This is a genomic window from Pseudalkalibacillus sp. JSM 102089, from assembly GCF_041366475.1.
Classification (GTDB): Bacteria; Bacillota; Bacilli; order Bacillales; family Guptibacillaceae; genus Guptibacillus; species Guptibacillus hwajinpoensis_B.
Genome location: NZ_JBEWYW010000006.1, coordinates 1 through 56,395, shown reverse-complemented (window position 1 = coordinate 56,395; position 56,395 = coordinate 1). Strand labels below are relative to the sequence as shown.

Genomic DNA, 56,395 nt, shown 5'->3' with positions numbered 1-56,395 from the left:
CAATTGTAATCACAACGATCGCAATGAGTGGTGATGGAACAGCTTTCGTGAAACGTGGGACGATATAAATAATCGCGAGAGCACCTGCTACCATCAAGTACATTGGCCATGATTCACCAACGAAATGCGGCAGTTGAGACGTGAAAATAAGAATCGCAAGTGAGTTCACAAATCCAATCATAACGGAGCGGGGCACAAACTTCATAAAGCGAGCAAGCTTAAACACGCCAAGGAAGAATTGAATAACACCTGTTAAGATGGTTGCTGCAAGTAAATATTGTAGTCCATGATCCGCTACAAGTGTCACCATTAGAAGCGCCATGGCTCCTGTTGCTGCAGAAATCATTCCTGGTCTACCGCCAACAAATGAAATCACTACGGCGATACAAAAGCTCGCGTATAGTCCAACCATCGGATCTACGCCTGCGATAATGGAAAAGGCAATCGCTTCTGGTATTAAGGCAAGTGCGACAACGATTCCGGCGAGGGTATCGTTTTTCACATTGCCAAACCAGTCTTGTTTAATAGAAGATAAGTTCAATGTTGCACCTCTTTCTAAATCTAGTATTGTGATGACTCCTAACTCTCATAGAAGTCGGGTCCGTTTACAACAAGATGAAGTTTAGCACAGAATCTATGAAAATGGAAATAAGAATGTAAGCGAAATTCATGCGGTAAAAACTTTGATTTACTCTTATTTACTCTTAAATTCGCATGCGTTTAATTTTGATAATTTATTAGTAGCACACTAAAACCAGATGATTCATTCATCTTTTAATCTAATTTAACCTAATTTGATATAACCTGTTATAATGAGTTATCGTATTAAGAGAGTTTGGGTCCATAAGCGGAAGAACTTTGTTAGAATAGGGTGATAGATTGATAAGGAGCGATAACATGAGTCAGGATAATGAGCATCATGATATTATGACGATCTCTCAAGTGGCGAAATATTTTCAAATTAGTGAGATGACCACATATAAATTAGTTCAGGATGGCAAAATCCCGGCGTTTAAGATTGGGAGTCACTGGCGTATTCAAAAATCTGATCTTACTGAATTAATTAAAAAGCTTAAGAATGGTGAGCGGATATAACGGAGACGTTGCTCACAAAGAAAACCCGCTGATCCAATGTGGATTAACGGGTTTTCTTTGCTTGTATTATGTTTATGCTTTTCCTCGGAGGTCATTTTCAATCTCCTCAAGACTTCTTCCTTTTGTTTCTGGTACATATTTCATGACAAAGAAGAAAGCAAAGACACCGATGATGGCAAAGATTACGAATACCCATGCTGTTCCGAGCGCTGAGAGTAGAACAGGAAAGAATAAGGAAACAACTAAATTCGATGCTGATAGCAGAAGTGTTGTAAATCCTGTCGCAGCCCCTCGAGCTTTATTTGGGAAAAGTTCTGGTAGCATAACCCAAACAACCGGTCCCCATGTGGCGGAGAAAAAGATGATAAAGAGCCCAAGAAAGAAGACGGTTAGCCAGGCGATTGTCGTTGTAAGTTCTGCTGTAAAGAGAATTGTTGCAAGAATAATTAAGCTTAACGACATCCCGATATTTCCTAGTAGCAACAGTTTTTTTCGACCTAGTTTATCAATCGTAGCGATGGCTACAAGTGTCATCAACACATTCATGATTCCTATTCCAAGCGTTCCGAGAATAGAAGCTGAATCTCCAAGACCAGCTTTTGTGAAAATGGTTGGTGCGTAGTAGATCACCGCATTAATGCCAATAAGCTGTTGGAAGATGGCAATACCGCTTCCGACAAGAAGCATTGGACGTATCCATTTGGATTTAAGTACATCCCACGTGCTTTCCTCAGTTTCCTCAATTTTTTTCATTTGCTTCATTTCTTCATCTATTTCACTTTGTTCTCGCGTTAATGCCATCACTTTTCTAGCCTCATCTTCACGGTTGCGCTTAATGAGCCAGCGAGGACTTTCGGGCATAAAGAGAACACCGATCATTAATACGAGCGCTGGAACGGAAGCAAGACCAAGCATCCAACGCCATCCCTCAATTGGTGCAAATGCATAGTTAATGAGGTAAGCGAGCACAATTCCAATCGTGATCATTAACTGATTCAGCGAAGCTAGTGCGCCCCTTGACCTTGTTGGCGCCATTTCTGATAAGTAGACAGGTACAATCGCGGTTGAACCACCAACAGCAAGTCCAAGAATGATGCGGCCAATAATGAGAACGACTGCGTTAGGAGAAAGAGCTAAGACGAGTGATCCAATCATGTAAATGAGTGCGATTGCAAAAACGACGCGCCTTCGTCCAAACCTATCAGATACATACCCACTCATTCCGGCGCCTACAATAGCACCGCCTAATAACGAACTAACGACAACCCCTTGTAGAAAATCAGAAAGGGGAATATCTTGTTCAATAAATAATAAAGCACCGGAAATAACTCCTGTGTCATATCCGTACAGTAAGCCTCCGAGAGCCCCGAAGAAAAAAATCCATCCTTTACTAATGTTTCTGTTCATCACAGTAACCACCTTTGTATAACATTATTCCTAAAAAATAGTTTCCACTCTTTTTTTGAAAGCAAACATTCTTATTATTAAGAGTGTGCTGCTCATGTCGGGAGGTCTCTTTTCTTGACATGTGACACTGTGTCACATATAGTAGGTTTGGCGATATGACATAGTGTCATAATTTTAGTGGTAGGTGATTCATTGTGCCAAAAGCAACCTTTTTTAATTTGAAAGAAGAGAAAAAGCAAATACTAATTGATGCAGCAAAAAAAGAGTTTTCTAGAGTATCGCTCTATGATGCATCGATTTCAAATATCTTGAAAACCGCAGGTATACCAAGAGGGAGCTTTTATCAATATTTTGAGGATAAAGAAGATGCTTTCTTTTATTTATTAAATGAACATGCAAGAGAACGTCATGAACATTTAATTGACAATCTAAAGAAGTTTGAAGGAGATCTCTTCAAAGCGATTAGTGAGATTTTTAGGTCTACGTTGGAGCATTCAGAGGATACTGGTCAGAGAGATTTTATTCGAAATGTACTGCTTAATATGAACTATAAGATTGAGAATACGTTCTCGCAGTATTTAACCGAGGATGTCACAAACCATCGTTATGATGACATTTATGACCTTGTGGATCATGAGAACTTAAATGTTTCAAGCAGGAAAGAGGTGTTTCATATTATGCAGATTTTAACAGCCGTTACGTTTCATAATTTGATTCACAGTATCTCTAATAACTTATCCATTCCAGATGCGATGGCAAAATACCAGACTGAGCTTAGACTTCTTCAATCCGGTCTACTTCGAACACCTTCCTGACCGAAATAACAGACAATCATTAAGAAAGAAGGGAGAACATGAACGACACTAAACAATCATCAGAAGGAATCGGTTCTTTTAATAAAGTTCCGCTCTTAATCGTGCTATTGTCAGGTGCATTTGCAGCGATACTAAATCAAACGCTGCTTGCGACGGCATTGCCACATATCATGGTCGATCTAGACTTGGAGGCAAGTACAGCCCAGTGGTTAACCTCGATTTTCATGCTAGTTAATGGCGTGATGATTCCAATTACAGCTTTTCTAATAGGTAAATTCACAACAAGAACACTCTTCTTAACCGCGATGGGTCTATTTGCGGTTGGTACAGCTATTTGCGCCGTTGCCCCGAACTTCCCACTCTTGATGGTAGGGCGTATCATCCAGGCCTCTGGCGCCGGAATTATCATTCCGCTTATGCAAACGATCCTCTTTTTAATTTTCCCTGTTGAAAAAAGGGGTACAGCGATGGGGATGTTTGGGCTAGTGATTTCCTTTGCGCCAGCGATCGGTCCAACTTTATCCGGATGGCTTGTGGAGCAATACCCGTGGAGAAGTTTGTTTTATGTGATCCTACCGATCGTGATTATTGACTTCTTTATTGCGTATTTGATTTTGAAAAACGTGACAGAGCAAACGAATCCGAAGCTAGATATTCTATCGATCGTTCTTTCATCGTTAGGTTTCGGTGGATTATTGTATGGATTCAGTAGTGCCGGTACAAACGGTTGGGGAAGTGAACAGGTGATTATCGCCATGGTCATTGGTAGTGTGACATTGTGCTGGTTCATCTTACGTCAGTTAAAACTTAAGCAGCCTGTGCTTCAATTTAGAGTGTTTCAATATAAGCTATTCACATTAACAACTGTGCTTGGAATGGTTGTCTTTATTGCCATGATCGGTGCTGCAACTGTTCTGCCGCTTCTTATGCAGAATATGCTTGGATTCACCGCATTTGAATCAGGATTAATGCTATTGCCAGGAGCGCTAATTATGGGCTTTATGAACCCGATTACTGGTAGGATATTCGATAAATTTGGTGCAAAGTGGCTTGCGATCATTGGTTTGATTATCGTAACGGTGACGACATTTATGTTCACAAATTTAACACCAGAAACGACGTTTGCTTATTTAGCTATTGTAAATGCGATCAGAATGTTTGGGGTAGCGATGGTGATGATGCCAGTTACAACGGCAGGATTAAATCAGCTTCCTGCTCACCTCATTCCACACGGTACAGCTATGAACAATACAATGCGTCAAGTGTCCGGTGCTGTTGGAACCGCGCTTCTCGTTACCGTCATGTCTCAGGCAGCGCAGCCGTCACGCGGTGTTGAAGGTCTTGTTCATGGCGTTAACGTTTCCTTTATCGTAGCGGGTATTTCAGCTATTATTGGACTTGTTTTAGCTTTGTTTATTCGAAAACCGAAAGCGACTAAAGAAGATTCAGTTCAGAAAAACAAAGTGGCTACTGAAAATTAAATCGCCTAGATAATAAATACGATTTCTGTAGATGTTTTCTACGAGTAGACAAAACTCTTCCTATACTAATATAGGAAGAGTTTTTTTGAATACATCACTTTTCATCTACGCCAGATGAAACTTTTTCTATAAACAATCGTAAAAAGGATAGACAATCTCTTAAGAAGGAGTAGATGTAATGAAAAAGTCGAAAAGAGAGAGCAAGATGGGATTAGGTATTGGTCTTGGAATAGCGATTGGAGCGGGTGTAGGCGTCGCATTGGATAATATTCCCGTTGGAATTGGTGTTGGGATCGCCCTTGGAGTCGGATTTGGTTCCAGTAAAGGGAAAAAGAATGAGTAATAAAAAAGCTCAACTTCTTAAGAAGTTGAGCTTTCCTGTTTAGTGATTCCTATTTGTTTTCATCTGCATACACTTTCATAGCATCTCGCATAAAAAGCGCAAGACCTTCCCCGTATTGATCAATGTTCTTCGTGAAACGCTCATCGTCTACATACATCTGACCAAGTCCTTCAAATGCCTCAAGTGTGTAGTGATAGCCAACATTTCCATTGAGAAATTCATACCAATCGTGAATCGCTTTCTGCGCTTCAGCTGCTTCCGGTGAACCATTTCTAAGAGTAGCAAGTTTTTTATAAATGGAATCAAATGAGTGACCGAGCTCTTTTTTTTCGTCCTTTGATAAGCTGTTGAGCTTTTGTTTAGATCGATTAATGACTTCATCTCCATAACGTTCGCGTGCTTCTTGTTCATACGGGTTTTGACTAAAATCGAAACCATCAAACCTCTCTTGATCTGTCATTGTTTTTTCTCCTTTCACACTCTGGATCGTTTTATCAATCATGGTGATCATCTTATCCAATCGTCGTTTCTTTTCATGCAGTATTTCTTTTTGATAGCTCAGCGCTTCCATTCGATCAAAATCTGGTTCTTCTAGAATGGTTTTAATTTTCTTCAGCGAGAAATCAAGTGCTCTAAAAAAGAGAATTTGCTGAAGCTTCTCAAGATCTTCATTTGAATAAAGACGGTAACCAGTTTCCGTGGTAGCTGGTGTTAAAAGTCCGATTTCATCGTAGTAATGAAGAGTTCGAACACTAATTCCAGTTAATTCAGCTACTTCTTTTACTTGTTTCATAAGCTAAGTGTCCTCCTTTCAAATTTAACTTTAGTGGATAACGCAACGTAAGGGTCAAGAGATAAAAAGGTTTCATTTATGTACTTTTGGATTTCATTGTTTTTCCTTCTAGTTTGAGCGTTCTTTTCAATTTCATCAAATTTTCAACTAATAATGTTATTATTTAGGTGAGATGGCAAGTTTTACTCTAGGGAAAGAAAATAATTGTTATTAATGTTCACCTTCTCATCCATTTTGCGATAGGACAACCATAAGGAGGGGCTTATGCAGGAGAAGTCGATGGTTTTAAGTGATGGAAGAAAACTTGGCTATTGGAAGTATGGCGATCCTACTGGTATACCGATTATGCTTTTTCATGGAACACCAGGATCACGCATCTGGTTTTTAGAAGATGATGAACTAGCCAAAGCGATGGGGATTTACTTAATTTCAACTGATCGACCGGGATATGGGCTCTCTACTTTTCAAAAAAATAGAACGATCCTTGATTGGGCTGTGGATGTAGAGGAGCTCGCTACGCATATTGGTTTAAGGCATTTCTCTGTCCTGGGTGTTTCTGGAGGCGGTCCATTCGCTGCGGCATGCGCATATGCATTGCCTGAACGAGTTCAAAATACCGCTCTAGTCTCTTCGGCTACACCATTTAAAAAGGGTAGAGCCCCAAAGGAAATGGCGAAAGAAAACCGGATTGCGTTTTTTTTATCAAAGTATTTTCCTTGGCTCATTAAGAAAGCGAATTTAGCTCAAAAGAAAATGCTTGAAAGCCATCCAAATAAGTATCGAAATGCTATGTTAGCTGGGAATCATCGTCATCTTTCTGATTGGGATCGTGACTTTTTAAAAGAAGAAGCTCTTGTGGAAACAGGGTTATATCACGCGAAGGAAGCTTATCGACAGGGTGTAGAAGGAGTCATCTATGAAACGAATCTCCTATCAAAAGATTGGGGGTTCGAGGTTAGCGAGATTAAAGGGCCGTTGAGATTATGGCATGGCGAGAATGATACGTTATCACCTGTAAATGAAGTTCGTAAACTAGCGAAACGAGCACCTTTAATAGAGATGACGCTCATTCCGAACGGAGGTCATTTTCTCACAGAGAATGAAGATCTATGGGCGGAAATGTTACTCTATTTAAAAAATTGGAATGTGAACACAACGGTTTTATCGTGAATAACCATTTTTAGAGGAGATAGGAGCGAGTTATTTGAGGTCAGAAAAAGAAAAGATGATCAGGGGAGAATATTATCGACCAGAGGATGAGCAATTGCAGAAAGATCGTCTTCATGCACGCAAAATAACAAGGTTATTCAATCAAACAATTGAGACAGATGTAGAAGATAGAACGCGGTTATTGAAGGAGTTCTTTGGTTCTACGAAAGAAAATCTCTATATTGAACCGACTTTTAAGTGTGATTATGGTTATAACATTCATGTAGGAGAGAATTTTTTTGCGAATTTTGACTGCGTGTTTCTCGATATTTGTGAAATACGCTTTGGTGACAATTGCATGCTAGCTCCAGGAGTTCATATATATGCAGCAACACATCCGCTAGATCCGACGGAACGCAATTCTGGCCAAGAATATGGAAAGCCCGTTTTTATTGGAGACAACGTATGGATTGGTGGAGGCGCCATTATTAACCCGGGTGTCACAATCGGTAATAATGCTGTTATTGCTTCAGGTGCTGTGGTTGTGAAAGATGTGCCGGATAATGTCGTGGTTGGCGGGAATCCAGCGAGGGTAATCAAAGAAATCAAATAGGTAAGAGTATCAGTAAAACGAATTATTTTAAATGTGAGAGTGGCAAGACAGTCAACTATATTAAATGCATTGAACTCCTACTAACGACTTGTTTTATAACAGTTGTAGACATATTCACGTTTGACTAATATCGTACGAATTACTTTTATAGGAAAGAAAAAGAGAGATTTTCTTTCATTGATTGACGATCTTTATCCACCAATAATAGATTATCTCTCTATAATGCATCTATAAAATTCCCTCTATTTACTGTTATACTTGAAAATATAACCATGAATGACCGACTAAGGCAGGAAGGGGTGAAGCAAGTATGGCTGTTCGAGAGCAACTACTAGACTATCTCGATCATAATCTTGAAAGCTATCTTATCAAATGGAAACAAAAGATACGAATTTCTAAGACAGACATACACCGCGATAAAGTGGAAGCCAATGGTATTCTCATGTATCGTCTAGTTCAACAAAATATAAAAGAGCCAATTGCTCGTGAGAAAATTGTGACACTTGCGCACAAAGTAGCGGTTGAGCGAGCAGAAGCGAATGTTAACATAGGAGATTTTATTTATAACGTGAATGCTGGAAGAAGCGTTCTCATGAAGCATATAACGTATTCTGAAGTAAATGTGAATGATCTTCAGAATACTCTAGACTCCATAAATGATTTATTTGATCTGTTTTCTTATCATGCCGTAACCGAGTATACAAAGCTGAAGGAAAATGAATTGCAAGAAAAGATTTCTTTTATAGATGAAACTCATCAGGAGAAGCTTTCCATCTTGGGCCAGATGTCTTCTAGTTTCGTTCATGAGTTCAGGAATCCCCTTACAGCCATTATAGGATTTGTGAAGCTTCTTCAAAGAGAGTATCCCGATATGAAATATGTTGAAGTGATCGATCATGAGCTGCAACAGCTAAACTTTCGCATTGCTCAATTTTTGCATGTCTCCAAAAAGGAGATTGATAGCGGACAGGAAGAGTGGCTGGAGGTTAAAGGTCTGTTTGACTCGATTATCGCCTTCATCTATCCGAGTATTATTGATATTGATGTGCGAATTGTTAATGAATTTCCAGCGAACCTTTCTGTATATGGCCAGCAAGATAAACTACGACAAGTATTCTTGAATATCCTTATGAATTCGTTAGATGCTCTTAAAGCTGAAAGCTCTCCTCGCCAAATACGGATCGCGGGAGAACAAGCAGAAGGAATGTTAACCATTCGCATCACAAATAATGGACCAAAGATAGATGACAAAACCCTGGATCGCATTTTTGAACCTTTTTATACGACAAAAGAACTTGGCACGGGCATCGGATTGTATGTGTGCCAAAAGATCATTCAGAATCATCACGGGGAAATTAACTGTCATTCTAGTGAAGAAGAAACGACATTCACGATTCGCTTACCATTTGTTGAGGAAAAGGATGCGATAAAGTAACCCCTTTAAAATTGCTTTCTGATCAAGAAGCCTACTATAATGTGGGCAAGCAACATCTTGATGTAAGGAGTGAGAAGAATGATTACTAAAAACGCGGGAACGCTGAGTAAAGCCTATTTTAAATCTTATATGGAGCTTGTGATGAGTGCGAGAGAATGGTCATTGGAAGAAGCGAAAGGTTATGCATTTGAGCAGCTTTTTCAAAATAATGAACAGGCAAATGGCCCTGAAACATATGAGAAGTTTAAAAAGGCTTATGCAGAGCTGTTGGAAAAAGTGTCTGCTGAAGAAGCTGATACATTAGAATAAATAGGGATCGGTATGGAATAGAGGCTTAGTGAAGTCTCTTTTTTATTCACTTTTTTAATGATAGGGGGCATAAAGGTGTTTGGATGGGAATACGTTCCTGACTGGTTCCCCTGGTTTGCGGGCGTTGTGGTCTTGCTGTTTGTTTTATTAAGTGAATGGTGGATTAGAAGATAAAATAAGAAAGGGCAGGGGAGATTGAACTGCCCCTGTCCTTTCGATGTTGTTTCATTAGTTTCCAGCGCTTGTCGGACCTACCGGGCGCTTGCGCTTTTCTGATCTAGCTCCAGCGCCCAGGTCCTCGAGTCGCTTCGCCTTTTACTTCGAACACAAAGGCCGTGTTCAAATTAAAAGGCTCCAGCGCTTGTCGGACCTACCGGGCACTGGAGCTTTTCTTTTATTAAAGCATTTTATATTCTTCGTGTCTTACGACGATTCGTTTTGATTCGTCTTCTGAGTATTCTTCCCATTCGGCTACAATCGTATTGTTTAGTAGGCTAACGACTTTAGCTTTTCGGTTATCGATTTCGACTAGACTTCCGATTTCAGGGAGAATGATTTCCTGTTCTTCCTCCATGTAAATCCCTCTTTTCCATTTAAACTGATTTATATAATAACATAATTCATATAGGATGCCTAACGATCTGAAAAAATCAATTGTATTTTTATTAAAAAACCACTTTTGGGTTGAAAAGCCTCGATAAACACAAGAAATATCTAGCTTTATCGTCAAGTTTCGCGATATCCTCCGTTACAGCTAACATAGCTAAGAGGAAAGAAGGTTTTGTGTTTTAGCATATGAAGAGATGTCATAGCATAGAGTGATGTATAGCCTATTCTCTCCCCCCTCTTTGTGAGGGGTATTTTTGTTTTCTGGACTTTTCTCACTTTATTTGCTCAAGTATGAGGTGTAAAATGAATGAGTAAAGAATGAATACATATTCAGGAGGTTATTTGATGTTTCGATCACTTGAAGATTTTGTACGAACATGGGAACGTGAGACGGCTCAAACTGTTAAACTAATGGATTATCTAACAGATGAATCTCTTTCACAGCAAGTTGCGCCAGATCATTTTACACTAGAAAAGCTAGGCGTTCACTTATCACAAGCGATTACTTATATGATGTCGAGTGCTGGGCTCGACCTTCAACCGAAGAAGGAACGTGATTCCTTTAAGGCAGAAGAAATCTCAGCTTTGTATAAAGAAACTGCTGAAGAGTTCGTGAGTACGCTTCAGGAGCAGTGGAATGATGAGAAGTTAACAGAAACAACCACATTCTTCGGTAGTGAAACAACTTACGGAAATATTCTTCTTCTCTTACTCCAACATCAGACGCATCATCGAGGACAAATGACAGTGCTTATGCGTCAGGCTGGTCTTACTGTACCAGGAATGGTCGGACCTTCTCGTGAAGAATGGGCAGCTATGAAAGGGTAACCCTTCAAATGAAAGAGACTTTCTTTAATAAACAGAAAGTCTCTTTTTCTATGATACAAAATGCTTTAAGTGAACGGTCATGATCGTTAGGGATTAGAAGAATAAAAGAAACAGACAAATGGACAGCCTCTTGAACATATACTGCCTGTGAAAAGAGGTGGGGAAGTGGAGCATGAAGAGTATCAATCTTACCAACGACTAGACTGCGCACAAACAACAGACAAGGCGCCTTTATTTCGAGCTCATGCCTTTGATCCGATTCAAAAAGAAATAAAGAGAATCAGCTTAGAGGATTACCGGGAAAAGTGGGTCATTCTTTTTTTCTATTCTAGCGACTTTACCTTTGTCTGACCGACAGAATTAGCAGCGGTCGCTGCTATTTATCCTGAGCTTCAAGCTATGAATACAGTAGTCTTAGGGATTAGTACAGATAGCGTTTACGCACATAAGGTATTCACAGAAGTTTCCCCGGCTGCATCTAAAGTGAATTATCTGCTTGTGAGTGATCGAAATCATAATATCAGTCGAAATTATCGTGTATTAAATGAAGATGAGGGTGCTACCTATCGAGGAACGATTATTATTAACCCAAAAGGTGTGATCGTCTCAAAAATGGTTTATCCTGTTGAGGTAGGAAGAAATGCATATGAGATTCTAAGATTAATACAGGCACTTCAATATAATGAGAAGACAGGAAAAAGCGTTCAAGCCAATTGGGTACCTGGTCAGCAAGGAATCAATCGGAACGCAACTTATATAGGAAGAGTATAAAGCTACGGTTTACCGTAGTTTGTTTTTTTGCAGTTACCCTATCTAAATAATGAATTCTTGGTATCATCATAAATAGAGTTCCTTTTTAGGGTAGGGATGGTCATAACTATCGGACTTTTGACCGAGGAAGGCAGGATGATTCATTATTAATCCAACCAAACAATCAAAGATATTCGACAAGCACGCAAAGATGTATGAGAAGAGAAGAAAGAAAACAACTATAGATACAAAATTCCGAAAGAAACTTTTAGCAAAAGCGAGTGGAGATGTTTTGGAATTATCGGTGGGAACAGGAACGAATTTTCCACTATATCCTAACATTCGTTCGCTGACAGCAGTTGATTTTAGTGAAGAGATGGTTCGCTATGCAAGAGAGGCTGCAAAAGAAACGCGGTATCCTTGTACGATCATCGAGGAAGATGTAGAAGTGGTTGTGTTTAAAGAAAATTCCTTTGATACAGTCGTCTCTACATTATCTATGTGCTCGTATCCTCATCCTAACGTTGTATTGGAGCAAATGGCGAAGTGGTGTAAACCAGGTGGACAAGTATTATTGTTTGAACACGGAATAAGTTCCAATCGCATAGTTTCACACCTTCAAAAGAAGTTAGATCCAGTATTATCAGAAAAAATTGGATGTCATGTTGATCGAAATATAGTCCAACTCTTAGAGAATTCTAGTCTTCGGGTGACGGCAGTGGACAGCCATTTCTTAGGTATATTTCATCTCGTTTTTGCAACAATAGAATGATAAGTAAACCTCTGTCTGAGCTACATAATGAGAGAGGTTTTTTCTATAGATTTTATTCAATTCCTCTAATTTTGTCGAAAGTTGACTTCTTTTCGGATTAGCTTTCGAATTGAAAGTGGAGTGTGATTTAATAGAAGGGATCACTTCCAATTAATTTCCTAGATAAGACGAACGACTTCTTTCCACTAATTGATAACAACCTACTTCTCCTACTACCTCTCGAATAAAGAAAGCTACCGCATTTATAAATCAGAAGAAACATTTAACAAGTTGAAATCGTTTAATAGATAGATTCTTTTTGAATAAATTGACATATGCTGTCATGAATACAGTCGATCTAAGGAACTTTTATAACAATTAGGTTACGTTTTGATTACGATAATGTTACAATGGAAGTGTTAATTCAAACGAAAGTGTGGCTACAACTATGTGTGGTTTTGTTGGAGTGTTACGTACAGAGCCAGGAAAATCGGACCATTACGATCATTCTGATTTTGTGAGAAGGAATCAAATTATTACACACAGAGGACCAGATGACGAAGGTTATTATACAGATGAATCGATTTCTCTTGGTTTTAGAAGACTTAGTATTATTGACCTTGAAAGTGGTCACCAGCCTTATCATTACGAAGATCAGCGATATTGGATGGTCTTCAATGGTGAAGTCTATAATTATGTAGAACTTCGTGAACAGTTGAAGAGAGAAGGTTACACGTTTCACACGGAGTCGGATACAGAAGTGGTTCTTACGTTATTTATACATAAAGGGGAGAAGGCGTTTGCTGACTTAAGAGGAATGTTTTCGATTCTTATTTGGGACAAGCTTGAAAAGAAATTAGTAGGTGCTCGCGATCCTTTTGGAATTAAACCCCTTTATTATATGCAGAATGATGAGGAGCTGATTTTTGCTTCTGAGAAAAAAAGTATCACAATGATAGAAGAATTCGAAGCTGTGAATCCTTCTGCTCTTCAACATTATTTAAGCTTTCAATATGTACCAGAACCGCTAACGATGACGGAAGGAATAAAGAAGCTTGAGCCTGGTCACTATTTTGTTAAAAAGCATGATGAGCCCATGGTGATGAGACGCTATTTCCATGCGACATTTAAACCGATCACGACAGAACGAAATTGGGTGAAGGACATTCAGAATGTTCTTTATGATTCTGTTAATGTTCACATGCGAAGTGATGTTCCGGTTGGCTCGTTTTTATCTGGGGGAATAGATTCTTCTATAATTGTCTCTATGGCAAAGAAATTTAATCCGCAAATAAAAACATTTTCTGTTGGTTTTGAACGGGACGGGTATTCAGAAGTTGATGTTGCGAAAGAAACGGCTGATAAGCTGGATGTTCCCAATTATTCTTACATGATTTCTGCAAAAGAGTATGTGAAAAAGTTACCAAAAATCATGTGGCATATGGATGATCCACTTGCTGATCCGGCATGTGTCCCGCTTTATTTTGTCGCAAGAGAAGCACGGAAGCATGTAACGGTTGTCCTCTCAGGTGAAGGGGCAGATGAGCTCTTTGGAGGATATAACATATACCGCGAGCCTGATGCGCTCCGTCTTTTCAAACCTATGCCTGTGATGATGAAAAAAATGGTGAATCGCGTTGCACATGTTTTTCCTGAAGGAATGCGTGGTAAGAGCTTTCTTGAACGAGGATCAACACCGCTTTCGGAGAGGTATATTGGAAATGCGAAGATGTTCGAAGAAAGTGAAAAGAAACAGCTTTTAACGACTTATTATCAAAATGAGCATTATCAAAAGATAACAAAACCGTTCTATCAAAATGTGAAGAAAGACAATCCTGTGAATCAAATGCAATATGTTGATATTCAAACGTGGTTACGAGGAGATATTCTTTTAAAAGCGGATAAGATGACTATGGCAAATGCGTTAGAACTTCGTGTGCCGTTTCTTGATAAAGAAGTGTTCCGAGTCGCTCGTGAAATTCCAGTTCGTGAAAAAATTGCAGATGGTACAACTAAATCCATTCTTCGTAAAGCGGCACGTGGGATTGTACCAGACCATGTTCTCGATCGAAAAAAACTTGGTTTTCCTGTGCCGATTCGCCACTGGCTCAGGCAAGAGTTGTATGAATGGGCCAAGCAGCTTATTCATGTGAGTGAAACGGATTACTTAATCGATAAGTCACTTGTGATGAGGCTTTTAGAAGCGCATAAAGCGGAAAAAGGCGATTACTCAAGAAAAATTTGGACCGTGCTAATCTTTATGCTCTGGCACCAAATATTTGTTGAAGATGTGTATTCCTTTGAAGAGCTTCAGCAGGAAGATGAAATTGTAAGCAAAGTAGCAACATATCGCTAAATGGAAAAGGTGACCTCTGGAGGTCACCTTTTTTGTATGATTTTTGGTTTGTATCCTTAAGAGTGCTTTTGTTCAATTTGGATTAAACGCTTCTCAATGGGCTTGTAATCTTCCTGATGCCCTGTAAATACAGCGAGATCATAGAGACGTTGTAGGAGATAATCTCGATCAAGATCATAGATGAATTGTTTCGGAATGTGATCCATTGAATTTTTAGCAAAGTCCCAAACAACATCCAATTTGTCTTTACTAATGGATTGAGAAACCATGCTAAGTGCTGAAATGATTTCCGTAATGATCGGATAGTTATCACCGGCATAGTGTCTTAAATACCCAAATCCTCGATAAAGGTAATAACTAAAGTCTTCTGCATCCATCACAACTCTTACTTGCTTTTCGTGATCGGCCAGGTACGGGGTGAAGGTAATGTCCCGTTCCACTTCAAGAAGAAGATCCGCCATTTGATGAATAATGGTGATTGAAGTTTGGGGGTCATCGTTACCGAGTGATTTCACACCAATTTCTGATAGCTTGGTCATCCCCATCTTTAGGTCTTGAATCTCTGTTTCTTTATAACCTAATTCAATAAAGCCGCAATATTTTTCTGGGTTAACTCGTTCAGCTCCAGCACCCCAATATGAGAAGAAGCGGTTACCTTCTAGAACATAGTCTCCTACTTTGTTATGGAGTTTAATAATGACTTGATCTTTCCGAGCTTCGTCGATCATCGTTTTGAAATCAATGAGCTGAATATAGCCGGATTTAGGAGCGGTAATAAGTGTTTCGGTTTCCCGTTCTTTTTCCATTAAATCTCCCGGTTCTGCAGCACGAAATTGCTCAAGGTCGTTTCGAAGCGTTTCTCTTACGATAGAGATTGATTCTTCTTTCATGTTTGTAGCAATATTATGTACCTGCATCCAGCTCGTCGCGTGATTGATAAAGAAAATAAATGTTACAACAGTTATAAACGCGAGGAGGACAGTCATGCCTGGTATGGCTACAAAGTATTCGTCTTCTTTGCTCGTAATGAATAAGAAAATGACGAGAACGTAAACAAAGCTACCGTGGAATATTCCAATGAAGTGCTGTGTCGTTCGGTCGGCAACGAAGTTAAGAAGCATTCTAGGTGAGAATTGCCCGCTGAACGTTGTGAGAACAACGAGTAACGAGTTGAGTGTAAAGGCGCTAAGAGTTAAAATACCGCCTATGAGGGCACTAATTAACAATCGGGTTGGCTGAGCTGTTGTACGAAACATCTCAGGCGCATAATTTGAAAGTTCAAAAACTAAATCAAAATATAATGTAACAGCTACGAATACGAAGGCTCCTAAAATATATAACCCTGGCATATACCAGAGCGTAGCCTGAAGCTCGTGTTTTCGAATGCGTTTAGACATTTCGAAATATTTTCGTAGCTGCCATGGTAATATTTTTTTTATCATGGCAAGGGACTCCCTTCAATTTCAATCACTAACACTTTAGGATTACCCTTGAGGTTCGTCATTAAACCGTATGAAGAGGAATTTGTTTCATTTTTTTAATTATACCTTCACATGACGGTGCGAAATATGAAATCGTAAACCTTTTCCTTTGTTTAACATTGAATAGTACAGAGGAGGAGGGGAGATAATAATAGAATAGAGGATTAAATTGAAGGTGATGAATCATGATATCAGAAGAATCAATACTTTGGATTTTAATTAGTATTGGTGTCCTTTTGTTCGTTTACAGTCTTAGAAAGCCGCCAATAAAAGAATGGCTTCTGTTCTTTTTATTAACAGCCTATTTGTCATCAATTATTGGTGTTATTGTGGTTGAAGAGAATTTGCTTTCTTATCCAGTGAACTTGTTTAATGCACATTTCGATTCTAGTTTTACATATGAATATGTTTTATTTCCTGTATTAGGTATTTACTATTATCAAAGTACTTATCGATCTGGATGGTTGGGTTTTATCGTGAAGGCTGCGGTGTTTTCTTCTATTATTACTATTATGGAATACTTTCTAGAAAGATACACCAACCTTATACACTATATAAGCTGGACTTGGATGTATACATTCATCAGTACAATCTTTGTGTTAGTGCTCATCCGCATGATTGTCAAGTTCCTGCCACCCGTTAAAAATTAGCGAAGGGATTTAACTGCTAGGTGCATGATTAGGAGGAAAGGAATGAATACTATCTTCAGAGTAGACTGAATGGAGGTAGGTACTTTGTTAAATAAACTGATTGCCGTCTTAGCTATGACTTTCATACTCCTTGTTCCGATCGCACACGTTGGAGCTGAACCACCTTCTTATGCGAAGTGGGGGAAAACAGCGATTCAAGAGACGAGTCAAAGGTATCCCGATCAACAAATTACAGACTACAGTTATGATGGGAAGGTTTTTATATCTGATGTTCGTGAGCAATACGATTTTGAATTTACGTTAAAGCAAAATGGACAATCAAGGGAAATTAGAGTCTATGTCCTCGTTAACCCTAAGAAGGACCAGCTAATCGGTGTGAAATATGATGAGATTGAAGAATTTCAATAATCCTTATGAAAAAGTCAGCCATACCGGCTGGCTTTTTGTTGTGTTTTTAGGAAAAAAGGAATTTAGCGAGTTAAATCGAATGATATATGAATACAGAGAGGGTTATTTATTGAGAAGAGGAGAGGAAGACCATGAACATTATTAAACGTAAAACAGATGTTGAGACATTGTTGAAGGATTTTGAGCAAATTGCTGAATTTGACCAAATAGGTCAAAAACATTACTTCGTTTTTGATGATACAGAAAAAGAAGGACAGTGTACGGTCATGAAATACCAAGGTAATTCATTTTCCGTGCATTGCAAAGGAGCCTCTTATTGTGATGATCAGGAAAAGTATTTAGATGATCGTGCACTAATAGGTTTCTTATGGAAGCGACGTAAGGCTGTTAACATGATCCTTCGAGAAGCTCTTAAGGAAAAGGTATCTTAAATAACTTAACTTCAATCGTGTGGAATAATTCAGGAACTCTTTCGAATAAGCATCTGTCCTGAAGAAATGCTCTCTTTCATGTAAACTGTAAAAGTAGATAAAATGCAGTATTGAATTGAGGGACTCTTTGTGATTGGTGTATTTATTGAAATTATTGTACCCGTGTTCATTCTCATTGGCATCGGTGTTTTACTGCATCGTATTTTTCAATTTGATTTGTACACACTTGCGAAAGTAAATATTTATTTCATTGTGCCAGGCTTTATTTTCTTAAAACTCTATGAAACAGCTTTTTCGCTATCGTTGTTTTTATCGGTGCTTACTTTTTTTAGTTTGTTAATTGTGATTTTATATGTTGTTTCTTATTTAATTAGTCGTTTATTCGGCTATAGTAGAAGTGTACGCGCATCGTTTACAAACAGCATCTTATTCTACAATTCAGGAAACTATGGTGTACCGGTAAATGATCTTGTCTTTAAGCATGATCCGTTTGCTATGTCGATTCAAGTTATTATCTTAACGTTTCAAAACATTCTCACGTTCTCATGGGGAATCTTTTCTTTAAAGACGGTAGAAGGAAACAAATTAAATGCGCTTCTTGGGTATTTTAAAATGCCTGTTTTGTATGCGATGGTTCTTGGCGTTGGATTTAATCTACTCCATGTGGAACTGCCTGAATTTGTATTAATTCCTGCAGGGTACATTGGTGATTCGATGGTGGCGATCGCTTTGTTAACTTTAGGGGCTCAGGTGGCTCAGCTTCGGTTCGCGAAAAATTTATCTGTTGTTTATGTGAGCTTACTGCTACGTCTGTTGCTTGGACCTGCCATAGCACTGGGGATTATTTTTGTACTAGGTATTGAAGGGGTTACAGCTCAAGCGTTATTGATTTCATCAGCCATGCCGACAGCTGTGAACAGTGCTATTATTGCTCAGGAGTATGAAAATGAACCAGAACTCTCTGCACAGATTGTACTTGCTTCAACCGTTCTAAGTATGATCACAGTCACGGTTGTTATATCGTTAAGTCGCTGGTTGTTTTAGATGGACTAGTATTCTTTTGTCCTAATATTGAAAGAGAGAAAGTATACGGAACTGGAAATCGCAACCATTGATTTTTAGTAAACGAAGGTGTAGAGTATAGTCATAAGCAATACCCATTTCCTGCAACGCACGTTAACAACGGTTGTCTCAAACCGATGCTAGTTTTCCGGGAACTCTATATCCAGTTGCTAATAACAAGCCGGCCTTCTGTGCGGGACGTTAAAGGTAGCTGTGCGGGTACCCACCTGCTTTTACGCGGGCTTTGAGACACTTATAGTGACGACGAAGCGGGGTTGGGTTTAAATTTGCTTATTTTTTCTATTTAAATTAAATGATGCTGCACATAAAAAAGGCATGGATGCGATTTCGCTTCCATGCCTTTTTTGAGTATTGGTGTTTCGACATCGTTCGAGTTAAAACGGGCGGTGCCTGTCACCGCCCAAGTCCTTACGTGAAATACTCGAGCTTTGCATTTGGAAAGAACTTATCAATATAGCTTCCGAATGTGTCTTTCATGTCCTGCTGCTGATCCTTCTGATAAACGTACTTTCCAATACCATATTTCCCCCATTTATAAAGACGATCTTCTTCTTCCATTTCAAGCTTAGACATCGGGTAATTTTTTTGAATAACGCGCTTAGCTGGTTTAGTGAATCGATGCTGGATGAGTTCAAATGTTAAGTCTTTCGTTGCGCTCTTAGGAAGTTTGGCTTCTAACTTCTCAAATAGAGTCAGATAGCCCTGTTTCCAATCATCGTACAAATAGATAGGCGCGATGATGAAGCCCAGTGGATAGCCTGCTTCAGCGACTTTAGCGGCTGCTTCGATGCGCTCATCAAGCCTCGAAGTTCCGGGTTCTAGAAATTTAATAACGTAATCCGCATTCATACTGAAGCGGAACCTTGTTCTTCCCTGATGATCCGCATCTAGTAGATGATCCACATGTGCAAATTTCGTAACAAACCGAAGACGTCCATGATCAGATTTACCAAAGTACTCAATCGCACGCTTCAATGTATGCGTTAAGTGATCAATCCCGACGATGTCTGATGTACAGGATGCTTCAAACCGGGTAGGTTCAGGTGCTCGTTCTTGCATATACTTTTCTGCAGCATCAAAAATATCATCTGTATTTACATACGTGCGTATGTAGGGTTTGCTGCCCATTGTAGTTTGGAGATAGCAATAATGACAGTGCCCCATGCAACCAGTTGCGAAAGGAATCGCATATTCCGCAGAAGGTTTGGACGTATCAAATTTCAACGTTTTTCTCACCCCAACGACGAGTGTAGATTTAGCAACTCGATATTGCTGGAAGTGATTATCTCCCGGGAGGTTTCGCACTTGATTGTGTGATGTTGTTTCCCTAATTTCAATATCCATTTTAGAGAACTTCTCGTGTAGCTCCCGTCCGAGTGGATATTCTAATGCTCGTGGTTCCATATAGACGAGCTGCGGTACAAAAGGTTTGACCAATGGAAGCCCTCCTATTCTATGGATCCAAAGTATGTGGCATACGCCTGTTCTGCTTCCGCTTCTGTATGGTAGATCGCAATGTCGGAATCAAGTGGATAGTATGTTTCGTATAAGAATAAGGCAAGCTTACCAGGTTCATCAGGATCGTTTACAACGGCTGCTTCCTGAATGTTAGCCACGCTGTACGTATGAGGATTTCGGTACATCACATAGACAACATCACCTGCTTGATAGTCTTGTCCTGACTCGTAAGTGGAATCGTGCAAGTCCATTCTTTATCACTCCTTCAAATTCTTCTTTCTCATTGTTCCACAAGAGTGACATTTCCTTTCTGGTAAATAACGCCTATTTTAGTCATGAAGTCTAAAACGAGCGCATACGATGTTCTGTTGACTTGAAAGTAAGGGAGGTGCGTGAAGGCATGATGAAATACTTGATGAAACTATTGCCTTCACTAAGTTTTAGTGACAGAGTATTTGCTCGTATGAAGCTATATCGAAAAATGAGAGGTGGGGTATGGTACAAAGTTTCTGATCGTGTCGCTCCGAAGAAAAGCATATGGGTGAGGAAATTAGAAAATCCAGAAGCTTATTATGTATGGAAAAGAGAAGGACATTAGAGCTATTACAAAGACGCCGAATTCAACGGCGTCTTTGCTTATATACGACACAAGGTGACAGGCACCGCCTACCTATTGCAACCATCCATACAGTACGTTGCTCAATGGTTCGAGTATGAAATTCACGATCGTAATCGGGGTTGGGATATGGATGTGAAGTCTATTTAGAACTAAGAAAGTAAAACTGATACATAGAAGGATGCTATATACCCAAAGATCTTTCAATTGCTTTTTCTTTCGTAATTTGGCTGCTTCCATAACGGTAACTAGAATCGAGGCTACACCGACAGCGATAATAAACCACATCGTTTTACTCACCATCCTTTCTTTGAACAGAATCGGTGATGTTTCCGGTACGTTGAATGGTTGCGTGGATGGTGTAATCCACTTCGATGTTTTTAAATTCCTCATTCCAATGATTTTTCAACATTCGCCATTGATCTGGATGTTCGCGATGAATGAGGGCACCAAAACCTAAGATGTCACTGTTGAATTTATCTTGACTAGCAGAAACAGCTGACTCCATTTTAGATTGAATATCTTTTTCGACCATTGCTTCAAACTTTCTTATTGTCTGTGGATTGGTAATATCAATGTCGCATTCCACATCGCCTATGTTTCCATCTACACGCACGTTTGCATCAATATGAGGAGTGTTATTCTCTAAGTTTGCTTTTAATGATGTTATTGTTCTAATGACTTCAATACCTGTACTACTGTTGGAACAAGGAACATTAACAATGGTACTCGTGACATTGTCCGTAAAATAATTAAATCCTTTACTTTCATCCTCATTAAACCAGCCGACTAATTTATCGTTTTTAAAAACACCAATATGATCAATTTGAACAGTTGTAGGGGGCTCTGTTTTTTCAAGACTTCTACTATCTTTTCCTAGCTCAGGATTACCTTTAATAAAAATTCCAGTAAGGACGGCTTCATTACCATCGGTAGAAAGTTTATACATAAGTTCGTCTAATTTCACGGTATGAGTTGGCGCCCAGTTTCTTTCAGACATATAAAAGGAGGAAACGATCTTATTGGACGAAATTTTATCCATAGGCGTTAGAATATTTAGGAGTTGATCAGCGAGCGTGTCTTTTGCGATAACAAGAAGGAAGTCCGTTCTCATCTCGTGGTCTCTCGAAAGAAAATCAAGAGGCTGGACAATGCCACTTTTGGCTGCTTCTTCACCAAACACCACAATTTGTACATGAGAAAAATAAACCTTCCGAGGTGCTTGGACGGTTAATCTCCGAAAAGCTTCAAATAGCGTTTCTCCAGAAGAACGATACGTTGTTATAGCCGTCCGATTTGTTGGACTATCTGAAGCGATTTCTCCTGGATTTATGATTTGAACGGTCAGCAAGTAACCCTCATCGCTTTTGTCGATTCCGATGGCTGTAGCAATCGCTATTTCGTTAAGCTCTTTACTACTCCAACAGCTTGTTAACAGAAATAAACACGTCAACAAAGTGGCAAGACGATATACGTAAGCTATCATGTCCATGATCACCTTCTCATTATCCTATAGTTAATTTGATTCTGGTTTTGGTGGTGGTGTAGCATTTCTGGTTTTGTCGTTCTTGCTAATGAAAGAAGGGCGTGTCCGTATTTTCCAAAGCGGCGCACGTAGAATACTATCTTTTTGGTCTTTTGGGATAATGGGCGCCATAGGAGACATATATGGTACGCCAAATGAGCGCAAACTGCACAAGTGAAGGACCATTGCGATTATACCGATGATGATCCCAAATAAACCAAATGTAGCAGCAAGTAACATGAACGGAAAGCGAAGCACTCGAAGGGAAATGGCTAAGTTAAATGAAGGCATAACAAAGCTACTAATAGCTGTGATAGAGACGACGATTACCATTGCTGAAGAGACGATACCAGCTTCAACTGCAGCTTGTCCAAGAACCAGTGCACCAACAATGGATATCGCAGAACCGACTGCGCGTGGCATACGAATACCTGCTTCACGTAACACCTCAAAGGTAAGTTCCATTAATAACGCTTCAATGAGTGCCGGAAAAGGCGTTCCTTCTCGCTGTGCTGCTAAGCTAATTAGGAGGGATGTAGGAAGCATCTCTTGATGAAAGGTTGTCACAGCAATATATGCGGAAGGTGTTAACAAAGCAAGAAAAAAGGAGATATATCGCAATAGACGAACCATTACGCTTATATCAAAACGTTGATAGTAATCTTCACTCGATTGAAAGAATTGAACAAATAAAGTTGGGACAAGAAGCACAAATGGCGTTCCGTCAACTATTATAGCCACTCTGCCTTCTAGTATGCCAGCTGCAATCGTATCAGGTCGTTCAGAGTTAAAGATCGTTGGGAAAGGGGTGTAGGTGTTATCCTGAATGTATTCTTCAATATAGGCACTTTCCAAAATGCTATCAGTATCAATTTTCGTTAACCGTTCCCGCACTTCTTTCAAAATACTTTCATCAACAACGCCTTTTAAATAAACGAGGGCAACATCTGTTTTGGTTTTATGGCCGATGGGGTTCGTTTCGATCCAAAGAGAGGGATCTTTGATTTTTCGTCTGAGCAAAGCGGTGTTTGTTCGTATCGTTTCCGTAAAACCATCCTTCGGCCCTCTAATGACGGTTTGGGAAGTCGGTTCATTTACGTCGCGATCCTTCCAGTTCCTTGAACCGATCGCAAATCCTTTAGACTCATCTTGAATAAGTATGATTGTATCTCCAGAAAGAAGATGCTCATAGAGGGGTTGAAAACGATGAATCTCTTTTAATTCACAGGCAGCAAGAGAGAAATGCTTTAGGATTTCATAAAAGCTAGCATTTTGTATGACGTTCACCGCTATATCCGTTTTTCGAATATCGAGCATCAATGGATCAATGACGCTTTCCTGGACCATTACTTTGTCTGCAAGTCCATCAATAAAAATGACAGCGATAAGTTTTGTCTCATCTGTACCAGAATGAATCTCTCTAATCGTTAAATCAGAACTTTCTCCTAGCATTTTCTTTATGTTCACTATGTTTTTTTGAAGATCCAGGCTAATGTCTTTAGAAGTACTATCGGTGGAAGAGTCCTTTTCATTACGTTTTTTGGTTTCCCTTAATCGCCTTATGCGTTTCATCACAAATCCCCCACATTATTTTCTTCATTAAGTAGGTTTTCACATCGAATGGTTTTTATCCACCTCAACGTCATAAATCGATATTGGCATAAAACTGAGCGAAAATTCCCCTATTATGCATAAACGGCTCCGAAAGATGCATACTACTTTTGTATAAATATGTAAAAACGTTTTTGCTATGGTAAGTAGCGTATCTTTATCCAAAATACACATGATGATACGAAACACAGACCGTTAGGAATTAGGAGAATAACAATGAACATTGTCCTCATTATCACGCTACTGTTTTTTGTTTTTTGGAAAGGCGATTGGAGAAATTGGGAAAAATATTATCCTAGTATGCTTTATATTGCGTTAGCAGCGACCATTTATGAAACGATATCGTACGAAGAATTTCATCTTTGGGAATTTAAAAAAGACATTTTCTTTAGTAAATTTAATGTTCATTTACTACATAACCTCGTTGTTAATCCTTTAGTTGTGCTACTCTATCTGTCTAATTATCCAATTCATAAAAGAAGGTTTCTATACAATGTAAAATGGATAACAGGGTTTTGGTTCGTGGAGATTATAGCTTCCGAGGCTCAGATGATTACTTATTACAATGGATGGAACCTCGGATGGTCATTATTATTTATTATTGTGATGTTTCCGATGGTGCACCTTCATCACCGTAATAAAACGATTGCACTTCCATTATCGATAGGCATCTCGATGCTTCTATTAGTCATTTTTCATTATGTATAATCGATAAGGAAGAAGTAAAACTATAAGGTTCCAGCTATCAAAAGGAGAGTCTGAGCGATGGCAAAGGAAATCATTAATACACGTCAATTCTCATGGTTAGTTGCCTTATACATAATTGGAAGCTCCATCTTAATTATTCCTGCGGGTCTAGCTGCTGTAGCAAAACAAGATGCGTGGATTTCAGCAATCGTTTCAATTGGAGTCGGAACATTGCTCGTCGTTTTTTATGGGTATTTTATGAAGAAATTCCCTGATATGACGATTGTGGAAGCGAGTGAGAAAGTACTCGGTAAATGGATTGGTCAGATTGCATCGCTTATGTTTTTTAGCTTTCTCTTTCTTCTTGCAGCTCTTGTTCTTAGAAATATTGGAGACTTTTTAACGACCCAAATACTGATTGAAACGCCGCTATATATCATTTTTACCATCTTTATGATTATCGTTATTATGGGCGCAAGCCTGGGGATAGAAACCATTGCAAGAGCATGTGAAATCTTTTTCCCTTGGGTTTTCTGTCTTCTCATTTTGCTTACCATTCTACTTATGCCTGAAATGCAATTTGAAGCGATTAAACCGATAATGGAGAACGGTGTTAAGCCAATTATTAGGGCTTCTATTCCCTTTATTGGTTTGCCATTTCTCGAATTAGTTGCCTTTCTAATGATCTATCGACACGTAGACAAACAAAATAAATTGAGCATTTCATTCTTAAAAGGAACCGCGATGGGTAGCGTCGTTTTGTTTGTTATTATTTGTGCCACAATCCTTGTATTAGGAGCGGATTTCACTGCAAGGTATACGTATCCTACGTATATTCTTGCAAAGAAAATTAGCATCGGGAAGATCGTCGAACGAATTGAAGTCATTGTGGCGATTGTTTGGATGCTTTCTATTTATTTTAAGTTAGTTCTTTTGTTCTACACCTCAGCACGTACGTTAACGCAAATCTTTCGTGTTCAAAACTATCGACTGCTGTTATTTCCTCTTGGAATAGGGAGCTTGGTTTTAGCGCAAATTAGTTATCCTGACATTATTTATATGCAGGATTTTGTATCGAAAACATGGACCCTTTATGCATCGATCTATGGAATTGGTTTCCCTATGTTATTAATTCTGGTTGCAAAAAGTAGAAAGTTGATTTAATAAAACGAATTGGGGAAGAGCGTGCTAGCTTTAATATAGGGTTACCGCTTTTTTACCATCTCCGTCCTAAAAGAAATAAGACCTATATACTCTCTGCAGGTGGTACCTTTAGGTATCGCCTGTTCTCTTTTTTACTATGGAGAAAAAGTTTATGGTAATGGAATAAAACGGTTAGGGATTCAAGAGCAACTGATAATTAAAATGTTGGTAAAGCTTGTATCTAAGAGTAGTAGTTCGACTATTTTGAATGGAAAATCGACTTTTAAGGGGACGAAAGAGAGTTTAGTTACATATAAAGAACAATAAGCAATGCTACAATCACGTTTTTCGCACTTATTGAATCAAGGATGTCACAGCATCTTGGAAGAAGGAGGATATCATTCATGGATGCTTATCAAATGATTACGTTCATTAAGGAACTTGAAAGATTAAAGGATACGACAAGAACTGCCTACATGAGAAGCGGTCGACGAGAGAGCGTTGCCGAACATTCTTGGAGGCTAGCGATGTTTGCTTTTGCTTTAAGTGATCAGTTTCCAGAGCTTGATACAAAAAGAGTACTCATTATGTGCCTTGTTCACGATCTTGGAGAAGCATATGACGGGGATATCTCTGCTACGGTTCAAGTCGATCAAAAGCAGAAAGTACAAAAGGAAGAAGAGGCTGTTCAACGTCTCACATCATCCCTTGATGAGAAGGGAAAGCATGACATTCTTACAATCTGTCAGGAGTATAATAGAGGCTCCACAAAAGAAGCCAAGTTTGTAAAAGCACTCGATAAAATGGAAACGATTATACAACATACCCAGGGCACGAATCCCCCTGGTTTTGATTATGAATTTAACCTTACTTATGGGAAAGAGTATGTGAAGGATCACGGTATAATGAAATCCATACGTGACGAAATTGATAAAGCAACGATAAAGAAAATGAATGAGGAAGCATGATCTTATAAAGCAGGGATGGGATTAGGTGAAGATAAGTTTAATACGACATGGAAAATCCGCCTGCGATTTTTCGGAACGGATAACTAGTGAGGCTTATCGCAAATGGGTTAGTCAATATAATAGAGAAGGCATATGTGATGAAGCTCCTCAACAGGTTCAAGCTATTTTACAACAAGCACCGTTAGTATTAACGAGTGACTTACCAAGATCTCTAGAATCAGCGCAGCAGGCAAGTACGATTCAAAGCGATCCCATCTTCCGAGAACTGGAACTCCCCTTTTACAACATACGCTTCCTAAAGATCAAACCTCAAATGTGGACAGTCTTTTATCGGTTTCTTTGGTTTATTGGTTTATCAAACCAAGCAGAAACTCGAAAGGATGCGAGAAAGCGTGCCAAGTTAGCCTCCGATATTTTAGAGGAATGTGCAAAGGCGAAGGAGCCTCTCGTTTTAGTTGGGCATGGCTTTTTCAATCGCTTTTTAGGACGGGAGTTAGAGAAGCGAAGATGGAAGTTACAGGGAGATAAAAGTTCAGCGAATTGGGCTTGTCATACGTATTGGAAAGATTAGAACTAATCATTTTACTTTTTATTTTTTGCTCGGATTTTACTATGTTGAAATATTTTCAGCAATGTTGTGTGCTTCAAAAAACACTGTGTAGCTAACATAGTTTGCGAAGTTATGAGATTACTAGTTACATGAAGTGATGAATCAAATAATTATTCGCAAGAAAGAGACGCTATCTTAGCAAAATGTAATTGGTCAATTATTAAATTAAATCTGCTAGTTTATGAAGGGTTTTCAAGAAATATAGGGGTTGTCAAAAAGAAAAAAGCAGGTAAAATGGACGCAAGGTTAAAGAAAACATTCGTTTTGCATCATAGAAAAACATGCGAAACATATCATGGAAGTATAGAAAACAAACTGTTCCATACAGGAACTATTACAAGCTGGAAAGGGGAAAGAAACCATGAATCGTTCAGTGGTCTGTCCATGTGAGGGAGTTATCGAGAAAGTATTCGTCAAACATGCATCTCGAGTATATGAGTGGGAGCCAATGTTTGTCATTCGCAACGGACAGGGCAATACCGAGAAAATTACGCTTGGAGTAAGCGGGGAAATTTCTGAACTTCATGTGAAGGAGAATGATCGCGTAACTGGCGGTTACATTCTTGCCTCAATGAAAGAAGATGATTTTGTAACAGGAAGCGACTGATGCTCGCTCATAGCTGAGCAATGTGCTTGATGATCATAGAATGAGCGCAAACTGACGCAAGCTTGTTACGGTTTACCGTAGCGCTTGCGTCTTTCGTTTTTTTGATCCGATATGAGAATAATATCCAACTTATCCATATAATACTTTGTTGATCAAACTTTCTTATTTGTTTCTAACGAATATGTCTTGCAGGATGACTCTTTTTTTAGTAAAGTACACATATATTACACCCGAGATGGACAAATGTTTTTGTATGGAGGACACTATGAAGAAAATTGGACTGTTGCCACGTATTCTTATTGCCATTGCCCTTGGAATTGTTATTGGAGCTTATTTCCCTGAATGGACCGTACGATTATTTGCTACATTCAACGGGATTTTTGGAAACTTTCTAGGTTTCGCGATTCCTCTCATTATTATTGGATTTATTGCACCGGGAATTGGTGAAATTGGGAAGGGTGCAGGGAAGTTAATTGGGGTTACAACGTCAGTTGCGTACCTTTCTACGTTTCTAGCTGGTTTGCTAGCTTTCTTTGCTGCACGAAATTTATATCCTTTATTCCTTGAAACCGGTGGAGCCGCTTCAGAGATGGCGAATCCTGAAGAATCGCTATTAAAGCCTTTCTTCGAGGTTGAGATCCCTCCTATGATGGGCGTTATGACGGCACTCGTTCTAGCGTTTACACTTGGACTTGGCATGGCTGCGATGAAGGGGAATATGCTAAAAGGGGTTATGATTGAGTTTAGAACAATCGTTGAGAAAGTGATTAGCTACGTCATTATTCCATTACTACCGCTTCATATTCTTGGCATTTTCGCAAACATGACAAGTGCTGGACAAGTCCAAACAATCTTAAGTGTTTTTGCCAAAGTGTTCGTCATGATTATTCTTCTTCATATGACAATGCTTTTGATTCAATATAGCATTACTGGTGCAGCGACATCTCGTAATCCTTTTAAGCTTCTGAAAGGCATGATGCCAGCGTATTTTACAGCGCTCGGTACTCAGTCTTCAGCGTCTACAATTCCAGTTACGCTAAGACAAACGAAAAAGAATGGTGTACGAGAGAAAATTGCTGATTTCAGCGTTCCGCTCCTTGCGACTATTCACCTTTCCGGAAGCACGATTACGATTGTCTCGTGTGCGATGGCGGTTATGCTTTTGAATGGACAGGAGCCTACATTCGCTGCGATCATTCCATTCATCCTTATGCTTGGGGTTACCATGATTGCGGCGCCTGGTGTACCAGGTGGTGCTGTTATGGCGGCGATCGGATTGTTAGAAACAATGCTTGGATTCGATTCAACAATGATCTCACTAATGATCGCTTTATACCTTGCACAAGATAGCTTTGGTACAGCTTGTAACGTAACAGGTGATGGGGCTTTGTCAGGCCTTGTGGATCGATTAACATCGAAGAAAGCCACATTAAAAGACACTGCAAAAGCAGGGTAACATTTAGGACAGGCAGATGCCTGTCCTTTTTTTATGTTCTCTCGCAATCCAGTTCGTTCATAATAAGCCACCATTGCTGTAAGGTTTGTTTGAGAAAAAGGATTCTCCTATTATCCTCTCGAAATGAAAGTAGTTGGAGGAGGAGAGGAATATGAAAAATACGATTTTGGAACAAAACAAAGGAAGTTGGAATAAAGTTGCTCATCATTTTAACGGGGTAGATGCGCTACCTGCGTATGGCCCTTTTGCTCAAACGGAGAACGAGCTCCAGCTATTTGATCAGCTTGAGAAAAGTAAAGTACTTGAGATTGGGTATGGTAGTGGGCATTCATTACGGTATATGGCGAATAATGGAGCAGAAGAACTGTGGGGCGTCGATTTATCTGAAGAACAAAAACACAAGGCTGAGGAAACGTTATCAGGTTTATCCCCCAATCTTTTTTGTGCGCCAATGGAAGAAGAGATTGGTCTTCCTAAAAACTATTTTGATTATGTATTTTCTATTTATGCGATTGGATGGACAACAGATCTAAGGAAAACTTTCGCATTGATTTACGCTTACTTAAAAGAGGGAGGAAGCTTTGTTTTTAGCTGGGATCATCCCTTATATGTTCATTTGAAAAGTAAAGAAGGAGCAGTGACACTTAACGGTTCTTATCAAAATGAAGGCCTTCATACATTTGAAGATTTCAAAGGTGAAGGCGTCACAATGACGATCCATAAACGGAAAATGTCCACTTACATAAATGAATTAATCCAGGCGGGGTTTAAGATAAAAAAGGTGATTGAAAGTGATGTCTCTTCTTCTATTTCTGAAGAGGACATAACTGTTTCAGATCGATATTATTCTTTATACAAAGCAAAGAAATTTCCAACAACGATGATTATTAAAGCGGTCAAATAAGTTAGTAAGCTCTGGGTTTTGCGGTAGATATAATCGATTTTCCACCGAATAATATGGAACTTATTGTAAGTTGATCCGTACTTTAAGAGAAGCGTTTCTTTCGAAGAAGAAGCCACTATCTCTTAGAGGGTGTGATTAATCTGGTTGTAAAATTCATTTTTTGCATAGTCTTTTTAATAGTAGCTGTTTCAGTAGCTGGAGCGTTAAGTAAGATTTCTGCATTCATTGAAAAACATTTGTTAAGTAAACTCAGCACTTTCAACCGGTATGGGTTGCTTCTCGTCGTTACGCTACTGTTTGAGAGTGGAATAGTGGCCACCATATCGGTCATGAGCGGCTGGAATTTCATCGATTCATGGTTCGTAGGAAGTATTTTGCTTATAGCTATAATTTGGCTACCCGCTTATTTTAGACCGTTTCAAGAAAATGCAAGTCGCACTGTTGGAAAGTTTCATAGTGGTTTTGAATCAGGTGCGGTTGCGATCCATAGGGGAGGGTCACGTCATCCCTTTTTTGTTGGAACACTTCTTTTTACGACGGTTGGAATCTTTGTTTCTTTCGGATATTATTTTCCATATTTCATATAGCGAAACGAGCACTCTTTGAAAAAAGATAAGTAGAGATGATTACCTTAATCGGTATAGGAAACGGCTGAAAAATGGTGTTTAAGAAGTAAATAAACCGTCATAACGACTATTAGGAGCTGAGTGATTGTTGAAATATTCTCTTTGTATCGGTGCTTATCCTGGTGACGATGTGATTACTCATTTGGAGAAAGTGAAAGAACACGGCTTTCATGGACTCGAATATTATGATTGGACAGAGCTCGATCTAAAAGAAGTGGCTAAAGCACAAAGTCGTATTGGGGTTGGAATTACAGCAACATGTACAAGGTCTTTCAATCTAGTGAATCCCGAAATGAGTGAGCTTTTTCTTAGTGGACTAACTGAAACAATTGAAGCATGCAAAAGACTTGGAACAACTTCAATTATTACACAAACGGGGAACGTTATGATCGATGCGCCTGTTAAGATGCAACAAGAAGCAATGATTGAGACTCTTAAACGGAGTGCGGCGCTATGTGAAGAGTCTGGTATGGTGCTTGAAGTAGAACCTTTAAATGGACTTGTCGATCACGAGGGGCACTTCCTTCAATATTCAGATCAAGCGGTTTCGATCATAGATCAAGTTGATAGTCCTCATGTAAAGCTTCTCTTCGACGTTTATCATCAGCAAATTACAGAGGGGAATGTGATTCGAAACGCGACGAACTATCGTAATCGCATTCATCATTATCATATCGCTGATAACCCTGGGCGAAATCAGCCAGGAACAGGTGAATTAAATTATTTGAATATCTTAAAAGCTATTAAAGAGACGGGGTTTGATGGGTTTATTGGATTGGAATGCGGCTATACGATAGAAACGGATCGAGCTTTAGTAGAGTTTAGAGAGACTATTTTAGAGCACGTTGAATAGTGGTTAGAAATGAGAAAGAGCTACAAAAACCAGTGTTCCACTGGGAGTTGTAGCTCTTTTTGGTATTACCTATTTAGTTTTCGTAATCCGTGAAGATCGAGTAGACCAAATCCTACTTTCGAGAATATCGGAAGAACGATAAAGGCTAGAGTATCAATGATCCCTGCAGTTACGCCAACTCCTGATGACCCGAAAAACCATGCGGTAGGGTAAAGAACCCAAAAAGATGTTAAGTAAATCGCCACTCGCTTATAATGCTTTGCAAGTTGCTCGTTTGAACCATCCGCTATTCTCTTGAGCGGTCCCCATACAATGACTAATATGATGACAAGAGCCACAAGCCCCATTGTGTACCAAACATATTTTAGTGATTCAGATGAAAAATCTGCAATGAGACCAGTTAAAATCATAAAAACATCAGCTGCAATCAAAGAAGCGATGAGTGTACGATTGATTTTACTTTGGTAGAACATAGCAGTTAAGGCAAGTGATAGTAGTAAGAGAGGAGTGGAGACTACCCAATCTAAATAGCGTGCAAAGTAAATCGTTTTTTCCGGTCTTTCTAATATCCCTTGCCCTAAAGCAATGGATAAATAAGCGACCCCAGACCATCCTGTGATTAGAATAGCGACAACATATTCATACAATGGAACGCCTTTTGGGTTTCGACTTAGGAGATAAAAATAAATGGCGCTTGAGATCATGACGATAAAATAAAAAATGTGTAACGAAATATCAATTGAATTCATGGTTTCACCTCTATCTTCTTAACGTGATATCCATTATCGGCTTTAGAGAAGAATTTATTCATTATTAATAGAGTGATTATAGAATTTTTTCAATAAATACAAAGACTATTTGTATTGAAAGAATCAAATAGGTAGACGGATGGAAGAGAACATTTTAAGATGGAAGTACTGAGTGATAAAGGAGTTACGATATGAATTTCGTTGCACTAGATTTTGAAACGGCTAATTCGCAAAGAGGAAGCGTTTGTTCCATTGGTCTCGTAGAATACGAGAATGGGGAGCTTATTCGAGAGTACTATCGATTGGTGAAACCAAAACAAAATTATTTTGCGGGCATTAACATTAGCATTCATGGGATTACAGAAGAGGATGTAGCTGACGCACCTGAGTTCGACGTTCTATGGAAAGAGGAAATTCGTGAGTTGGTAGAGGGGAAATTCCTTATCGCGCATAACGCCCAATTTGATATGAGCGTCTTACGCGCTGTTCTCGATCAATATAACCTACCTTATCCGATGCTTGCTTATAACTGTACGGTGAATTTATCGAAAAAAACGTGGACATTACCTCGATATAAATTAAATGTTGTCTCTGATTACCTTGGAATCGACCTTGATCATCACCATGCGCTGGATGATGCACGTGCTTCAGCTCTAATTTTCTTGAAAGCGGCGGAGACTTTAAATGCAAGCGATGTAAATGATCTTGTGGAGAGAACAGGTACGGCAAACGGTGTGTTGTTCGATAATGGGTATGAACCAGCAAAGTTAAATAAAAAACGAGTGACAAAGAAAAAACCATCACCAAAAATTCGCTAACGAATTTGGTGATGGGTTTTTTTAACCTATTTTACTTCTGAAATCGTTTAGAAGAAGTGAATGAGGAAGGATAATGTATCAAGCTCTCTCGCCAAGTCAATTTGCTGTAGGTGGATATTGGCAGGAAGTTGCAAGTAGGCAGAAGAAAAATTCATTATCCCAATAATTCCTGTTTCAGATAGTTTTTCAGAAATTAACTGTGCTGAAGCGGCAGGAATGGCGAGAATGGCAACGGTTACGGTAGGGGTTAAGCGGTCATACATTTCATCGATATGATAGACTGGAACACCAGCAATCGTTTTGCCTACTATTTTTGGGTTATTATCAAACGCCATTTTGATTTTAGGAGACGACTTTCGTAAATGGTTATAGTGAAGAAGTGCTGTCCCAAGGCGACCTGCGCCAATTAGTGTAGCTTCAGGTTCAGTCTTCTCGTTCACGATCAGGTGAAGGTGGTTGACTAACTTTTTCACTTCATATCCAGCCCCTTTTCGACCTGGGGCTTTTATCTTAGAAAAATCTCTCCTTACAAGGTCTGATTTATAATTAAGTGCATTTCCAATCTCTACAGATGAAATCGATTTTTGTCCCGATTTCTTAACGCTTTTTAAGTAAGAGAGGTAGAGTGGGAGCCGCTTAATGGTTGCATTTGGAAGCTTATTCTCTTCCTTTTTCATAACATTACCTCCGTCAAACTAATACGCTTTCCCTTCTATTATAATCTTAATCTAGCAAAGTGCAATTTGGAAAATAATCCAAAAGAACTAGAGGGGATAACGTGCAATAAAAAAGTTAAGTTAATCCCCAAAAAAAAATCGGCCAATCAGGCCGATTTGATAGCAGCTTTATTCATTAAGTTCTTTTTTACATAAATACCAGTCGATGCATTCGAGATCATCCTCATTTTCACGTTGCTTCATAGCTTCCTTTGTCTTTGGAGGAGAAACGAGCACTTTATCTCCTGGTTCCCAATTTGCGGGAGTTGGTGATCCGTGATCATCGGTTGTTTTCAAAGCTTTAACCAATCGCATGATTTCATTCATATTCCGCCCAGTAGTAAGAGGGTAATAGATAACAGCTCGAACCACCTGTTTATCATCTACCACGAAAACGGCTCGGCTTGTTTCAGTTTGACTTTCTTCAGGCATAATCATGCCATATCGAGTGGCAACGTTGCGATCAAGATCTGCAATCACAGGGAATTCGATTTCAGTGTTAAAGTTTTTCTCGATGTTACGTACCCAAGCAAGATGAGAGGATACGCTATCCACACTTAATCCAATTAGCTCAACGTCAAGCTGACGTAACTCAGGATAAATTTCCTGAAAAGCGACAAACTCTGTTGTGCATACAGGTGTGAAATCTGCAGGATGGGAAAATAGGACAAACCATTTACCTTTATAATCGTCTAATGAAATCTGTCCGTGAGTTGTGTTTGCAGTAAAATCGGGGGCAGGTGAACCGATCCTTGGAAGCTGGTATGTGACTTCAGTTTGTTGTTCTGACATCTCAAAACATCCTCCTTTAATTTGAATCTATGGATGGTGTTCCCTTCTCATTTTGAAATAAACAGTCGATTTTGTGACAAATGTTAAAATTAGTCTTTTTCTTATAGAAAGGAGAAGATAGAATGAGAGAGAGGTAAATGATTCCAAATTATGAGAGGGGAGTAAGGAGATGCAAATCGAATTTCTTGGCACTGGTGGCGCTATGGCGATCCCACGCCCACTCTGTCAATGTGACATATGCAAGGAAGGAAGAGAAAAAGGACTTCCTTACAGTAGATCTGGTCCAAGCGTGTTTATTCATGGGCCCAATGTTTTGATTGATACACCTGAAGATAGTTACATGCAGTTAAATCGATCACGTATTTCAAACATTGATGGCGTCTTTTATTCCCATTGGCACCCCGACCATGTGATGGGGAGAAGGGTACTCGAATCAATGAATGCCGATTGGATTAATCATCCTGCAAAAGGAACAACGACAGACGTTTATCTTCCAGAACAAGTAGCCATCGATTTTCAGACAAGATTAGGCACAGCAGAGCATCTAGCTTTCTTTGATAGTCAGAAGTACATATCGCTTCATGAACTGAGTGATGGAGACAAGGTGAGTCTTAATGGGGTAACGATTACACCGTTTCGCCTTTCAGAGGACTATGTTTATGCCTTTTTGTTTGAGGGAGAGGGCAAACGTATTCTCATTGCGCCTGACGAGTTATTTGGTTGGGAGCCACCTGAGCTTGGAGAATTGGATGTTGCGGTGCTGCCTACAGGTGTTTGCGAATTTCATCCGATCACTGGGGAACGTCAAATAAGCGCTGATCACCCTGTACTCAAAGAAGAAGCAACGTTTCGTCAGACGCTTGAAATCATTGAGAAGCTTCAAGTGAAGGAAGTCTTTCTAACACATATCGAAGAACCCGATCAATTAAGCTTTGATGATCTAAAACAAGTGGAAAACACCCTTCTACAAAATAAGAAGATATCCTTTGCATTCGATACGTTAATCGTTGATCTCACGTAAACACCATGGATGCCCAGTTTAGAATGAAAGACAAAAGGGAAACAGTTTTCTAGAAATGAGGTGAGCGTATGGAAATGTCATTTGGCTTTATTGTAAATGTGGTTATCGCCATTTTCTTATTTATAGATGCTAAAAAACGAGATAAGAGTTCCTTCTTTTGGGCCATTATCGGTTTGATATTTGGACCAATCGTACTTGGGATTTATTTCATTCAGACAGGTAGAAAAGGAATCGGTTGGCTTATCGTTGTTCTTGCGGTGATCTGGTATATTATCGCAATCGTCTTTGCCATTCTGGCCGGTATCTTGGGCATCTTGTTTTAGTACGAACCTGAAGCATTTGCTTCAGGTTTTTACATGAATTGGGATGTTCTTTGAAAGTGATAGTTAGAAAACAAGTGAGATATGTCTTAAACAATAGAGCACTTTCGGTGGATGGGCGTCATGGTGTAGAGAAGAAAGTGTAGTACACATTCACCTATCAGTAAGTTCTCGAGGGGGAAGTAATGGATGAGGAAGCAAAAGTGATCGATTGGATCACTTCCGAAGTCGAAACAGAATCATGCACCATGCAGGATTATCCAGTGTATCATTGGGGTAAACGAGTCATCGATCGAAGCGGAGATTATCTCATTGTTTACTTCCATCCGTTGCTTGAAAAAGTGGTCTATACATTCAAAGGCGTGGAGGATTGCTTTTTTATTGCTCATTGATAGGAGTATGTTTTGTGATGTAGAAGAGGTTGATTCCTTGAACGAAAAGGGGAGCGCGAATGTTGATTCGCGCTCCCCTTTTTGTTAGTTCGGTATGAGTTGAATGCCTTCTTCAATTTCTTTTGATGAGAGCAGAGAGAGTTGGTTAAGTAATTCAATCTGAAAATCTCCAGGCCTGTTTCCAACGAGATGAGCGGCTTTTTCACTAGCCACTCCATAGAAAGCAAGAACGCCATAGGCTGCGAGCATAGGATCTGGTTCAATGGCTGCAAACGCTCCAAGCAGGGAAGAGAGAAGACATCCAGTGCCAGTTACTTTCGTTAAAATGGGATGGCCATTTCCTAGTCTTATTGACGTATTGCCGTCTGAAATGGTATCAATTTCACCAGTTACAATCACAACACAGCCAAACATCTTGGCAGCTTTTCTAGCGAGAGCTTCGCGATTTCCGTCCCCTTCAATAGAATCAACGCCCTTAATTGACCATGTTTTTCCTGCAACATTAGCAATTTCTGCGGCATTTCCTCGCAAATATTGAACGTCGACTTCTTTTAAAATGCGGCGAGCAGTTGACGTTCGATAAGGAGTAGCACCGGCTCCAACTGGGTCGAGTATAACAGGGGTGTTTAATTCATTTGCTGCTTTTCCTGCGAGTAGCATCGCTTCAACGGTTTCCTTTGTAAGTGTACCAATATTTAAGACGACAGCTCCAGCAATTCTCGCCATATCTGCCGCTTCCTCTCGTGCATACGCCATTACAGGGCTAGCTCCTGCGGCAAGTAAACCATTTGCAGTAAAGTTCGTAACAACTGTATTCGTTATATTGTGAACGAGAGGAGAAGTCTCTCTTACTTTTGTAATTAATTCTGCTGCGTGTTTCTTATCCATGGCGCACATCCTTTCTGGTGAATCAATGATAAGTGGTTTCATTTCCTCATTGTACCAATAAGAGGAAGAAGTGAAAATAAAAAAGAGGGGGAATGCTCCCTCATCTTCTATCGTTTTGAATACCGATTCCAGAAGCGCAGAATCCATGAAAATGGAAAAGGTAACCGATAGCCGGCTTTTTCAAGTTGTTTTAAGAAGGTTAATAAAGGCACCGCCAACGCGTCGTTTTTGCTTGAGCTCTTCTTCATTTCCTTTCACTGTAATCCGATACCCATCATGAAGACCTTCCACTTTCACTTCAGAGCGTCCGAGCTTTTCTGTTGTTTCCTTTATTACTTTTTCATCGTTCATTTTTACTGCTCCTTTTTTTCCATAGTCGCTTCTCGAAGGTACCTGCAAGAAGTATGACGAGTAAACTGATTCCTCCAGTAATCATAGTAGGAAGGAGTAATGATTGAATTTCAAAGGCGTGACTAATAAAGAATCCGATTAGACTGAGGCAGAAAAGGATAAATCCATAATGTTTATTCCACAGTAAGCTTTTTGCTTTAACTTCCCGTTGTTTTATCGATTCCTCCCATTGCCGATGTTGGTTGAACTCATCAGACAATCGATCAAGAGGGTTTTCAATGGAAGTGATTCTCGCATAAAGTTGTTTCAAAATTTTCTTAGGATCATAGCGCTTATCAGTTGATTCTTCCCGATTGATCCATTCTTGCACAATCGGCTTTCCTTCTTCTATTAAATCAATCTCTGGGTCCAATGTGTAAAGGATACCTACAATTGTTGATATCGCTCTTCCTAGAAAAGCAAATTCACTAGGTAGTTGAATGGGCTGTTTATTCACAAGGGTTTGAACTTCTGTCAGAACTTGATCTGCCGTATCTTCATCCATCATCGTTAAATCTTGTTCCACAAATAACGTGACAAGCGTCTGGATAGCTTTCTCAATCTGCCGCTTGTCTGAATTAGGAAGAAGAAACCGAAGCTCTTCAAGGGCATCCGTGACATCATGATACTGATTCAGCACGATTCCAGTAATCAGCTTGCGAATCGATAGAGCATCTCTTGCTTCAATATGACCAACCATCCCAAAATCGATAAAAACAACTGTGCTATCTTCTTGGATCAGAATATTTCCTGAATGTGGATCGGCATGAAACTGTCCCTCTTGAAGAAGCTGATCAAGGTAGCCCTTCAAAAGTTTACGTGCGAGCTCCTGTCGGTTTATGTTCTTTTCTTTAATGTAAGACAGATTCGTAATCCGCGCGCCTTCCATCCACTCCATGACAAGGACTTTTTTCGTTGACCATTCAGATACATAATTGGGTACGCGATAACCCGGGCTGTCTTTGTAACGTTCCTGGAAGTGTAGTCCGTTTTTTAGTTCTTTTTTAAAATCGAGTTCATCTTCGATCACGCTTCGAACTTCATCATAAAGTCTACTAAGATCGAGCTGTTTTCCATAAGAAGTGAATGTATCCATCAACCAAAACACAATTCGGAGCGCTTGGAAGTCAGCTCGTATGATTTTACGGATATTTGGTCGACGGATTTTGATGGCAACATCTTCACCTGATTTTAACGTTGCTCTGTATACCTGACCAATAGAGGCAGAAGCAACTGGTCGTTCCGAAAGGTGATCAATGACATCTTCGTAATCAGATGACCACTCTTCTTCAAGAGTCTTTCTCGCTTTCTCCCAAGAGAAAGAAGGGACGCGGTCAACAAGATCTTCAATTTCTTCAAGAAAAACTTTTGGAAGAATATCAGCTCTTGTTGAGAGGAACTGTCCAAGCTTCACAAGTAAACCTTCAAGACGAATCGCTTTTTCCTTATATTCTTTCGCTTGTTTCTTTAATAGCTTCTGCCAGCGTTCCTGGTCCCATGAATGCTTGCTTTTCCTTCTGAAATGCTCGAGTTGAATGAAGAACTTAACCGACATCCAAACGATCACGACGATCCGATACAGCGAATAATATTTCATATGCGACTCCTACTCCTGAATAAAAGGCGTTTAGTCTTTAACATAGCCTATTTTCGTTCATTAGAAACAACTATTACAGCTGAAGAGCACATTAAATATCCCTATCTCTATAAGAGACAGGGATGAATATTATTTTTCCTATTGCGTCAAACGATGTTACATATTAATGAACCTTATTAAATCGGTTCGCTAGCTCATACGAGTGAAATCTTCATTACTTTCGTCTCTTATTGAGCCACTTTTGAATAAGAAAAGCTATGACGGCTGAAATCCCTATGATGATGATCGTCACAAGAAAAGAATTCTCTGCGCTCGTATAATTTCCAAAGCTTGTATAGGAGGGGGATTCGACTAACATTGTTAAAATGATCCCCGATAGAAGTTGTAGAAAAAAGAATAATAATATAAAACTACTTGCAAAATACATATAATTCCTCACGTGAACAGTTCCTTTCCGTGCTCCAAACAGCATATTTAATGACGTTTCCCTTTACATGTGTTCGAATACCCCATTCTATTATAGGGGAGAGGAAATGTTTGTCATATGGTTTTATAAAAAATCTTATATCACGACTAATTTGAGAACGATTTGTATGCCTCCACCAATTTGATTGAATCATACTGTTTCAAGGCTTAAGAAGAAGGGAATCTACGAAAGAGACTTACTATTTCTGGTTTAGGGAGGACGTATCTGTGAAGCGAGCCATGTTGATTATTAATCCATCTTCAGGGAAAGAAAAAGCGATGAAATATGAAGATGAGGCTGTAGCCATTTTAGAACAAAACCATGTAGACGTTACGGTGAAGTATACCGAAAAAGAGGGAGATGCTGTTCGTTTTGCAAGAGCTGCTTGTGAGAATCACTTTAATACAGTTGTTGCAATGGGAGGAGATGGAACGATCAATGAGGCGGTGAATGGTTTAGCGCGTGAAACAGAACGCCCTGATTTTGGTTTCGTGCCCCTTGGAACAGTGAATGACTTTGCAAGAGCACTAGACATACCGATGCAACCTAAGAAAGCGCTAGAGGTTCTATCTGAACAGCATACGAAACCGGTTGATATTGGACGTATAAATGATCAATATTTCATGAATGTACTTGCAGTTGGCGCCATTGCAGAAGCTGTATATGACGTTACGGCTGATCAAAAATCCAAATTTGGTCCACTCGCTTATTTAATTGAAGGTGGAAAAGCATTAAAGGATAAAACACCATTCGACTTGAACATTACATACGACGGTAAGCAATGGGATGGGAAAGCTTATTTAATGCTGATCGCGTTAACAAACTCAGTTGGAGGGATACAGTCTTTCGCTCAGCATGCAGAGGTGAACGATGGCTACTTTCATGTCTTTATATTAAGAGAGTTTTCTCTTACAAAAGTGTTTAAAATCATACCAGATCTCTTCAGTGGAAAGTTGCAAAATAATGCTCAAGTGGAGTATTTTCCAGCCTCGAAATTAAAAGTGGAGTCGGGTCATGAACTTGTTGTAAATATCGATGGCGATGAAGGTATTCACCTTCCGTTCGAAGCAGAAGTGATGCATAACGAATTAAATATTTTTGTACCAAAAGAGTAGGGAAACCTGCTCTTCTTTAGTGCTTATTATTTGAAAAAGCTTTTTCTTCAATTATTCACCTATCCCAATGACTTGCTTCTTAATTTACAGCGATGTGAATATGTTAGTCATGATAAGTATGGGGATGAGGTGAAGAAATGGTACAAAAGGTCTTGTTTTTTGGAGATGTAGGAATTGATGACACGATCGCCCTTTTATTTGCTTATTTATCAGAAGGTGTGGATGTTATTGGTATTGTAGCTTGCTACGGAAACGTATCAAAAAAACAAACGACCCGTAACGTTCGCTACTTACTTGAAGAAGTTGGTCGAACGGATATCCCTGTAATGGGTGGGGCAGAAAAGCCCATGACTGGAGAGGTGCCGATTTATTATCCTAATGTACATGGCCCGGAAGGATTAGGTCCTATTACGCCACCGCCAAATGAAGCTGCCCCTTTAGAGAATTTCTTTCAAGTGATTTCATTAATTGAAAAGTATGACGACCTTGTGATCGTAAACGTTGGGAGGATGACTTCTCTTGCGACGCTTTTTCTCTTGTATCCAGATACGATGAAAGGAATTAAATCTTTTTATATAATGGGCGGTGCATTTAACGTCCCAGGAAACGTGACCCCGAGTGCAGAAGCTAATTTTTATGCAGATCCAGTTGCGGCAAATATAGTGATGAAATATGCTGAGCATGTTTTTTTATTTCCACTAAATGTGACGGAGCATGCGATTGTAACACCGGGAATGGTTAATTATATTCATGCAAAAGGGAAGGCGCCTCTTATGAAGCCACTTCTAGATTACTATTATGAGGAATTTTATAAGAAAATGGTTCCAGACATTGAAGGTAGTCCTGTTCACGATGCGCTTACGTTAATGGGGGTTGAAAAGAAGGACATTTGCTCATTCTACCGCACTCGCGTAGCAGTAGAGATTACGGGAGAAGCCCGGGGCCTAAGTATTGGTGATTTTAGGAAATCATTTGAACAAGAGGAATTTGATGGAAGACCTATTCATTCAGTCGCAATATCGATGAACTATTTTACTTTCTACCAATTATTTATGAGTAGGATGACCGGAGAAACTTTCTAGAGATCTGAAACATTTCCTTGTGTTCTTTCGTAAATGGTGTAGGATAGTCTTAAAAACGAGATTTCTCTCAACCAAAAATTATACCTCTTGTGTACCTAAGCTATTATATTATTCTTGGATTCTATTGCGATCCAGGCGATTCACCCTTATACCATGCCATCTGTTGCGAATAAGTGTAAAGATAGAGATTGCGTAACATATGCGAGAAATGAAGAGGGTGTTGTCATTTGAATGACATTGGAAGAATGGTTCAGCAAATTGAGATATCTGGAACAGAGGTTCTTCGAAAACCAGAAGAGCTGAAGCTAATCGGTAGAGGTAGAAGTGCAGTCGTATTTAGAATACGTGATGAACAAAAGGTTCTTAAGGTTTTCTATCCTGACTGTGCTCATCTTGCTGTGCAGGAAGCTTCGATTTATCAAGTACTTCAAGATAATAACCACTTCCCTTTTTATTATGAAGGAGGAGAGGGGTATGTGGTTTTAGAATACTTGGACGGCATTACATTCTACGAGTGCTTAAGACGAGGGATTATCATCACTGATAATATGTTACTGCAGGTGGATGTGGCGCTCCAGTATGCCCGTTCTAAAGGGTTGAATCCTTCCGATACACATCTCCAAAATGTGATGCTTCTCTCGAATGGAGAAGTTCGCGTCATCGATGTTGTTCGCTTCCGTCAATCAAAGGAGTGTACGCACTGGGATGACTTAAAGATGGCCTATGATCGCTACTACCGACGTCGCTTCTTTCCGAAGAAATACCCCGTTTGGTTCATCGAGATGATCATTCGGCTCTACCGTAAAGGCTTCATCAAAATGAATGAAAGGAAGTGATGATCGATCATGCAGCAATCACGATTGTTTCGATTTTTTATTTGGCTCCTCCTTATTTTTACAGTGATTTGGGTAGGGAGTAAAATCGAATTTATTTTTCGCCCACTTGTGATACTCGTAACAACTTTAGCATTTCCAATCATCGCTGCAGGGGTGTTTTATTATATTCTTAGACCTGTTATCGCCCTCTTAGAAAAGTGGAAAATTCCTAGACCGCTTGGTATTCTCCTTGTCTATCTTGCCCTTGCTGGTGGTGTGACTGGTTTAGTCCTGAGTATTGGTCCTGTTCTAGTTGATCAATTTAATAGTCTTGTCCAAGGTGCCCCGACCCTTATCAATGATCTACAAAAGGCGACCAACGAATGGCAAAGCAATCCATACATAGCGAGAATTCTTCAAAGTGAAATGGTTGATATACAGGAGTTAACGGATCGTATATCGGGTTCTATCGGAGAAATTAGCTCCTCTTTCGGGAACTATCTTTTCTCCATATTAAATGTGGTGACAAATGTACTTGTAGGAATTGTGCTTCTTCCTTTTATCCTTTTCTTTATGTTGAAAGATGGAAAGAAACTGATGCCTTCTTTACTTAGCGTTGTGCCTCGAGCTCATCGAAAAGAAGGGGCGAAAATACTAGAGGACATGGATGATGCGTTAAGTGGCTTTATTCAAGGCCAGCTGATTGTTAGCATCTTTATTGGAACCTTTGTTTACATTTGGTATGTTATTATTGATCTTGATTATGCGTTAATTCTAGCGCTCATTGCCCTTTTCCTTAATGTTGTACCGTTTATCGGTCCTATCATTGGGACGGCACCTGGGGTTATTGTAGGATTAATTCAATCACCGCTAACAGCTCTATGGGTTGTCCTTGGTGTGATCGTAATTCAACAAATAGAAAGTAACCTTGTATCACCTCTTGTGATGGGGCGAAAACTTGATATCCATCCACTAACGATTATTTTATTGTTATTGGTTGCCAGCAGTCTTGCTGGATTCCTGGGACTCATTCTAGCGATTCCAACTTATGCGGTGTTAAAAGTAATCTTTACGCATACGTATCGATTAATTAAACTGCAGCAGCGTGGAAAGCATGTAACGACTAAATCATAAAAAAAGAACAGGCATTCCAAATATGGAATGCCTGTTCTTTTTCTTATTCAATAACGCGTATTTTAACATCTTTTCGTCCCCAATTGAGGGCGCCTTGCTGACTTGGAATAAACACATCAATACGATTGTTATTAATGTCGCCACCAATGTCTGCGGCAATGGCAGTCCCATATCCTTCAACTTCCACAATGGAGCCAAGTGGAATCATATCAGGATCAACGGCGATCACTTTGGCGTCCGGGTATTTGTCTAAATTGATTCCCATCTTAGTAACACCGGAACATCCGGTGCAATCGGCTGTATATGCGGTGCTTTCTGCCGTGAATTCTTTCCCTGCAGCTGAACCTGGTGCAGCCATTTGATCTAACGCTCTACGTGTGGACGGTCCTGCAATCCCATCAGCTGAAAGGCCATTGTCTCGTTGGAATTCCTCTACAAGTGTAGCTGTACCTGAACCATATATCCCATCTGCATCGCTCTCATATCCCGCTTGATTAAGCTGGCTTTGTATATGTATGACTTGTTTCCCGATGTCTCCACGTCTTAGGACTTGAAGGGCTTGTTTTGTTTCTGGTCCTGCAATCCCATCTACTTGGAGATTGCGATTCGCCTGAAAATCCTTCACGGCTTCTTCAGTGATCTCTCCGTAATAGCCTGTTGCAGTGTGGTAGGGGAATAGCCCTTTCGTCATAAGATAGTCTTGCAGTTCCTTAACTTCTCCCCCTGAGTCGCCTTGTTGGTTGACACGATCAAATGCTGCAGAAGCAAATGAAGGCATGGCTACAAAAATGATGCTAGAAATAAGTAGCGCTGCTACGAGTTTCATTTTGTGTTTCATCTTTATTCCTCCTTGAATGATTGTCCTATACAAGAGACAGCATTCGGAGGAAAAGGAGTCTATTCGACGATTTTGATCAAATACCCGACGATATGATTAGAAAACGCCCAAATAATGGAATGGAAAGAGTGAAGAAAAGAAGGACTATGTTTGAAAAGCCTTCGTCAAATTGATCGTTGACTCTTCATCAATAGAGATGGAAAATAGAATAGTTAGTGAAATCGGTTCTTTCAGAAAGGAGATACATTTCTAGTGAAAGCTCTTGAAAGAAAATGGATTCATCTTATCAATATTATTCTTGGAGTCATTATTGTTCCATACTCTATTTTAGAACTCCTCGGTGTTTTAAAGTTAGCTGAAAATAATAACTATCTGTTCGTTCCAATCGGATTATTTGTTCTTTGGATCGTTCTTTATATCCTGCAAATTAAGAAGAAAAACACTCTTCTTGTTATGAGTGCTATTTTTCTCAATGTGTTCTATTTGTTTTTCATTATCCCTCAATTGTTATATTAGTAAATTTTCTGGATTCTTCAATCCCATGAATACTTTTTTGAACATCGGGTATTGTACTAAAGTGGTCATAAAGACTAACAAGTACTTAGAAGATAAAGGAGAGGAATTCAATTGACTAAAGTATTAATGGTCGTAACAAATCATACAGAAATCGATTCAGAGCACAAAACAGGACTATGGCTTGAAGAGTTCGCTGTCCCTTATAACATCTTCAAGGAAAAAGGGTATGACATCAAAGTCACTTCCATTCAAGGTGGCGAAGTAGAGCTTGATCCAAATAGTATCCCAGAAGAAGATCCGAAAGAATGGGAAGACGCTCAAAACCAACTGAAAAATACAACTAAGGTAACAAAAGAAGATGCAAATAACTTTGACGTTGTCTTTCTACCGGGCGGTCACGGAACGATGTTTGACTTCCCTGATAGCGAAGTTCTTCAACATATCCTTCAGGAACAAGCTGAAGCAGATAAAATTATCGGATCCGTTTGCCACGGTCCAGCAGGACTTGTGAACGTAACTTATAAAGACGGTACACCTCTTGTAAAAGGGAAGAAAGTAAGTGCCTTTACTGATTCTGAAGAGCGAGAAATGGGGCTTGTTGAACAAATGCCATTCTTGCTTGAAACCAAATTACGTGAAAAAGGTGCTAACTTTGAGTTAGGCGAGAACTGGTCAGTTTATTCCGTTCGTGACGGTAATTTAATTACAGGACAAAATCCACAATCAAGTGAAAGTGCTGCAAATAAAATTATTGAAGCTATTGAAGGCAAATAAAGAAAAGATAAAATGATTGAGCTTAATGCTTATCATTAACTGATACGAAAGAAGGGGGCGGACCAGTAAAGGTCTGCTCTTTTTCTTTATTACCCTTTCTCTTAAAGAGGAACTGAGTGATAATATGTAGAATGATAGAAGAATAGGATGATGAACTTGAAATTTATTTTATCTCACCCATTTATCAAGGTAATTAGAAAAATGGAACGTACGGAACAGAAAACGCTAGAGCAGGAGCACGATTTAGAACTATATGAAGATCGGATAGTTGTTGGACATAAACATTTTGCGATCAAAGATGTCTTTGATATGTCCTATCGATTTCAATCGACGCTTTATGGCTTCCTATATCTTCATACAAATAGTGGTGTTGAATCATTTATTATCAAAAAGGATCCCACAGTTTTTATTAATGAGTACCGCAAGCTTGTGTAAGGAATAGCATAGCGTCTTAAGAAATAGTGTAGAGAAGGGAGTCAGATTTCTTTAGAGATAAAGGTGATTGAAGAAGGAGGCGAAATAAGATGGGGATTGAGAAAACGGTTGTTCTATCAAACGGTGTTAAAATGCCTTATCTTGGTTTTGGTGCTTTTAAACTAAAAGGGGAAGATGCCTACAGCGCTGTTAAAGTTGCCATTGAAACGGGGTACCGCGGCATTGATACAGCTTCCTATTATGAGAATGAAGAAGCAGTGGGTCGCGCGATTAAGGATTCAGGAATTCCACGCGAAGAGCTGTTTATTACTTCTAAAGTTTGGAACGATGAGCAGGGCTATAATGCAACGCTTGCTGCTTTTGAAAGATCACTGGAACGATTGGGCACTGATTATCTTGATTTGTATTTAATTCACTGGCCAGTTCCTCACTTATTTCTTGAAACATGGCAAGCGCTAGAGAAGCTCTATCATGAAGGAAAGGTATGTGCTATTGGTGTTAGTAACTTTGAGACGCACCATCTAGAAGCCATTTCTCGTATTTCAACCGTTAAACCTGTTCTCAATCAAATTGAGTTACACCCTGAATTAATACAGGGTGAACTAAGAGATTACTGTCGATCAAAAGGAATTCAGGTCCAGGCATGGTCACCGTTAAAACGAGGTCAGGTGTTAAAGAATCCGGTGATTCAAGCAGTTAGCGAACGTTATGGTAAAACACCTGCACAAATTGTTCTTAGATGGTGTCTTCAGCATCAGATTTTGTTGAATGTGAAGTCCTCCCATAGCGAGCGGATTAAAGAGAATGCAGCTATTTTTGATTTTAATTTAACTGATGAAGAGATGGTTTCCATCGATTCTCTTCATTCTGACAGCCGTATAGCGCATCATCCTGATAACTTGGACTTTTACGAAAAAACGGTTCCGGGATTTAAGAAATCTGAATATACTTCTTCCTAAAAAAGACGCCTATAAAGGCGTCTTTTGCTATGTTCTAGCGGCCCCAAACGTCAAGTAATGGTCCATTAACACCAAAAATAGGATCCGTTGCAGGTAATGGAACATTCTTAATGTTATCGATGGCATCTTTTCGTTCATCGGCTTTTCCTGTTCTAAGATCGTGGGGCATACCGGCTGGATAAGCCCCTACTACGCGGAAATCGGTCGAGGATGCTTCTTTTTTATGTCCCACACCAGCAGGAATGACGACAACATCTCCTACTGTCACTTCAACCGTTTTTCCGTTTTCTCCTCCAAATGTAATAGAAGCCTCTCCTTTAATCACTCCAAGTACTTCGTGGCTGTTGCTGTGATAATGATGATAAGAAAAGACGCCATTCTCCCACGCATTAGTCCAATTGTTTTCTTTGAAAATCTTCATACAATTATCGGGATGATCTAGCGCTCCTGGATAGAGAATAAGCGGATGGAACGGGTTGTTTGGAATGTTACCATCATCTTCAAACGTTATCGTTTTTATTTGGTGCTTTTCCATATGATCACTCCTTAGTCCTTTTGTATACGTTTTCGAGAAATTTGAAACATGTATCAGCGTTTAGGATATGACAATCAGGGAATTTATGTATCGAATCACATCTTCCCCCTTAGAAATGTGATTTAAAAGATGAGTATTTTAGTTGACTAACTTGTCTATACAAGATAAACTGCATGTGTAAGATAAACTTGTATAGACAAGATAGAATATAAATGAAAGCGGTTGAAAGGGGAATGTTCTTATGTTGAAAAAACTATTTGGTAAAAAAGAAAAGCCGTCAGAAGAGGTTATATACGCTCCTTTAAACGGAGACGTTGTTGAACTTGAAAAAGTTCCAGATCCAACATTTTCACAAAAAATGATGGGAGACGGTGTTGCGATTGAGCCAAAAGACGGAAAAGTCGTTTCGCCAGTCAACGGGAAAGTAATCCAGTTCTTCCATACGAAACATGCGGTTGGAATTGAATCTGAATCAGGTCTTGAAATTTTGATCCACGTTGGTTTAGAAACGGTTAACATGGGTGGAGAAGGATTTGAAGGTCACGTAAAAGAAGGCGACAAGGTAAAAGTTGGCGATCCTCTCATCACAGTTGATCTTGATCTTGTTAAGGAGAAAGCAGCGAGTACGATTACGCCTGTGATTATTACAAATGCTGATGTTCTTGAAAATGTTGAGAAGAAATATACAGTCGGCGCTTCAAATGAGACTGAAATTATGACAACCAAAGTAAAAGGATAAAGTTTTGATCTTCCGAAGAGAGTACGCTATATATCAACTCTCTTCGGAACAATTAGATTATTTCTAAGGGGGAAGAAAACATGGCGATTAATCGAGAGTCTGTCGAACAGATCCTGGAAGCCATAGGCGGTAAGGAAAATATTTCGACCGCAACACATTGTGTAACCCGTCTGCGTCTTGTTTTACATGATGAAAGTAAAGTAGATACTAAAGCACTTGAAGAGAACGAGCTTGTCAAAGGTTCTTTTTCGGCGAATGGACAGTTTCAGGTAGTCATCGGTCAAGGAACCGTTGATAAAGTATTTAAGATCTTTGCTGAGATGGCAGATATTGAAAGCGCGTCCAAACAGGATGTGAAAGATGCCGCTGCAAGTAAACAAAATATTCTCCAGCGCGGAGTGAAAACACTTGCTGATATTTTTATACCGATTTTACCTGCAATCGTAACAGCTGGTTTGCTTCTTGGGATTAATAATATTCTCACAGCACCGGATATCTTCTTTAGTGATCCACTTGTAGAGGTGTATCCACAGTGGGCAGATTTAGCGAGTATTATTAACCTGATTGCTAACACAGCCTTCGTCTTTTTACCTGGCTTAATTGGTTGGTCAGCAGCGAAGCAATTTGGCGGAAGTCCATTGCTCGGTATTGTACTAGGTCTTATTCTTGTTCACCCTGATCTCCTCAATGCATGGGCATATGGAGAAGCCGACGATATTCCAACATGGAATTTGTTCGGACTTGAAATAGAGAAGATTGGGTATCAAGGGCAAGTCTTGCCTGTTCTTGTGTCAGCTTATATATTAGCCAAAATTGAAACGTTTCTTAATAAGCGGATTCCAGATTCCATTCAAATGCTCATTGTGGCTCCTGTTGCCTTGCTCGTAACTGGATTCCTAGCGTTTACTCTTATTGGGCCAGTGACATTCTGGATTGCGAATCTCTTAACGGATGGTTTTATTGGATTATTTGATTTTGCACCAGCTATTGGTGGATTAGTGTATGGGGCTTTATATGCGCCACTCGTTATCACGGGAATGCACCATACGTTCCTTGCTGTAGATTTGCAGTTAATCGGCAGTACGGGAAGCACATTCTTATGGCCGATGCTGGCACTTTCCAACATCGCCCAGGGTGCAGCGGCACTTGCGATGATGCTGATTACTCGTAATGAGAAAACGAAAGGACTTGCTGGTACTTCAGCAGTCTCTGCTTTCCTAGGCGTCACTGAACCTGCGCTATTCGGTGTGAATTTACGCTTTAAGTTCCCGTTCTTTGCAGCGATTATTGGTTCAGCTGTGGCTGGTCTTGTTATTACGGTTAGTGGTGTGGAAGCGACATCGATCGGTGTAGGTGGTATACCTGGCTTCCTTTCAATCTTTAAAGAATACTGGGGTGCTTTCTTTATGGGGATGGCCATCGCACTCGTCGTACCATTTGTTTTAACATTCTTGTATGGGAAAGTTAGAAAAGTAAGTGAGTAAATAAAAAGGAGCGATATCATCAGGCACTTAAGCTGCTCCGATGGTATCGCCTTTGTTTGTTTTTTCAAGTATACAATTAGGAGTTGAATGATATGCAACAACCATGGTGGAAGAAGTCAGTCGTTTATCAAATTTACCCGAAAAGCTTTAACGATACAACTGGTAACGGTACGGGGGATATTCAAGGCATTATCGAAAAACTGGATTATTTAAGTGAACTTGGAGTTGATGTCGTTTGGCTAACACCAATCTATGATTCACCTCAGAATGACAATGGATATGATATTCGAGACTACTTTAGTATTTATGAAGAGTATGGAACAATGGAGGATTTCGATCGTCTCCTTCAAGAAGCACATGCAAAAGGCATTAAGATCATTATGGATATCGTTGTAAATCATACGTCAACCGAACATCAGTGGTTCGTCGAGTCTCGTAAATCAAAGGATAATCCTTATCGAGACTATTACATCTGGAAAGATGGCGTAAATGGAGCAGAACCAACAAACTGGCAGTCAAAGTTCGGTGGTAATGCGTGGCAGTTTGATAAAGAAACAGGTCAATATTACTTACATCTTTTTGATGTCACACAGGCTGATCTTAACTGGGAGAATGAAAAAGTAAGAGATGAAGTGTATGATATGATGACATTCTGGTTTGAAAAGGGTGTCGATGGGTTTCGTCTCGATGTGATTAACCTTATTTCGAAAGATCAGAATTTCCCAAATGATGATGGTTCTGTAGCTCCAGGAGACGGACGTAAATTCTATACAGATGGTCCAAAAGTGCATGAGTATATGAATGAAATGAATCGCAAAGTATTTATGAAATATAACAGCATGACGGTTGGGGAGATGTCTTCCACAACGATTGACAACTGCATTAAATACTCTAATCCTAAGCGAAATGAATTGAGCATGACGTTCAACTTCCATCATTTAAAAGTCGATTATCCTAATGGCGAAAAGTGGTCTGTAGCCGATTTTGATTTCCTAAAGCTAAAAGAAATTCTATCAACATGGCAGGCGGAAATGTATGAAGGTGGAGGCTGGAATGCTCTCTTCTGGTGTAACCATGACCAGCCCCGAATCGTATCACGCTACGGGAATGACGGGGAGTACAGACGTGAGTCAGCCAAAATGCTAGCGACAACAATGCACCTGATGCAAGGTACTCCGTATATTTATCAGGGAGAAGAAATTGGGATGACGAATCCAAAGTTTGATGCGATCTCATCTTATCGTGATGTAGAGTCGTTGAATATTTACTCCATTCTTAAAGAGGAAAAAGGGTATAGTGAAGAAGAAGTACTCGAGATTTTGCGTCATAAATCAAGAGATAACTCAAGAACGCCTGTTCAATGGAATTCAGAAGCTAACGCTGGGTTTACAACAGGAGAACCATGGATACCCGTTGCGAAAAACTATGAAGGCATTAACGTCGAAGATACTCTTAATGAGAGACATTCAGTATTTGAACATTATCAGAAGCTAATCGCACTTAGAAAAAATATGGATTTGATCACATACGGTGACTATGAGCTTCTTTTAGCTGAACACCCACAGCTTTTCGCTTATGTAAGGAACGGTGAAAATGAAAAGCTTCTTGTGATCAATAATTTCTATGAAAGTGAAGTGACGTTTGAACTTCCGGAAGATGTGGAAGTAAATGGTTATCATGCAGAGGTTTTATTATCAAATTATGAAGACACTCCTAACACTTTCAAGAAAGTGTCATTGCGACCATATGAGTCGATTGCTTATCATCTAACTAAGGCAAGGTGAGTCTATGAAGCAAACCAAGTACCAGCAAATATATAATGATCTCTCTCTGAATATACAAAATGGTACCTATCAACCGAATACTAAATTACCTTCAGAACACGAGTTAGCGGAAGCGTACGGAACATCTCGAGAGACGATTCGTAAAGCTCTTAATTTGCTTTCTCAAAATGGTTTGATTCAGAAAATTAAAGCGCGAGGATCTGTCGTTCTCGACCTTAACCGCTATGAATTTCCGGTTTCTGGACTTGTGAGCTTTAAGGAAATCTCTCAAAAAATGAATCGCTCTTCTCGTACCATCGTTCATGATCTAGAAAAAAAACTTCCATCGAAATGGGTTAGTGAGCAGTTGGAGCTAAAAGACAATGCACAAGTATGGCATGTTGTAAGAGCTCGTGAAATAGATGGAGAGAAAATTATACTTGATCGCGATTATTTTCCAGTAGAATTTGTTCCAGAGCTCACAAAAACAATTTGTGAGAATTCGATCTATGATTATTTAGAGAATGACCTTGGCCTTGTCGTAAGCTATGCTAAAAAGGAAATTGTAGTGGAAGAGGCGGATGAAGAGGATCGTCTCTACCTGGATTTGCATGATTACAATCATGTTGTCGTGGTTCGAAACTACGTTTATCTAAATGACACCACATTAATTGAGTATACTGAATCAAGGCACCGGCTTGATAAATTTAGATTTGTTGATTTTGCTAGACGCGAAAAGCAATAAGAGAAGCGCTCCTAAGATTAGGAGCGCTTCTTTATCTTACTGTCATATTGGATTCTTTTGGTTGACGAGTAATAATAAAAAGAGAGTTAGATTGGAGAGGAGTCTTTCATTTGAGAGTTAATGAAGAAAACATCTATCTTGTGAAAGCTGAAAACGATCATATTAATGCGTTGAAATCATTCACTCTAGATGATAGTCAGCTCGCTTTCACGTCGATGCCAGTCCCAGCATATGAGAAATGTCAGATCGATCATGATCGCTTTCCTGTGGTGATTATGGAAAAGGATCAGCCAGTAGGATTTTTCGTTCTAGATCGTGGAGATGATATTTTCTCGTATTCAGATAATATCAACGCCGTTCTGTTAAGAGCGTATTCAATCAATCGATCTGAGCAAGGAAGAGGGATTGCGAAAGCCTCTTTACAGCAGCTAGAACAGTTTGTAAAAAGGCATCTCCCTAATTGTGATGAAATCGTTCTCGGGGTTAATGAAGACAATGAAGCAGCTAAGAAGGTATATTTAGGAGCGGGGTTTATTTCTACTAATAAGAAAAAGAACGGGCGCTCAGGGCCTCAGGTTATTCTAAAGTATCCAGTTATATAGCATTGTTCTTGGCAACTCAAAAGCCAGGAGAATTTACTCCTGGCTTTTGATACACGCTTTTTGTAGGGTATATTCTATTAAGAATGCTTGGAATTCTTCTTTAGTGATATAAGCTTCCATTGCTTCTTCCACGACAACATGCCATTCTTCAGGCAAATAAGAGTTTTCTTTCAAGACTCATTCCCCCTGCTATAATAATGTTAACTGATTATGTATATGTGGTTAACATTATCATAGCGATAGATCAATTGAATTGCAAGATAGATTCCTCAGCGTATTTGAAAGGAGTCATTCTTTTTATAAAGAAGTATTTGAAAGGGCAAAGGAAGAAATAGAAAGGAAGATTGTAGTCTTGTGGAATGAAACTCTCGTAACTTCCATATTAAACATCGAATACCCGATCGTACAGGCAGGAATGGCCGGAGGGGTGACAACACCTCAATTAGTTGCTTCTGTATCGAATACGGGAGGCTTAGGCAGCTTAGGGGCTGGGTACATGACACCTGATCAAATGCGAATCGCGATCAAGGACATTAAACAGTACACGTCAAGGGCTTTTGCTGTTAACTTGTTTATTCCTGAGGAGGATCACTCCTCAAATGAAGTGGTGGAGCAGACAAAGCAGGTGCTTCAGTGCTATGCTACAAAACTTGGTATAGAAGACTATAGTTATAATGAGAAGCCTTTTTCGGTTGTAAAAAAAGAATACAAAGAAAAGCTTAAGATTTTAATAGAGGAAAATGTACCTGTATGTAGCTTTACTTTTGGAATTCCTTCAAAAGAGGATGTCCAGCAACTAAAGCGTAATGGAATGATCCTTATTGGAACGGCAACGACGGTAAATGAAGCCATTATAAATGAAGAAAGCGGAATGGATGTTGTGGTGATGCAAGGGGCAGAAGCTGGTGGACATCGCGGCACTTTTGAAAGTGAAGTTGATTCGTCCCTTGTCGGTATTTCCTCTCTTATCCCACAAACGGTTGATGCCATAGAGATTCCTGTTATAGCGGCTGGTGGAATCATGGATGGTAGAGGTGTTCTCAGTATGCTGGTTCTTGGAGCTGGAGCTGTTCAGATGGGAACAGCATTTGTGACATGTCAAGAAAGTGGGGCTCACCCTCTTCACAAACAAGCGATATTAACGAGTACGGAAGAACAAACAATGATCACACCCGTATTTAGTGGAAAGTCTGCTCGTGGTATAAAAAATGATTTTATTACCGAAATGACTGCATCTAACTTACCAATGTTGCCTGGATACCCAGTGTTAAACACATTAACGAAAGAGATTCGTAAACAAGCAGCTGAGCAAAATCATCCTGAATGGATGTCATTGTGGTCGGGGCAAAATCCACGGTTGAGTACATCGAAATCAGCGGAGGAAATAATTCGATATAGCGTCTCTGAGGTAAATAACATCATCAATAGGATTTCGTAATCAAGATACGTCCAGCTTACTAACCATATCCAAAGAACGTGAAGAAGCCCATCTCATACGTATGAGAAGGGCTTCTTCAATGACTTGCATTGATAGGCCGGTCATCTGACAGCACCTTTTATTATGAAAAGATAATGACCGGCTGTATAATGAGTTTGGTCATAAATTCTGAATGAAATACCTGTTTGTTTAGAAAGATATCGGGGAACGCAGAAGAATAAACAAGGTAATTTGAATTAGATCCAGGAAGGGTGTTTATTCATGAAAGCAGTTGTGATTAACGAATTTGGAGCACCATCGAAATTTCGTGTAGAAGAGCTCTCATCAAGAGAATTAAAAGCTGGTGAAGTGAGAATTAACGTGAAAGCAACAAGCGTTAATCCAGTGGATATGAAAATACGATCTGGTCAAGCAGAAGCGTTTGCTCCAACATTTCCAGCCGTTCTACATGGAGATGTAGCGGGCATTGTGGAGGAAGCATATGAAGGAAGCGCGTTTAAAAAAGGTGACGAGGTATTTGCTTGTGCAGGCGGGGTAAAAGGCCTCGATGGAGCACTCCGTGAACAAATGATTGTTGATCATAAGCTTGTGGCTAAGAAACCAGCGCGTTTATCTATGAAAGAAGCTGCCGCATTACCGCTCGTATCTATCACGGCGTGGGAAGCACTCATTGATCGAATCAATGTAAAGCCAGGACAAAATGTTCTTATTCACGGTGCGACAGGCGGCGTTGGGCACATCGCTATTCAGATTGCTAAATCACTAGGTGCCATCGTCTATACGACAGCTTCAACGAATGAGAAAATGAAGATAGGTCAAGATCTTGGTGCTGATTACGCGATCAATTATAAAGAAACGTCTGTCGAAGAATATGTTAATGACTATACAGATGGAAAAGGTTTCGATGCTGTTTTTGATACTGTAGGTGGAGATAACATGGAAAAGTCATTTCAAGCAGTGAAAAATGGCGGAGACGTTGCCTGTATTGTTGGCAGTGGTGAACACGACATGACACAACTTTATGTAAAAAGTGCTTCGTACCATGGTGTTTTAATGCTCGTTCCGATGTTAACGAATGAAGGCAGAGAGCATCACGGAGACATTCTAAACCGCGTAGCGCATATGGTAGATCACGGCATATTAAAGCCGGTTTTGGATGAACAAAGCTTTACTTTTACTACGATCGGTGACGCTCATGCACGACTTGAATCAGGAAAGACGATTGGCAAAGTTGTTGCAGAAAATGATTTGGGACATTCTTAAATATAACATTGGATAATGAAAAGGAACCCATGGTAGTGCACCCCGGAAGTTAGAGTTAAAAAACTAACTTCCGGGGTGTTTTTGTATGTCAAAGTATAGTGAGAATTTTAAATTAGAAGTTGTGATGGAGTATCTTCAAGGGTCTCTAGGATACCCTT

The 56,395-nt window shown here is 39.6% G+C and carries 64 protein-coding genes and 1 other RNA gene (1 of these 65 cut by a window edge); 46 read left to right on the top strand and 19 right to left on the bottom strand.

Going from position 1 to position 56,395, the window contains the following annotated elements; genetic code table 11:
• Window positions 1-541, bottom strand: the 5' end (the start) of a protein-coding gene (locus ABVF21_RS14125) for a SulP family inorganic anion transporter (RefSeq protein WP_283152483.1). Its footprint begins 911 nt before the window's first position; only the first 541 of its 1,452 coding nucleotides appear in the window; its start codon is at window positions 539-541; the stop codon falls past the left edge of the window.
• A gap of 356 nt (window positions 542-897) precedes the next feature.
• Between ABVF21_RS14125 and ABVF21_RS14120 the strand changes: the two genes are divergently transcribed.
• Window positions 898-1,095 carry a helix-turn-helix domain-containing protein gene (locus ABVF21_RS14120; RefSeq protein ID WP_098442909.1) on the top strand — a complete coding sequence of 66 codons (198 nt, stop codon included), beginning with the start codon at window positions 898-900 and terminating at the stop codon, window positions 1,093-1,095.
• A 72-nt stretch (window positions 1,096-1,167) separates the two neighbouring features.
• Here the strand turns inward: ABVF21_RS14120 and ABVF21_RS14115 are convergent, their stop codons facing one another.
• Window positions 1,168-2,502 (bottom strand): sugar porter family MFS transporter, encoded by a 1,335-nt coding sequence (locus tag ABVF21_RS14115; protein WP_303529258.1) that lies wholly within the window; start codon window positions 2,500-2,502, stop codon window positions 1,168-1,170.
• A gap of 194 nt (window positions 2,503-2,696) precedes the next feature.
• On the opposite strand from ABVF21_RS14115, the gene ABVF21_RS14110 reads away from it, so the two are divergent.
• From ABVF21_RS14110 to ABVF21_RS14100, 3 genes are all read left to right on the top strand, one after another.
• A complete protein-coding gene (locus ABVF21_RS14110) occupies window positions 2,697-3,317 on the top strand; it encodes a TetR/AcrR family transcriptional regulator (RefSeq protein ID WP_303529256.1) in 621 nt (206 codons plus the stop codon).
• 38 nt (window positions 3,318-3,355) lie between these two features.
• On the top strand, window positions 3,356-4,798 hold the full coding sequence (locus ABVF21_RS14105; RefSeq protein WP_371018412.1) for a DHA2 family efflux MFS transporter permease subunit: 1,443 nt from the start codon (window positions 3,356-3,358) through the stop codon (window positions 4,796-4,798).
• A 178-nt stretch (window positions 4,799-4,976) separates the two neighbouring features.
• Window positions 4,977-5,141, top strand: coding sequence for a hypothetical protein (locus tag ABVF21_RS14100; RefSeq protein ID WP_371018411.1), 165 nt, complete (start codon window positions 4,977-4,979; stop codon window positions 5,139-5,141).
• A 49-nt stretch (window positions 5,142-5,190) separates the two neighbouring features.
• On the opposite strand, the gene ABVF21_RS14095 is transcribed toward ABVF21_RS14100, so the two are convergent.
• Complete coding sequence (locus ABVF21_RS14095; protein WP_371018410.1) at window positions 5,191-5,934, bottom strand: MerR family transcriptional regulator; 744 nt, start codon at window positions 5,932-5,934, stop codon at window positions 5,191-5,193.
• 264 nt (window positions 5,935-6,198) lie between these two features.
• On the opposite strand from ABVF21_RS14095, the gene ABVF21_RS14090 reads away from it, so the two are divergent.
• The 4 genes from ABVF21_RS14090 to ABVF21_RS14075 all read left to right on the top strand — a co-directional run bounded on the left by ABVF21_RS14090 (window position 6,199) and on the right by ABVF21_RS14075 (window position 9,440).
• Complete coding sequence (locus tag ABVF21_RS14090; RefSeq protein ID WP_371018409.1) at window positions 6,199-7,104, top strand: alpha/beta fold hydrolase; 906 nt, start codon at window positions 6,199-6,201, stop codon at window positions 7,102-7,104.
• 34 nt (window positions 7,105-7,138) lie between these two features.
• On the top strand, window positions 7,139-7,696 hold the full coding sequence (locus ABVF21_RS14085; RefSeq protein WP_371018408.1) for a maltose acetyltransferase domain-containing protein: 558 nt from the start codon (window positions 7,139-7,141) through the stop codon (window positions 7,694-7,696).
• A gap of 310 nt (window positions 7,697-8,006) precedes the next feature.
• Complete coding sequence (locus ABVF21_RS14080) at window positions 8,007-9,131, top strand: histidine kinase N-terminal domain-containing protein (RefSeq protein ID WP_371018407.1); 1,125 nt, start codon at window positions 8,007-8,009, stop codon at window positions 9,129-9,131.
• A gap of 78 nt (window positions 9,132-9,209) precedes the next feature.
• Window positions 9,210-9,440: a hypothetical protein gene (locus tag ABVF21_RS14075; RefSeq protein ID WP_371018406.1), complete on the top strand. Its 231-nt coding sequence runs from the start codon at window positions 9,210-9,212 to the stop codon at window positions 9,438-9,440.
• Between the two features lie 397 nt (window positions 9,441-9,837).
• Here the strand turns inward: ABVF21_RS14075 and ABVF21_RS14070 are convergent, their stop codons facing one another.
• Entirely contained in the window at window positions 9,838-10,014 is a 177-nt protein-coding gene (locus ABVF21_RS14070; RefSeq protein ID WP_194220982.1) for a hypothetical protein, read from the bottom strand.
• A gap of 380 nt (window positions 10,015-10,394) precedes the next feature.
• Here ABVF21_RS14070 and ABVF21_RS14065 point away from each other — a divergent pair, with 380 nt between their 5' ends.
• The 4 genes from ABVF21_RS14065 to asnB all read left to right on the top strand — a co-directional run bounded on the left by ABVF21_RS14065 (window position 10,395) and on the right by asnB (window position 14,734).
• On the top strand, window positions 10,395-10,877 hold the full coding sequence (locus ABVF21_RS14065; RefSeq protein ID WP_371018405.1) for a DinB family protein: 483 nt from the start codon (window positions 10,395-10,397) through the stop codon (window positions 10,875-10,877).
• Window positions 10,878-11,042: 165 nt separating this feature from the next.
• Window positions 11,043-11,648, top strand: coding sequence for a peroxiredoxin (locus tag ABVF21_RS14060; RefSeq protein WP_371018404.1), 606 nt, complete (start codon window positions 11,043-11,045; stop codon window positions 11,646-11,648).
• 190 nt (window positions 11,649-11,838) lie between these two features.
• Window positions 11,839-12,399, top strand: coding sequence for a class I SAM-dependent methyltransferase (locus ABVF21_RS14055; RefSeq protein ID WP_371018403.1), 561 nt, complete (start codon window positions 11,839-11,841; stop codon window positions 12,397-12,399).
• A 427-nt stretch (window positions 12,400-12,826) separates the two neighbouring features.
• Window positions 12,827-14,734 (top strand): asparagine synthase (glutamine-hydrolyzing), encoded by a 1,908-nt coding sequence (gene asnB / locus ABVF21_RS14050; protein WP_371018401.1) that lies wholly within the window; start codon window positions 12,827-12,829, stop codon window positions 14,732-14,734.
• A 56-nt stretch (window positions 14,735-14,790) separates the two neighbouring features.
• On the opposite strand, the gene ABVF21_RS14045 is transcribed toward asnB, so the two are convergent.
• Complete coding sequence (locus tag ABVF21_RS14045; protein WP_371018400.1) at window positions 14,791-16,176, bottom strand: DUF2254 domain-containing protein; 1,386 nt, start codon at window positions 16,174-16,176, stop codon at window positions 14,791-14,793.
• Window positions 16,177-16,400: 224 nt separating this feature from the next.
• Between ABVF21_RS14045 and ABVF21_RS14040 the strand changes: the two genes are divergently transcribed.
• The 5 genes from ABVF21_RS14040 (at window position 16,401) to ssrS (ending at window position 19,046) form a co-directional block, all read left to right on the top strand.
• Window positions 16,401-16,865 (top strand): CBO0543 family protein, encoded by a 465-nt coding sequence (locus ABVF21_RS14040; RefSeq protein ID WP_371018399.1) that lies wholly within the window; start codon window positions 16,401-16,403, stop codon window positions 16,863-16,865.
• Between the two features lie 84 nt (window positions 16,866-16,949).
• Window positions 16,950-17,273, top strand: coding sequence for a DUF3889 domain-containing protein (locus tag ABVF21_RS14035; protein WP_371018398.1), 324 nt, complete (start codon window positions 16,950-16,952; stop codon window positions 17,271-17,273).
• Between the two features lie 131 nt (window positions 17,274-17,404).
• Complete coding sequence (locus tag ABVF21_RS14030; RefSeq protein WP_371018397.1) at window positions 17,405-17,704, top strand: hypothetical protein; 300 nt, start codon at window positions 17,405-17,407, stop codon at window positions 17,702-17,704.
• Between the two features lie 129 nt (window positions 17,705-17,833).
• Complete coding sequence (locus ABVF21_RS14025) at window positions 17,834-18,748, top strand: AEC family transporter (RefSeq protein WP_371018396.1); 915 nt, start codon at window positions 17,834-17,836, stop codon at window positions 18,746-18,748.
• 114 nt (window positions 18,749-18,862) lie between these two features.
• Window positions 18,863-19,046: non-coding RNA, 6S RNA (gene ssrS, locus ABVF21_RS14020), on the top strand.
• A 149-nt stretch (window positions 19,047-19,195) separates the two neighbouring features.
• On the opposite strand, the gene splB is transcribed toward ssrS, so the two are convergent.
• Window positions 19,196-20,224 (bottom strand): spore photoproduct lyase, encoded by a 1,029-nt coding sequence (gene splB, locus ABVF21_RS14015; RefSeq protein WP_194220991.1) that lies wholly within the window; start codon window positions 20,222-20,224, stop codon window positions 19,196-19,198.
• An 11-nt stretch (window positions 20,225-20,235) separates the two neighbouring features.
• Window positions 20,236-20,496 (bottom strand): transcriptional regulator SplA domain-containing protein, encoded by a 261-nt coding sequence (locus ABVF21_RS14010; protein WP_194220992.1) that lies wholly within the window; start codon window positions 20,494-20,496, stop codon window positions 20,236-20,238.
• Window positions 20,497-20,645: 149 nt separating this feature from the next.
• Between ABVF21_RS14010 and ABVF21_RS14005 the strand changes: the two genes are divergently transcribed.
• Entirely contained in the window at window positions 20,646-20,843 is a 198-nt protein-coding gene (locus ABVF21_RS14005; RefSeq protein WP_303529217.1) for a hypothetical protein, read from the top strand.
• 72 nt (window positions 20,844-20,915) lie between these two features.
• Here the strand turns inward: ABVF21_RS14005 and ABVF21_RS14000 are convergent, their stop codons facing one another.
• Genes ABVF21_RS14000 through ABVF21_RS13990 form a run of 3 tightly spaced genes read right to left on the bottom strand, consistent with a single transcriptional unit; the run spans window position 20,916 to window position 23,958 of the window.
• Window positions 20,916-21,161 (bottom strand): hypothetical protein, encoded by a 246-nt coding sequence (locus ABVF21_RS14000; RefSeq protein WP_371018395.1) that lies wholly within the window; start codon window positions 21,159-21,161, stop codon window positions 20,916-20,918.
• The gene (locus ABVF21_RS13995; protein WP_371018394.1) at window positions 21,154-22,347 is read right to left on the bottom strand and encodes a Ger(x)C family spore germination protein; all 1,194 of its coding nucleotides are present in this window, start codon (window positions 22,345-22,347) and stop codon (window positions 21,154-21,156) included. Before ABVF21_RS13995 ends, ABVF21_RS14000 begins: the two co-directional genes overlap by 8 nt.
• 30 nt (window positions 22,348-22,377) lie before the next feature.
• A complete protein-coding gene (locus tag ABVF21_RS13990; RefSeq protein WP_371018393.1) occupies window positions 22,378-23,958 on the bottom strand; it encodes a spore germination protein in 1,581 nt (526 codons plus the stop codon).
• A 255-nt stretch (window positions 23,959-24,213) separates the two neighbouring features.
• On the opposite strand from ABVF21_RS13990, the gene ABVF21_RS13985 reads away from it, so the two are divergent.
• The 9 genes from ABVF21_RS13985 (at window position 24,214) to ABVF21_RS13945 (ending at window position 31,851) form a co-directional block, all read left to right on the top strand.
• Complete coding sequence (locus ABVF21_RS13985; protein WP_371018392.1) at window positions 24,214-24,705, top strand: CBO0543 family protein; 492 nt, start codon at window positions 24,214-24,216, stop codon at window positions 24,703-24,705.
• Window positions 24,706-24,762: 57 nt separating this feature from the next.
• On the top strand, window positions 24,763-25,848 hold the full coding sequence (locus tag ABVF21_RS13980) for a GerAB/ArcD/ProY family transporter (protein ID WP_371018391.1): 1,086 nt from the start codon (window positions 24,763-24,765) through the stop codon (window positions 25,846-25,848).
• Window positions 25,849-26,231: 383 nt separating this feature from the next.
• Window positions 26,232-26,795 (top strand): HD domain-containing protein, encoded by a 564-nt coding sequence (locus ABVF21_RS13975; protein ID WP_371018390.1) that lies wholly within the window; start codon window positions 26,232-26,234, stop codon window positions 26,793-26,795.
• 25 nt (window positions 26,796-26,820) lie between these two features.
• Window positions 26,821-27,366 carry a phosphoglycerate mutase family protein gene (locus ABVF21_RS13970; RefSeq protein WP_303529201.1) on the top strand — a complete coding sequence of 182 codons (546 nt, stop codon included), beginning with the start codon at window positions 26,821-26,823 and terminating at the stop codon, window positions 27,364-27,366.
• Window positions 27,367-27,766: 400 nt separating this feature from the next.
• A complete protein-coding gene (locus ABVF21_RS13965) occupies window positions 27,767-28,012 on the top strand; it encodes a biotin/lipoyl-binding protein (RefSeq protein ID WP_226612333.1) in 246 nt (81 codons plus the stop codon).
• A gap of 265 nt (window positions 28,013-28,277) precedes the next feature.
• A complete protein-coding gene (locus ABVF21_RS13960) occupies window positions 28,278-29,468 on the top strand; it encodes a dicarboxylate/amino acid:cation symporter (RefSeq protein WP_303529194.1) in 1,191 nt (396 codons plus the stop codon).
• A gap of 151 nt (window positions 29,469-29,619) precedes the next feature.
• Window positions 29,620-30,372, top strand: a complete 753-nt coding sequence (locus ABVF21_RS13955) for a class I SAM-dependent methyltransferase (RefSeq protein WP_303529192.1) — start codon at window positions 29,620-29,622, stop codon at window positions 30,370-30,372.
• Window positions 30,373-30,503: 131 nt separating this feature from the next.
• The gene (locus tag ABVF21_RS13950) at window positions 30,504-30,959 is read left to right on the top strand and encodes a hypothetical protein (RefSeq protein WP_303529190.1); all 456 of its coding nucleotides are present in this window, start codon (window positions 30,504-30,506) and stop codon (window positions 30,957-30,959) included.
• A gap of 124 nt (window positions 30,960-31,083) precedes the next feature.
• Window positions 31,084-31,851 carry a TIM barrel protein gene (locus ABVF21_RS13945; protein ID WP_371018389.1) on the top strand — a complete coding sequence of 256 codons (768 nt, stop codon included), beginning with the start codon at window positions 31,084-31,086 and terminating at the stop codon, window positions 31,849-31,851.
• A 65-nt stretch (window positions 31,852-31,916) separates the two neighbouring features.
• Here the strand turns inward: ABVF21_RS13945 and ABVF21_RS13940 are convergent, their stop codons facing one another.
• Complete coding sequence (locus tag ABVF21_RS13940) at window positions 31,917-32,600, bottom strand: bacteriorhodopsin (RefSeq protein WP_303529186.1); 684 nt, start codon at window positions 32,598-32,600, stop codon at window positions 31,917-31,919.
• Between the two features lie 191 nt (window positions 32,601-32,791).
• On the opposite strand from ABVF21_RS13940, the gene ABVF21_RS13935 reads away from it, so the two are divergent.
• Entirely contained in the window at window positions 32,792-33,418 is a 627-nt protein-coding gene (locus ABVF21_RS13935; RefSeq protein ID WP_371018388.1) for a 3'-5' exonuclease, read from the top strand.
• A gap of 47 nt (window positions 33,419-33,465) precedes the next feature.
• Here ABVF21_RS13935 and ABVF21_RS13930 read toward each other — a convergent pair whose 3' ends face one another.
• Entirely contained in the window at window positions 33,466-34,095 is a 630-nt protein-coding gene (locus ABVF21_RS13930; protein ID WP_303529181.1) for a redox-sensing transcriptional repressor Rex, read from the bottom strand.
• A 168-nt stretch (window positions 34,096-34,263) separates the two neighbouring features.
• On the bottom strand, window positions 34,264-34,926 hold the full coding sequence (locus ABVF21_RS13925; protein ID WP_303529179.1) for a peroxiredoxin: 663 nt from the start codon (window positions 34,924-34,926) through the stop codon (window positions 34,264-34,266).
• 169 nt (window positions 34,927-35,095) lie between these two features.
• Here ABVF21_RS13925 and ABVF21_RS13920 point away from each other — a divergent pair, with 169 nt between their 5' ends.
• From ABVF21_RS13920 to ABVF21_RS13910, 3 genes are all read left to right on the top strand, one after another.
• Window positions 35,096-35,947, top strand: coding sequence for an MBL fold metallo-hydrolase (locus ABVF21_RS13920; RefSeq protein ID WP_371018387.1), 852 nt, complete (start codon window positions 35,096-35,098; stop codon window positions 35,945-35,947).
• A 68-nt stretch (window positions 35,948-36,015) separates the two neighbouring features.
• Window positions 36,016-36,270 carry a hypothetical protein gene (locus ABVF21_RS13915; RefSeq protein ID WP_303529174.1) on the top strand — a complete coding sequence of 85 codons (255 nt, stop codon included), beginning with the start codon at window positions 36,016-36,018 and terminating at the stop codon, window positions 36,268-36,270.
• Between the two features lie 182 nt (window positions 36,271-36,452).
• Window positions 36,453-36,659, top strand: a complete 207-nt coding sequence (locus tag ABVF21_RS13910; RefSeq protein ID WP_194221010.1) for a hypothetical protein — start codon at window positions 36,453-36,455, stop codon at window positions 36,657-36,659.
• 84 nt (window positions 36,660-36,743) lie between these two features.
• Here ABVF21_RS13910 and thiM read toward each other — a convergent pair whose 3' ends face one another.
• The 3 genes from thiM to ABVF21_RS13895 form a co-directional block, all read right to left on the bottom strand.
• The gene (thiM, locus tag ABVF21_RS13905; RefSeq protein ID WP_371018386.1) at window positions 36,744-37,547 is read right to left on the bottom strand and encodes a hydroxyethylthiazole kinase; all 804 of its coding nucleotides are present in this window, start codon (window positions 37,545-37,547) and stop codon (window positions 36,744-36,746) included.
• A 180-nt stretch (window positions 37,548-37,727) separates the two neighbouring features.
• Window positions 37,728-37,898 (bottom strand): hypothetical protein, encoded by a 171-nt coding sequence (locus ABVF21_RS13900; protein ID WP_371018385.1) that lies wholly within the window; start codon window positions 37,896-37,898, stop codon window positions 37,728-37,730.
• Entirely contained in the window at window positions 37,888-39,534 is a 1,647-nt protein-coding gene (locus ABVF21_RS13895; RefSeq protein WP_371018384.1) for an ABC1 kinase family protein, read from the bottom strand. The genes ABVF21_RS13900 and ABVF21_RS13895 overlap by 11 nt, the downstream gene beginning before the upstream one ends.
• 693 nt (window positions 39,535-40,227) lie before the next feature.
• Here ABVF21_RS13895 and ABVF21_RS13890 point away from each other — a divergent pair.
• The 4 genes from ABVF21_RS13890 (at window position 40,228) to ABVF21_RS13875 (ending at window position 44,146) form a co-directional block, all read left to right on the top strand.
• Window positions 40,228-41,115 (top strand): diacylglycerol/lipid kinase family protein, encoded by an 888-nt coding sequence (locus ABVF21_RS13890; RefSeq protein ID WP_303529161.1) that lies wholly within the window; start codon window positions 40,228-40,230, stop codon window positions 41,113-41,115.
• A 137-nt stretch (window positions 41,116-41,252) separates the two neighbouring features.
• On the top strand, window positions 41,253-42,197 hold the full coding sequence (locus tag ABVF21_RS13885) for a nucleoside hydrolase (protein ID WP_371018383.1): 945 nt from the start codon (window positions 41,253-41,255) through the stop codon (window positions 42,195-42,197).
• Window positions 42,198-42,424: 227 nt separating this feature from the next.
• Window positions 42,425-43,033, top strand: a complete 609-nt coding sequence (locus ABVF21_RS13880; RefSeq protein ID WP_371018382.1) for a hypothetical protein — start codon at window positions 42,425-42,427, stop codon at window positions 43,031-43,033.
• Window positions 43,034-43,042: 9 nt separating this feature from the next.
• On the top strand, window positions 43,043-44,146 hold the full coding sequence (locus ABVF21_RS13875; protein WP_371018381.1) for an AI-2E family transporter: 1,104 nt from the start codon (window positions 43,043-43,045) through the stop codon (window positions 44,144-44,146).
• Window positions 44,147-44,189: 43 nt separating this feature from the next.
• Here the strand turns inward: ABVF21_RS13875 and ABVF21_RS13870 are convergent, their stop codons facing one another.
• A complete protein-coding gene (locus ABVF21_RS13870; RefSeq protein ID WP_371018380.1) occupies window positions 44,190-44,984 on the bottom strand; it encodes a peptidoglycan-binding protein in 795 nt (264 codons plus the stop codon).
• A 252-nt stretch (window positions 44,985-45,236) separates the two neighbouring features.
• Between ABVF21_RS13870 and ABVF21_RS13865 the strand changes: the two genes are divergently transcribed.
• From ABVF21_RS13865 to ABVF21_RS13850, 4 genes are all read left to right on the top strand, one after another.
• Window positions 45,237-45,500 (top strand): hypothetical protein, encoded by a 264-nt coding sequence (locus ABVF21_RS13865; protein WP_194221019.1) that lies wholly within the window; start codon window positions 45,237-45,239, stop codon window positions 45,498-45,500.
• 111 nt (window positions 45,501-45,611) lie between these two features.
• Window positions 45,612-46,274, top strand: coding sequence for a type 1 glutamine amidotransferase domain-containing protein (locus tag ABVF21_RS13860; RefSeq protein ID WP_226612358.1), 663 nt, complete (start codon window positions 45,612-45,614; stop codon window positions 46,272-46,274).
• 156 nt (window positions 46,275-46,430) lie between these two features.
• Window positions 46,431-46,709, top strand: coding sequence for a hypothetical protein (locus ABVF21_RS13855; protein ID WP_226612359.1), 279 nt, complete (start codon window positions 46,431-46,433; stop codon window positions 46,707-46,709).
• 89 nt (window positions 46,710-46,798) lie between these two features.
• Window positions 46,799-47,668 carry an aldo/keto reductase gene (locus ABVF21_RS13850; RefSeq protein ID WP_303536007.1) on the top strand — a complete coding sequence of 290 codons (870 nt, stop codon included), beginning with the start codon at window positions 46,799-46,801 and terminating at the stop codon, window positions 47,666-47,668.
• A gap of 34 nt (window positions 47,669-47,702) precedes the next feature.
• On the opposite strand, the gene ABVF21_RS13845 is transcribed toward ABVF21_RS13850, so the two are convergent.
• On the bottom strand, window positions 47,703-48,203 hold the full coding sequence (locus ABVF21_RS13845) for a cupin domain-containing protein (protein WP_303536005.1): 501 nt from the start codon (window positions 48,201-48,203) through the stop codon (window positions 47,703-47,705).
• 241 nt (window positions 48,204-48,444) lie between these two features.
• On the opposite strand from ABVF21_RS13845, the gene ABVF21_RS13840 reads away from it, so the two are divergent.
• From ABVF21_RS13840 to ABVF21_RS13820, 5 genes are all read left to right on the top strand, one after another.
• Entirely contained in the window at window positions 48,445-48,942 is a 498-nt protein-coding gene (locus ABVF21_RS13840; protein WP_226612363.1) for a PTS sugar transporter subunit IIA, read from the top strand.
• A gap of 80 nt (window positions 48,943-49,022) precedes the next feature.
• Entirely contained in the window at window positions 49,023-50,426 is a 1,404-nt protein-coding gene (treP, locus tag ABVF21_RS13835; protein ID WP_194221023.1) for a PTS system trehalose-specific EIIBC component, read from the top strand.
• 92 nt (window positions 50,427-50,518) lie between these two features.
• Window positions 50,519-52,210 carry an alpha,alpha-phosphotrehalase gene (gene treC / locus ABVF21_RS13830; RefSeq protein WP_303536001.1) on the top strand — a complete coding sequence of 564 codons (1,692 nt, stop codon included), beginning with the start codon at window positions 50,519-50,521 and terminating at the stop codon, window positions 52,208-52,210.
• Between the two features lie 4 nt (window positions 52,211-52,214).
• The gene (gene treR / locus ABVF21_RS13825) at window positions 52,215-52,934 is read left to right on the top strand and encodes a trehalose operon repressor (RefSeq protein WP_303535999.1); all 720 of its coding nucleotides are present in this window, start codon (window positions 52,215-52,217) and stop codon (window positions 52,932-52,934) included.
• Between the two features lie 110 nt (window positions 52,935-53,044).
• Complete coding sequence (locus ABVF21_RS13820) at window positions 53,045-53,536, top strand: GNAT family N-acetyltransferase (protein WP_303535997.1); 492 nt, start codon at window positions 53,045-53,047, stop codon at window positions 53,534-53,536.
• Window positions 53,537-53,569: 33 nt separating this feature from the next.
• Here the strand turns inward: ABVF21_RS13820 and ABVF21_RS13815 are convergent, their stop codons facing one another.
• The gene (locus ABVF21_RS13815; protein WP_303535994.1) at window positions 53,570-53,710 is read right to left on the bottom strand and encodes a hypothetical protein; all 141 of its coding nucleotides are present in this window, start codon (window positions 53,708-53,710) and stop codon (window positions 53,570-53,572) included.
• Window positions 53,711-53,888: 178 nt separating this feature from the next.
• Here ABVF21_RS13815 and ABVF21_RS13810 point away from each other — a divergent pair, with 178 nt between their 5' ends.
• Window positions 53,889-54,974 carry an NAD(P)H-dependent flavin oxidoreductase gene (locus ABVF21_RS13810; RefSeq protein WP_371018379.1) on the top strand — a complete coding sequence of 362 codons (1,086 nt, stop codon included), beginning with the start codon at window positions 53,889-53,891 and terminating at the stop codon, window positions 54,972-54,974.
• A 261-nt stretch (window positions 54,975-55,235) separates the two neighbouring features.
• Window positions 55,236-56,237, top strand: coding sequence for a zinc-dependent alcohol dehydrogenase family protein (locus ABVF21_RS13805; protein WP_371018378.1), 1,002 nt, complete (start codon window positions 55,236-55,238; stop codon window positions 56,235-56,237).
• Window positions 56,238-56,395 lie beyond the last annotated feature (158 nt).

What these genes read in the sequence shown, in the direction of transcription:
- ABVF21_RS14120 (WP_098442909.1), top strand. Translation starts at nt 898, where the DNA reads ATGAGTCAGGATAATGAGCATCATGATATTATGACGATCTCTCAAGTG.
- ABVF21_RS14115 (WP_303529258.1), bottom strand. Translation starts at nt 2,502, where the DNA reads ATGAACAGAAACATTAGTAAAGGATGGATTTTTTTCTTCGGGGCTCTC.
- ABVF21_RS14105 (WP_371018412.1), top strand. Translation starts at nt 3,356, where the DNA reads ATGAACGACACTAAACAATCATCAGAAGGAATCGGTTCTTTTAATAAA.
- ABVF21_RS14100 (WP_371018411.1), top strand. Translation starts at nt 4,977, where the DNA reads ATGAAAAAGTCGAAAAGAGAGAGCAAGATGGGATTAGGTATTGGTCTT.
- ABVF21_RS14095 (WP_371018410.1), bottom strand. Translation starts at nt 5,934, where the DNA reads ATGAAACAAGTAAAAGAAGTAGCTGAATTAACTGGAATTAGTGTTCGA.
- ABVF21_RS14090 (WP_371018409.1), top strand. Translation starts at nt 6,199, where the DNA reads ATGCAGGAGAAGTCGATGGTTTTAAGTGATGGAAGAAAACTTGGCTAT.
- ABVF21_RS14080 (WP_371018407.1), top strand. Translation starts at nt 8,007, where the DNA reads ATGGCTGTTCGAGAGCAACTACTAGACTATCTCGATCATAATCTTGAA.
- ABVF21_RS14075 (WP_371018406.1), top strand. Translation starts at nt 9,210, where the DNA reads ATGATTACTAAAAACGCGGGAACGCTGAGTAAAGCCTATTTTAAATCT.
- ABVF21_RS14070 (WP_194220982.1), bottom strand. Translation starts at nt 10,014, where the DNA reads ATGGAGGAAGAACAGGAAATCATTCTCCCTGAAATCGGAAGTCTAGTC.
- ABVF21_RS14065 (WP_371018405.1), top strand. Translation starts at nt 10,395, where the DNA reads ATGTTTCGATCACTTGAAGATTTTGTACGAACATGGGAACGTGAGACG.
- ABVF21_RS14055 (WP_371018403.1), top strand. Translation starts at nt 11,839, where the DNA reads ATGTATGAGAAGAGAAGAAAGAAAACAACTATAGATACAAAATTCCGA.
- asnB (WP_371018401.1), top strand. Translation starts at nt 12,827, where the DNA reads ATGTGTGGTTTTGTTGGAGTGTTACGTACAGAGCCAGGAAAATCGGAC.
- ABVF21_RS14045 (WP_371018400.1), bottom strand. Translation starts at nt 16,176, where the DNA reads ATGATAAAAAAAATATTACCATGGCAGCTACGAAAATATTTCGAAATG.
- ABVF21_RS14040 (WP_371018399.1), top strand. Translation starts at nt 16,401, where the DNA reads ATGATATCAGAAGAATCAATACTTTGGATTTTAATTAGTATTGGTGTC.
- ABVF21_RS14030 (WP_371018397.1), top strand. Translation starts at nt 17,405, where the DNA reads ATGAACATTATTAAACGTAAAACAGATGTTGAGACATTGTTGAAGGAT.
- ABVF21_RS14010 (WP_194220992.1), bottom strand. Translation starts at nt 20,496, where the DNA reads ATGGACTTGCACGATTCCACTTACGAGTCAGGACAAGACTATCAAGCA.
- ABVF21_RS14005 (WP_303529217.1), top strand. Translation starts at nt 20,646, where the DNA reads ATGATGAAATACTTGATGAAACTATTGCCTTCACTAAGTTTTAGTGAC.
- ABVF21_RS13995 (WP_371018394.1), bottom strand. Translation starts at nt 22,347, where the DNA reads ATGATAGCTTACGTATATCGTCTTGCCACTTTGTTGACGTGTTTATTT.
- ABVF21_RS13990 (WP_371018393.1), bottom strand. Translation starts at nt 23,958, where the DNA reads ATGAAACGCATAAGGCGATTAAGGGAAACCAAAAAACGTAATGAAAAG.
- ABVF21_RS13985 (WP_371018392.1), top strand. Translation starts at nt 24,214, where the DNA reads ATGAACATTGTCCTCATTATCACGCTACTGTTTTTTGTTTTTTGGAAA.
- ABVF21_RS13980 (WP_371018391.1), top strand. Translation starts at nt 24,763, where the DNA reads ATGGCAAAGGAAATCATTAATACACGTCAATTCTCATGGTTAGTTGCC.
- ABVF21_RS13975 (WP_371018390.1), top strand. Translation starts at nt 26,232, where the DNA reads ATGGATGCTTATCAAATGATTACGTTCATTAAGGAACTTGAAAGATTA.
- ABVF21_RS13965 (WP_226612333.1), top strand. Translation starts at nt 27,767, where the DNA reads ATGAATCGTTCAGTGGTCTGTCCATGTGAGGGAGTTATCGAGAAAGTA.
- ABVF21_RS13960 (WP_303529194.1), top strand. Translation starts at nt 28,278, where the DNA reads ATGAAGAAAATTGGACTGTTGCCACGTATTCTTATTGCCATTGCCCTT.
- ABVF21_RS13955 (WP_303529192.1), top strand. Translation starts at nt 29,620, where the DNA reads ATGAAAAATACGATTTTGGAACAAAACAAAGGAAGTTGGAATAAAGTT.
- ABVF21_RS13940 (WP_303529186.1), bottom strand. Translation starts at nt 32,600, where the DNA reads ATGAATTCAATTGATATTTCGTTACACATTTTTTATTTTATCGTCATG.
- ABVF21_RS13935 (WP_371018388.1), top strand. Translation starts at nt 32,792, where the DNA reads ATGAATTTCGTTGCACTAGATTTTGAAACGGCTAATTCGCAAAGAGGA.
- ABVF21_RS13930 (WP_303529181.1), bottom strand. Translation starts at nt 34,095, where the DNA reads ATGAAAAAGGAAGAGAATAAGCTTCCAAATGCAACCATTAAGCGGCTC.
- ABVF21_RS13925 (WP_303529179.1), bottom strand. Translation starts at nt 34,926, where the DNA reads ATGTCAGAACAACAAACTGAAGTCACATACCAGCTTCCAAGGATCGGT.
- ABVF21_RS13920 (WP_371018387.1), top strand. Translation starts at nt 35,096, where the DNA reads ATGCAAATCGAATTTCTTGGCACTGGTGGCGCTATGGCGATCCCACGC.
- ABVF21_RS13915 (WP_303529174.1), top strand. Translation starts at nt 36,016, where the DNA reads ATGGAAATGTCATTTGGCTTTATTGTAAATGTGGTTATCGCCATTTTC.
- ABVF21_RS13910 (WP_194221010.1), top strand. Translation starts at nt 36,453, where the DNA reads ATGGATGAGGAAGCAAAAGTGATCGATTGGATCACTTCCGAAGTCGAA.
- thiM (WP_371018386.1), bottom strand. Translation starts at nt 37,547, where the DNA reads ATGGATAAGAAACACGCAGCAGAATTAATTACAAAAGTAAGAGAGACT.
- ABVF21_RS13900 (WP_371018385.1), bottom strand. Translation starts at nt 37,898, where the DNA reads ATGAACGATGAAAAAGTAATAAAGGAAACAACAGAAAAGCTCGGACGC.
- ABVF21_RS13895 (WP_371018384.1), bottom strand. Translation starts at nt 39,534, where the DNA reads ATGAAATATTATTCGCTGTATCGGATCGTCGTGATCGTTTGGATGTCG.
- ABVF21_RS13885 (WP_371018383.1), top strand. Translation starts at nt 41,253, where the DNA reads ATGGTACAAAAGGTCTTGTTTTTTGGAGATGTAGGAATTGATGACACG.
- ABVF21_RS13875 (WP_371018381.1), top strand. Translation starts at nt 43,043, where the DNA reads ATGCAGCAATCACGATTGTTTCGATTTTTTATTTGGCTCCTCCTTATT.
- ABVF21_RS13870 (WP_371018380.1), bottom strand. Translation starts at nt 44,984, where the DNA reads ATGAAACACAAAATGAAACTCGTAGCAGCGCTACTTATTTCTAGCATC.
- ABVF21_RS13850 (WP_303536007.1), top strand. Translation starts at nt 46,799, where the DNA reads ATGGGGATTGAGAAAACGGTTGTTCTATCAAACGGTGTTAAAATGCCT.
- ABVF21_RS13845 (WP_303536005.1), bottom strand. Translation starts at nt 48,203, where the DNA reads ATGGAAAAGCACCAAATAAAAACGATAACGTTTGAAGATGATGGTAAC.
- ABVF21_RS13840 (WP_226612363.1), top strand. Translation starts at nt 48,445, where the DNA reads ATGTTGAAAAAACTATTTGGTAAAAAAGAAAAGCCGTCAGAAGAGGTT.
- treP (WP_194221023.1), top strand. Translation starts at nt 49,023, where the DNA reads ATGGCGATTAATCGAGAGTCTGTCGAACAGATCCTGGAAGCCATAGGC.
- treC (WP_303536001.1), top strand. Translation starts at nt 50,519, where the DNA reads ATGCAACAACCATGGTGGAAGAAGTCAGTCGTTTATCAAATTTACCCG.
- treR (WP_303535999.1), top strand. Translation starts at nt 52,215, where the DNA reads ATGAAGCAAACCAAGTACCAGCAAATATATAATGATCTCTCTCTGAAT.
- ABVF21_RS13805 (WP_371018378.1), top strand. Translation starts at nt 55,236, where the DNA reads ATGAAAGCAGTTGTGATTAACGAATTTGGAGCACCATCGAAATTTCGT.